Origin of the sequence: Micromonospora sp. NPDC047557, from assembly GCF_043205095.1 — a bacterium.
Classification (GTDB): domain Bacteria; phylum Actinomycetota; class Actinomycetes; order Mycobacteriales; family Micromonosporaceae; genus Micromonospora.
Map to the genome: position 1 here is coordinate 1 of NZ_JBIDDK010000007.1, position 55,550 is coordinate 55,550.

The 55,550-nt window shown below is 73.2% G+C and carries 52 protein-coding genes, 2 pseudogenes and 1 riboswitch (1 of these 55 running past the window's edge); of the genes and pseudogenes, 33 read left to right on the top strand and 21 right to left on the bottom strand.

Annotated features, from left to right (window positions below; all coding sequences use genetic code 11):
* Positions 1-240: 240 nt before the first annotated feature.
* Both ACGGAQ_RS17905 and ACGGAQ_RS17910 read left to right on the top strand, forming a co-directional pair.
* Positions 241-1,014 carry an enoyl-CoA hydratase/isomerase family protein gene (locus tag ACGGAQ_RS17905; RefSeq protein ID WP_393050439.1) on the top strand — a complete coding sequence of 258 codons (774 nt, stop codon included), beginning with the start codon at positions 241-243 and terminating at the stop codon, positions 1,012-1,014.
* A gap of 118 nt (positions 1,015-1,132) precedes the next feature.
* Positions 1,133-2,734 (top strand): protein kinase, encoded by a 1,602-nt coding sequence (locus tag ACGGAQ_RS17910; RefSeq protein ID WP_393050441.1) that lies wholly within the window; start codon positions 1,133-1,135, stop codon positions 2,732-2,734.
* Positions 2,735-2,801: 67 nt separating this feature from the next.
* Here the strand turns inward: ACGGAQ_RS17910 and ACGGAQ_RS17915 are convergent, their stop codons facing one another.
* The 4 genes from ACGGAQ_RS17915 to ACGGAQ_RS17930 all read right to left on the bottom strand — a co-directional run bounded on the left by ACGGAQ_RS17915 (position 2,802) and on the right by ACGGAQ_RS17930 (position 6,833).
* Positions 2,802-3,245 carry an HNH endonuclease gene (locus tag ACGGAQ_RS17915; protein WP_363939356.1) on the bottom strand — a complete coding sequence of 148 codons (444 nt, stop codon included), beginning with the start codon at positions 3,243-3,245 and terminating at the stop codon, positions 2,802-2,804.
* Between the two features lie 215 nt (positions 3,246-3,460).
* Entirely contained in the window at positions 3,461-4,699 is a 1,239-nt protein-coding gene (locus tag ACGGAQ_RS17920) for a hypothetical protein (RefSeq protein ID WP_393050443.1), read from the bottom strand.
* A gap of 66 nt (positions 4,700-4,765) precedes the next feature.
* On the bottom strand, positions 4,766-6,319 hold the full coding sequence (locus ACGGAQ_RS17925) for an FAD-dependent oxidoreductase (protein WP_393050446.1): 1,554 nt from the start codon (positions 6,317-6,319) through the stop codon (positions 4,766-4,768).
* A gap of 25 nt (positions 6,320-6,344) precedes the next feature.
* Positions 6,345-6,833, bottom strand: a complete 489-nt coding sequence (locus ACGGAQ_RS17930) for an MSMEG_6728 family protein (RefSeq protein ID WP_393050448.1) — start codon at positions 6,831-6,833, stop codon at positions 6,345-6,347.
* Between the two features lie 95 nt (positions 6,834-6,928).
* Between ACGGAQ_RS17930 and ACGGAQ_RS17935 the strand changes: the two genes are divergently transcribed.
* The 4 genes from ACGGAQ_RS17935 to ACGGAQ_RS17950 all read left to right on the top strand — a co-directional run bounded on the left by ACGGAQ_RS17935 (position 6,929) and on the right by ACGGAQ_RS17950 (position 13,731).
* Complete coding sequence (locus ACGGAQ_RS17935) at positions 6,929-8,983, top strand: NAD-binding protein (RefSeq protein WP_393050451.1); 2,055 nt, start codon at positions 6,929-6,931, stop codon at positions 8,981-8,983.
* Between the two features lie 81 nt (positions 8,984-9,064).
* Positions 9,065-11,929 carry a BTAD domain-containing putative transcriptional regulator gene (locus ACGGAQ_RS17940; protein WP_393050454.1) on the top strand — a complete coding sequence of 955 codons (2,865 nt, stop codon included), beginning with the start codon at positions 9,065-9,067 and terminating at the stop codon, positions 11,927-11,929.
* A gap of 30 nt (positions 11,930-11,959) precedes the next feature.
* On the top strand, positions 11,960-12,949 hold the full coding sequence (locus ACGGAQ_RS17945; RefSeq protein ID WP_393050457.1) for an ATP-binding cassette domain-containing protein: 990 nt from the start codon (positions 11,960-11,962) through the stop codon (positions 12,947-12,949).
* Complete coding sequence (locus ACGGAQ_RS17950; RefSeq protein WP_393050460.1) at positions 12,946-13,731, top strand: ABC transporter permease; 786 nt, start codon at positions 12,946-12,948, stop codon at positions 13,729-13,731. Before ACGGAQ_RS17945 ends, ACGGAQ_RS17950 begins: the two co-directional genes overlap by 4 nt.
* Positions 13,732-13,758: 27 nt before the next feature.
* On the opposite strand, the gene ACGGAQ_RS17955 is transcribed toward ACGGAQ_RS17950, so the two are convergent.
* Together ACGGAQ_RS17955 and ACGGAQ_RS17960 are read right to left on the bottom strand one after the other, a co-directional pair.
* Positions 13,759-14,997, bottom strand: coding sequence for an APC family permease (locus tag ACGGAQ_RS17955; RefSeq protein ID WP_393050462.1), 1,239 nt, complete (start codon positions 14,995-14,997; stop codon positions 13,759-13,761).
* A gap of 9 nt (positions 14,998-15,006) precedes the next feature.
* Entirely contained in the window at positions 15,007-15,753 is a 747-nt protein-coding gene (locus ACGGAQ_RS17960) for a phosphatase PAP2 family protein (RefSeq protein WP_393050465.1), read from the bottom strand.
* 90 nt (positions 15,754-15,843) lie between these two features.
* Here ACGGAQ_RS17960 and ACGGAQ_RS17965 point away from each other — a divergent pair, with 90 nt between their 5' ends.
* Positions 15,844-17,067: a DUF4032 domain-containing protein gene (locus tag ACGGAQ_RS17965; RefSeq protein ID WP_393050468.1), complete on the top strand. Its 1,224-nt coding sequence runs from the start codon at positions 15,844-15,846 to the stop codon at positions 17,065-17,067.
* A gap of 399 nt (positions 17,068-17,466) precedes the next feature.
* Here ACGGAQ_RS17965 and nagA read toward each other — a convergent pair whose 3' ends face one another.
* Genes nagA through ACGGAQ_RS17980 form a run of 3 tightly spaced genes read right to left on the bottom strand, consistent with a single transcriptional unit; the run spans position 17,467 to position 20,512 of the window.
* The gene (gene nagA / locus ACGGAQ_RS17970) at positions 17,467-18,576 is read right to left on the bottom strand and encodes an N-acetylglucosamine-6-phosphate deacetylase (RefSeq protein ID WP_393050471.1); all 1,110 of its coding nucleotides are present in this window, start codon (positions 18,574-18,576) and stop codon (positions 17,467-17,469) included.
* Positions 18,573-19,586, bottom strand: coding sequence for an ROK family protein (locus ACGGAQ_RS17975; protein WP_393050474.1), 1,014 nt, complete (start codon positions 19,584-19,586; stop codon positions 18,573-18,575). The genes nagA and ACGGAQ_RS17975 overlap by 4 nt, the downstream gene beginning before the upstream one ends.
* Positions 19,583-20,512 (bottom strand): sugar isomerase, encoded by a 930-nt coding sequence (locus ACGGAQ_RS17980; protein WP_355135685.1) that lies wholly within the window; start codon positions 20,510-20,512, stop codon positions 19,583-19,585. Before ACGGAQ_RS17980 ends, ACGGAQ_RS17975 begins: the two co-directional genes overlap by 4 nt.
* Before the next feature lie 202 nt (positions 20,513-20,714).
* Between ACGGAQ_RS17980 and ACGGAQ_RS17985 the strand changes: the two genes are divergently transcribed.
* The 4 genes from ACGGAQ_RS17985 to ACGGAQ_RS18000 all read left to right on the top strand — a co-directional run bounded on the left by ACGGAQ_RS17985 (position 20,715) and on the right by ACGGAQ_RS18000 (position 24,185).
* Positions 20,715-21,500: a DeoR/GlpR family DNA-binding transcription regulator gene (locus ACGGAQ_RS17985; RefSeq protein WP_007465896.1), complete on the top strand. Its 786-nt coding sequence runs from the start codon at positions 20,715-20,717 to the stop codon at positions 21,498-21,500.
* 120 nt (positions 21,501-21,620) lie between these two features.
* Positions 21,621-22,631, top strand: coding sequence for an ATP-binding cassette domain-containing protein (locus ACGGAQ_RS17990; RefSeq protein ID WP_393050478.1), 1,011 nt, complete (start codon positions 21,621-21,623; stop codon positions 22,629-22,631).
* A complete protein-coding gene (locus ACGGAQ_RS17995) occupies positions 22,628-23,644 on the top strand; it encodes an ABC transporter permease subunit (protein ID WP_393050481.1) in 1,017 nt (338 codons plus the stop codon). Before ACGGAQ_RS17990 ends, ACGGAQ_RS17995 begins: the two co-directional genes overlap by 4 nt.
* 118 nt (positions 23,645-23,762) lie before the next feature.
* Complete coding sequence (locus tag ACGGAQ_RS18000) at positions 23,763-24,185, top strand: DUF3263 domain-containing protein (RefSeq protein WP_393050484.1); 423 nt, start codon at positions 23,763-23,765, stop codon at positions 24,183-24,185.
* 11 nt (positions 24,186-24,196) lie between these two features.
* Here ACGGAQ_RS18000 and ACGGAQ_RS18005 read toward each other — a convergent pair whose 3' ends face one another.
* Positions 24,197-24,412, bottom strand: coding sequence for a hypothetical protein (locus ACGGAQ_RS18005; protein WP_234583345.1), 216 nt, complete (start codon positions 24,410-24,412; stop codon positions 24,197-24,199).
* 241 nt (positions 24,413-24,653) lie between these two features.
* On the opposite strand from ACGGAQ_RS18005, the gene ACGGAQ_RS18010 reads away from it, so the two are divergent.
* The 12 genes and pseudogenes from ACGGAQ_RS18010 to ACGGAQ_RS18065 all read left to right on the top strand — a co-directional run bounded on the left by ACGGAQ_RS18010 (position 24,654) and on the right by ACGGAQ_RS18065 (position 31,572).
* On the top strand, positions 24,654-25,490 hold the full coding sequence (locus tag ACGGAQ_RS18010; protein ID WP_393050487.1) for a hypothetical protein: 837 nt from the start codon (positions 24,654-24,656) through the stop codon (positions 25,488-25,490).
* A gap of 126 nt (positions 25,491-25,616) precedes the next feature.
* Positions 25,617-26,126, top strand: a complete 510-nt coding sequence (locus ACGGAQ_RS18015; protein WP_393050491.1) for a GNAT family N-acetyltransferase — start codon at positions 25,617-25,619, stop codon at positions 26,124-26,126.
* A gap of 278 nt (positions 26,127-26,404) precedes the next feature.
* Complete coding sequence (locus ACGGAQ_RS18020) at positions 26,405-26,863, top strand: hypothetical protein (protein ID WP_393050494.1); 459 nt, start codon at positions 26,405-26,407, stop codon at positions 26,861-26,863.
* 2 nt (positions 26,864-26,865) lie between these two features.
* Positions 26,866-28,083 carry an SRPBCC family protein gene (locus ACGGAQ_RS18025; RefSeq protein ID WP_393050497.1) on the top strand — a complete coding sequence of 406 codons (1,218 nt, stop codon included), beginning with the start codon at positions 26,866-26,868 and terminating at the stop codon, positions 28,081-28,083.
* Positions 28,080-28,298: pseudogene (gvpJ, locus tag ACGGAQ_RS18030) on the top strand (gas vesicle protein GvpJ); the annotation flags it as partial. The gene ACGGAQ_RS18025 and the pseudogene gvpJ (ACGGAQ_RS18030), both read left to right, overlap by 4 nt.
* 148 nt (positions 28,299-28,446) lie before the next feature.
* Positions 28,447-29,202 (top strand): GvpL/GvpF family gas vesicle protein, encoded by a 756-nt coding sequence (locus ACGGAQ_RS18035; RefSeq protein ID WP_393050500.1) that lies wholly within the window; start codon positions 28,447-28,449, stop codon positions 29,200-29,202.
* Between the two features lie 2 nt (positions 29,203-29,204).
* Positions 29,205-29,534, top strand: a complete 330-nt coding sequence (locus ACGGAQ_RS18040; protein WP_393050502.1) for a gas vesicle protein GvpG — start codon at positions 29,205-29,207, stop codon at positions 29,532-29,534.
* Positions 29,503-29,817 carry a gas vesicle protein gene (locus tag ACGGAQ_RS18045; RefSeq protein WP_393050505.1) on the top strand — a complete coding sequence of 105 codons (315 nt, stop codon included), beginning with the start codon at positions 29,503-29,505 and terminating at the stop codon, positions 29,815-29,817. The genes ACGGAQ_RS18040 and ACGGAQ_RS18045 overlap by 32 nt, the downstream gene beginning before the upstream one ends.
* Positions 29,818-29,863: 46 nt before the next feature.
* Positions 29,864-30,019, top strand: a pseudogene (gvpJ, locus tag ACGGAQ_RS18050) (gas vesicle protein GvpJ); the annotation flags it as partial.
* Between the two features lie 166 nt (positions 30,020-30,185).
* Complete coding sequence (locus ACGGAQ_RS18055) at positions 30,186-31,013, top strand: GvpL/GvpF family gas vesicle protein (RefSeq protein ID WP_393050507.1); 828 nt, start codon at positions 30,186-30,188, stop codon at positions 31,011-31,013.
* Positions 31,010-31,222 carry a gas vesicle protein gene (locus ACGGAQ_RS18060; protein ID WP_393050510.1) on the top strand — a complete coding sequence of 71 codons (213 nt, stop codon included), beginning with the start codon at positions 31,010-31,012 and terminating at the stop codon, positions 31,220-31,222. The genes ACGGAQ_RS18055 and ACGGAQ_RS18060 overlap by 4 nt, the downstream gene beginning before the upstream one ends.
* The gene (locus tag ACGGAQ_RS18065) at positions 31,219-31,572 is read left to right on the top strand and encodes a gas vesicle protein K (RefSeq protein ID WP_358152583.1); all 354 of its coding nucleotides are present in this window, start codon (positions 31,219-31,221) and stop codon (positions 31,570-31,572) included. Before ACGGAQ_RS18060 ends, ACGGAQ_RS18065 begins: the two co-directional genes overlap by 4 nt.
* A gap of 52 nt (positions 31,573-31,624) precedes the next feature.
* On the opposite strand, the gene ACGGAQ_RS18070 is transcribed toward ACGGAQ_RS18065, so the two are convergent.
* The 8 genes from ACGGAQ_RS18070 to ACGGAQ_RS18105 all read right to left on the bottom strand — a co-directional run bounded on the left by ACGGAQ_RS18070 (position 31,625) and on the right by ACGGAQ_RS18105 (position 40,937).
* Positions 31,625-32,557 carry a superoxide dismutase gene (locus tag ACGGAQ_RS18070; RefSeq protein ID WP_393050513.1) on the bottom strand — a complete coding sequence of 311 codons (933 nt, stop codon included), beginning with the start codon at positions 32,555-32,557 and terminating at the stop codon, positions 31,625-31,627.
* 93 nt (positions 32,558-32,650) lie between these two features.
* The gene (locus ACGGAQ_RS18075) at positions 32,651-34,852 is read right to left on the bottom strand and encodes an AAA family ATPase (protein WP_393050516.1); all 2,202 of its coding nucleotides are present in this window, start codon (positions 34,850-34,852) and stop codon (positions 32,651-32,653) included.
* Between the two features lie 36 nt (positions 34,853-34,888).
* Entirely contained in the window at positions 34,889-35,410 is a 522-nt protein-coding gene (locus ACGGAQ_RS18080; protein WP_393050518.1) for a hypothetical protein, read from the bottom strand.
* Positions 35,411-35,447: 37 nt separating this feature from the next.
* Positions 35,448-36,200 carry an ATP/GTP-binding protein gene (locus tag ACGGAQ_RS18085; protein WP_393050521.1) on the bottom strand — a complete coding sequence of 251 codons (753 nt, stop codon included), beginning with the start codon at positions 36,198-36,200 and terminating at the stop codon, positions 35,448-35,450.
* Complete coding sequence (locus ACGGAQ_RS18090) at positions 36,178-36,657, bottom strand: DUF742 domain-containing protein (RefSeq protein WP_393050523.1); 480 nt, start codon at positions 36,655-36,657, stop codon at positions 36,178-36,180. Before ACGGAQ_RS18090 ends, ACGGAQ_RS18085 begins: the two co-directional genes overlap by 23 nt.
* Positions 36,654-37,130, bottom strand: a complete 477-nt coding sequence (locus ACGGAQ_RS18095; protein ID WP_007465863.1) for a roadblock/LC7 domain-containing protein — start codon at positions 37,128-37,130, stop codon at positions 36,654-36,656. Before ACGGAQ_RS18095 ends, ACGGAQ_RS18090 begins: the two co-directional genes overlap by 4 nt.
* Positions 37,127-39,766, bottom strand: coding sequence for a nitrate- and nitrite sensing domain-containing protein (locus tag ACGGAQ_RS18100; protein ID WP_393050525.1), 2,640 nt, complete (start codon positions 39,764-39,766; stop codon positions 37,127-37,129). Before ACGGAQ_RS18100 ends, ACGGAQ_RS18095 begins: the two co-directional genes overlap by 4 nt.
* Complete coding sequence (locus ACGGAQ_RS18105; protein WP_393050527.1) at positions 39,753-40,937, bottom strand: hypothetical protein; 1,185 nt, start codon at positions 40,935-40,937, stop codon at positions 39,753-39,755. The genes ACGGAQ_RS18100 and ACGGAQ_RS18105 overlap by 14 nt, the downstream gene beginning before the upstream one ends.
* A 373-nt stretch (positions 40,938-41,310) precedes the next feature.
* Here ACGGAQ_RS18105 and ACGGAQ_RS18110 point away from each other — a divergent pair, with 373 nt between their 5' ends.
* Positions 41,311-44,175, top strand: coding sequence for an alpha/beta fold hydrolase (locus tag ACGGAQ_RS18110; protein ID WP_393050529.1), 2,865 nt, complete (start codon positions 41,311-41,313; stop codon positions 44,173-44,175).
* The gene (locus ACGGAQ_RS18115; protein WP_393050532.1) at positions 44,175-45,071 is read left to right on the top strand and encodes an ABC transporter permease; all 897 of its coding nucleotides are present in this window, start codon (positions 44,175-44,177) and stop codon (positions 45,069-45,071) included. Before ACGGAQ_RS18110 ends, ACGGAQ_RS18115 begins: the two co-directional genes overlap by 1 nt.
* Here ACGGAQ_RS18115 and ACGGAQ_RS18120 read toward each other — a convergent pair.
* A complete protein-coding gene (locus tag ACGGAQ_RS18120) occupies positions 45,061-45,663 on the bottom strand; it encodes a DUF4232 domain-containing protein (protein ID WP_393050535.1) in 603 nt (200 codons plus the stop codon). The two genes, ACGGAQ_RS18115 and ACGGAQ_RS18120, sit on opposite strands and share 11 nt — an antisense overlap.
* Before the next feature lie 458 nt (positions 45,664-46,121).
* Here ACGGAQ_RS18120 and ACGGAQ_RS18125 point away from each other — a divergent pair, with 458 nt between their 5' ends.
* Complete coding sequence (locus ACGGAQ_RS18125) at positions 46,122-46,571, top strand: DoxX family protein (RefSeq protein WP_393050538.1); 450 nt, start codon at positions 46,122-46,124, stop codon at positions 46,569-46,571.
* 55 nt (positions 46,572-46,626) lie between these two features.
* On the opposite strand, the gene ACGGAQ_RS18130 is transcribed toward ACGGAQ_RS18125, so the two are convergent.
* Complete coding sequence (locus ACGGAQ_RS18130; RefSeq protein WP_393050541.1) at positions 46,627-46,932, bottom strand: ArsR/SmtB family transcription factor; 306 nt, start codon at positions 46,930-46,932, stop codon at positions 46,627-46,629.
* A 90-nt stretch (positions 46,933-47,022) separates the two neighbouring features.
* Here ACGGAQ_RS18130 and ACGGAQ_RS18135 point away from each other — a divergent pair, with 90 nt between their 5' ends.
* The 4 genes from ACGGAQ_RS18135 (at position 47,023) to paaN (ending at position 52,493) form a co-directional block, all read left to right on the top strand.
* On the top strand, positions 47,023-47,991 hold the full coding sequence (locus ACGGAQ_RS18135) for a DMT family transporter (protein ID WP_393050543.1): 969 nt from the start codon (positions 47,023-47,025) through the stop codon (positions 47,989-47,991).
* Positions 47,992-48,058: 67 nt separating this feature from the next.
* A riboswitch (SAM riboswitch) is annotated at positions 48,059-48,194 on the top strand.
* 10 nt (positions 48,195-48,204) lie between these two features.
* Complete coding sequence (thrC, locus tag ACGGAQ_RS18140; protein WP_355064433.1) at positions 48,205-49,491, top strand: threonine synthase; 1,287 nt, start codon at positions 48,205-48,207, stop codon at positions 49,489-49,491.
* Between the two features lie 257 nt (positions 49,492-49,748).
* A complete protein-coding gene (locus ACGGAQ_RS18145) occupies positions 49,749-50,768 on the top strand; it encodes a GNAT family N-acetyltransferase (protein WP_393050546.1) in 1,020 nt (339 codons plus the stop codon).
* A 51-nt stretch (positions 50,769-50,819) separates the two neighbouring features.
* Entirely contained in the window at positions 50,820-52,493 is a 1,674-nt protein-coding gene (gene paaN, locus ACGGAQ_RS18150) for a phenylacetic acid degradation protein PaaN (RefSeq protein ID WP_393050549.1), read from the top strand.
* 172 nt (positions 52,494-52,665) lie between these two features.
* Here the strand turns inward: paaN and ACGGAQ_RS18155 are convergent, their stop codons facing one another.
* Positions 52,666-53,196: a GNAT family N-acetyltransferase gene (locus ACGGAQ_RS18155; protein WP_393050552.1), complete on the bottom strand. Its 531-nt coding sequence runs from the start codon at positions 53,194-53,196 to the stop codon at positions 52,666-52,668.
* 315 nt (positions 53,197-53,511) lie between these two features.
* Between ACGGAQ_RS18155 and ACGGAQ_RS18160 the strand changes: the two genes are divergently transcribed.
* From ACGGAQ_RS18160 to groL, 3 genes are all read left to right on the top strand, one after another.
* Positions 53,512-53,715: a cold-shock protein gene (locus ACGGAQ_RS18160; RefSeq protein ID WP_088950422.1), complete on the top strand. Its 204-nt coding sequence runs from the start codon at positions 53,512-53,514 to the stop codon at positions 53,713-53,715.
* Positions 53,716-54,019: 304 nt separating this feature from the next.
* Positions 54,020-55,138: a hypothetical protein gene (locus ACGGAQ_RS18165; protein WP_393050556.1), complete on the top strand. Its 1,119-nt coding sequence runs from the start codon at positions 54,020-54,022 to the stop codon at positions 55,136-55,138.
* A 272-nt stretch (positions 55,139-55,410) separates the two neighbouring features.
* On the top strand, positions 55,411-55,550 hold the start of the coding sequence (gene groL, locus ACGGAQ_RS18170; protein WP_393050559.1) for a chaperonin GroEL. The gene runs 1,483 nt beyond the window's last position; 140 of the gene's 1,623 nt are visible here — the first part of the coding sequence; it begins with the start codon at positions 55,411-55,413; its stop codon lies off the right edge, out of view.

Consider the following 55,550-nt stretch of genomic DNA (forward strand, 5'->3'; position numbering starts at 1 on the left):
CCGGGGGCGGCCGCTGTTCGCAGTCCGCCTCGTCCGGGTCCCCCGCCGGCCCCCCCCCCCGGCCGCCGGCCCCCGCCCCCCCCCCCCCCCCCCCCCCCCCCCCCCGCCCCCCCCGCCGCCCCCCCCCCCCCCCCCCCCCCCCCCCCCCGCCGCGGCCCCCCCCGGGTCTGGCAATCTTGGACAGTTACCGTCAGCTCCTGACGGAAACTGTCCAAGATTCGCTTCAGCGTGGGATTCGGGGTGAACGTGTCGGACGCGGAACTGACAGTCGCGGTGACCGGGCCGGTGGCGACCGTGGTGATCCACAACCCGGCCCGCCGCAACGCGATGACGGCTGCCATGTGGCGGCAACTCCCCGAGCTGCTCGACCGGCTGGAGCCCGACCCCGACGTACGGGCCCTGGTGCTCACCGGCGCGGGCGACGCCTTCTGCGCCGGCGCCGACCTCGGCGACCTGGCCGAGCTGCTGGACGCCGGCGACACCAGCATCGCGGTGGCCGCCGAGGAGCGGCTGGCCGGCTTCGCCAAGCCGACGATCGCGGCGATCCGGGGTGCCTGCGTCGGCGGAGGCGCGCAGCTCGCGGTCGCCTGCGACCTGCGGATCGCCTCGGATGACGCCCGCTTCGGCGTACCCCCGGCGCGGCTCGGGCTGGTCTACCCGGCGCCGACGACGCGGCGGCTGGCCCGGTTGGTCGGCCCGTCGGCGGCGAAGCACCTGCTGTTCACCGCCGAGCTGATCGACGCCGACCGCGCCCTGCGGATCGGCCTCGTCGACGAGGTGCTGCCGGGCGACCAGCTCGCCGCACGGGTGGACGACCTCACCGCCACGATCGCCCAGCGGTCGCCGCTGAGCGTCGCCGCCGCCAAGGAGATCGTCGACGACCGGGCCGGACCGGCGCGGATCGCCTGGTGGCACCGGAAGGTCGCGGACAGCGGCGAGGCTCGGGAGGGCGTGGCGGCCATGGCGGAGCGCCGGGCACCCCGCTTCGCCTGGCGAGCGCCGACCGACGGCTGAGGAGGTCCTGCGCACCGACCCGGACTGACCGGACAGTAACCGCCACCGCGGTTCCATGCATTGCAAAACCTCGATCCCGGGTGGTGCCGGGTCCGGGTCGTACGGCAGGCTGTCCGTCGTGCAGCGTGATCAGTTGCTTGCGGGCCGCTACCGGCTCCTGGAGCGTCTCGGCAGCGGCGGCATGTCGGCGGTGTACCGGGCGTACGACGAGGTGCTCGAACGGGACGTGGCGGTAAAGGTGCTCGTCGCCTCGGACCCCAACGCTCGGCAGCGGATCCGGGCCGAGGCCAAGGCGGCGGCCCGGTTGTCGCACCCGCACGTCACAAACGTCTACGACTTCGGCGAATCGCCTCTCGACGGTGTCCAGGTGCCGTTCGTGGTGCTGGAACTGCTCAACGGCGACACTCTCGAACGACGGCTGGCCGTCGGGCCGCTGCCACCCCGCGCCGCGCTGCGGGTCTGCGCCGAGGTGGCCTCGGCCATCGCGGCGGCGCACGCCCAGGGCCTGGTGCACCGGGACGTGAAGCCGGGCAACGTGATGCTCACCCCGACCGGCGCGAAGGTGCTCGACTTCGGTATCGCGGCGGCGGCCGGCGACTCCGAGATCGACTTCGACGGCCGGCTGCTCGGCACGCCCGCATACCTCGCCCCGGAGCGACTGGCGGCCGGCGAGGTCCTGCCGGCCTCCGACGTGTACGCGCTCGGCCTGCTCCTGCACCGGACGCTCACCGGTCGGCTGCCGTGGGCCGCCGAGACGCAGACCGGGATGCTCCGCGCCCACGTGCACGTCGAACCGGACCCGCTACCCGAGATCGCCCGGGTGCCCGCGGAGGTCCACCGGCTCTACCACTGGTGTCTGGCCCGCGACCCCGACGACCGGCCCCCGGCGACCGAGGTGGCTCGCATCCTGCTCACGGTCGTCTCCGGGCTGGCCGATGGAACCGCCGCTACCGGGTCGACCGCCGCCGACAGGGCTGTCGCCGCCGGCACGCCCGCTGCCCGCCCGGCCAGGGCTGGTGCGGCCGGGGCAATTCAGGCCGCGGGTGAGGCTGCGGAGGGTGCGGACGCGGAGGTGGGGGGCGACGCGTCGGCCCGGGCGACCGACGGCCCGGACGGGGCTGCTTCCGGCACGCCGCGGCGACGGTCCTGGCGTCGGCAGCGGGTGGCGCTGGCGGTCGGCGGCGCGGTGGTCGCGGCGGTTGCGGTGGCCGGGTCGCTGGGCGACTACAGCACGCGGCGGCACGACGGGACCACCCCGGGGACCGGCGTCGGGACTGGTCACACCACATCGGTGGGGTTGCCGCAGGACGTCGCGCAGCCGGAACCGTCCACTGTGCGCCCACCCGTCGACCCGTCGGCCCGTGGCACATCGGCCGCTTCCCGGACCGGCCCTCCACCCGACCCGGGCACGACCGCGGCCCCGCCCTCCACCGTGCCGACGGGCGCTCCGACGGGCGTGCCGACGGGGGCGCCCACGCCCACCAACTCCCCGGAGGTCACGGTGCGCGCCCAAGGCGGGACGGTCGTCGTGCGCTGCGTCGGGGGATCGGCCGAACTGCTCACGGTGACGCCCGCGTCGGGCTTTCGGGCGGCGCCCTACGACCCCGGCCCGGCGAAGCAGGTCCAGGTCGAGCTGACCTCGGCTGAGCACAGCAGCGAGATCCGTGCGCACTGCGCGAGCGGCCGCCCGAAGCCGAAGGTCAAGGAACGCGGCCTCTGACCGGGGCCGGCGGGTGCCGCGCCGGGGCGTACCCCGACGCGGCCCCCCGTTCCCGCCGGCCGGTCGGTCACCGCCCGGCCAGCGACGCCCAGCCCGGGTTCACCGGCTCCCGGCGCAGCGGCATGCCCGCCTCCGCCGGGGTGCGGTCGCCCTTGCGCTGGTTGCAGCCGTAGCAGGCGGCGGTGGTGTTTCGCCAGGTGTTCCGGCCGCCCCGCGAGCGCGGCAGGATGTGGTCGATGGTCGATGCCGCCCCACCGCAGTACGCGCAGCAGTGCTCGTCGCGGCGCAGCACCCCGGCCCGGGACCAGGCCGGCCCGGAGCTGAACCGCCACCGGGTGACCACGTAGCGGACCAGCCGCACCACCCGGGGCAGCGGGAAGACGCCGATCACCTGGTCCGGCTCGGCCTCATGGATCTCGGCAACCCGACGGCAGAGCATCCGGACGGCGTGCTGAACGGTGACCCGGTGCAACGGGCCGAGGTCGGCGTTGATGACGAGGACGGCGTCCACCGGGACTCCTTTCCAGCAGGTGACGGACAGCGAAGAGCCGCCCGGTCCGGCGTTCGGACGGGGCGGCTCGGCGCGTACGGGTACGCGTCAGTCGGGCCGGCCCGCCCGGGGGCGTTCCGCTCGCCAACCGTCGCCGGGCAGCGTCGACGACGGCACGGTGGTGACGTGCGACATCGTCATGATCGGCTCCCGCGGCGGTGGTTGACCTTGCGCGATCACGGTAGGTCGGCACGGGAGAGTGGGGCAACGTATTTCGATGGGCTGCCCGGCTCCGTGGGACGACCCTGACGCCGGGTCCGGGGAGCGCGCCGGGTCGGGGGAGCGACCCCCGCTGCGCGACGGGCGTTGGCCAGTGGCCGGTCCAACCGCAGGGCCATCCGTGCGGTGAGTTCGCTGTCCAGCAGCGGCCGGTTGACCTCGCCCGCGACAGCCAGCGCGGGGCCGGAGACGGAACGCCAGATGGCGGCCAGCCCGGCGCCCAGACCGAGCAGGGCGACGGTGGCCCGCGTGGTCGGTGAACCGGCCGCGGCGGCGGCGCTCACCCCGACCACCGCGAAGAGCACCACCAGCAGAGGCACCAGCACCGGCCAGAAGATGCCCCGGGCGGCCTGGGCCACCAGCCGTCGGTCCCGGATGATCAGGTTCCGGGCGACCACCGCGTAGTCCTCCTCGTCGAGCAGGTCGCGCGGATGCAGGCCGCCGGTGAGCACGCCGCGCCACAGGTCACCCTGGTTGCGCAGTTCGCGGCTCAGCTCGGCCGGCTCGGGTTCGGCCGGATCGCCCCGGCCGGCCCGTTCCACCGCGACCGCCCAGGCGGCCAGCGAGCGGCGTACCACCGCGGCCGAGTACGGCGGCAGCACGCTGGCCAGCTCGTCCAGCCACCGGCTGAGCTGGATCTGCCGGCCGTCGAAGCGCCGCAGCAGTTGGGCGGCGTCGCCGGGCCGGACCGTGTCGGCCAGGGACCGGCCCAGCCGGTAGGCGAGCCCGACCCGGAGGTTCGTGGCCATCGCCCAGCGCAGCACGTCCACGTTGAGGTCGTCGAGGGCGAGCAGCAGCGGTTCGGTGTCGGCGGTATCAGGCTCTTCCAGGTCGGGCAACCGGTCCAGGTCGGGCAGCCGGGTCCGGGCGGCGGACGTGTCCGGTAGCGGCCCGGTGTGCCGGGTGAGCGCCGAGATCTGAGCCAGCGCGACGTCCACGCCGTCGAGGTACATCCGCATCCGGCGCGGGAGCGACATCTCGGTCAGGTTGGAGAGCTTGGCAGGTGGGTGGGCCGGGACGGTCGGACCGGGTTCGGCGTGCTGCCCGTGGTGGTACGCGTCCGCCATCCACCAGCCCAGCCGCAGCGCGGTGACGACGCAGGCGCGCTCGTCGCGCAGCAGCGGGTACGCGTCGTCCCGGCCGGTCTCCTCGGTCAGCGGAACGCTCTGGGCACCGACGCGGTGCAGTGGTGACATCGCCGCTGCCCTCCCGCCCGGCCGATCGACAGATGATCATTCGAGCGTACGGCAGCGTACCGTCGCTTATGTTGCTTTTTGTCGCTTTGGGGTGGCCCGCCCGGCCAGCAGGCCCCGCGGCCGGATCGAGCGCACCGGCTCGGCCGCGGCGCCCTCCGCGCGCAGGATGTGGTTCGCCGCGATGATCCCGGTGGCCGCGGAGCGTTCCATCAGGGCGCTCGGGAAGTCCGTGGCGATCCCGTCGCCGGCCAGGTAGACGCCCGGCGCCTCGGTGCGCACCCCCGGACGCCAGGCGTGGCTGCCCGGCGTGAACGCCGGCGCCTCCGCCTCCACCCGGGCGCGCAGCTCCCGGACCCGCAGGTCAGCCGCCTCCGGCCAGAGCGCCACCAGCTCGCGGCGCATCCGCTCGGCCAACTCCTCGGCCGGCACATCGGGCTCACAGGCGTACGCGTGCAGCTCGACGACCGAACCGCCGGTCTGCCGTGCCCAGCGGCGCGACTCGTTCTCCAGCCGGTGGTAGAGCGTCACCGAGTCCAGTGTGGGCTGCCGCGACACCCCGCTGAACACGGCCCGGTCGGCCGCCACGTCCCCGTCGCACCAGTACCGCGCCACCGCGTACGGCGGGCCGGGCGTGCCGAAGCGGGGCATCCGCGCTGCCAGCTCCGGTGCCCGCCCGACCAGGTCGGGGGAGGCCGCCACCAGCGTGGCCAGGGCCGGCGGATCCACCGCGAGCACCACATGGGCCGCCGGGTGGCTGCCGCCGTCGGTGGTCGTCACCCGCCAACCCTCGCCGTCGCGGTGCACCCCCGTGGCGCCGGACGCGGTGAGCACCCGACCGCCGTGCTTCTCCACGTGCCTCGTCAGCGGCTGCCAGATCGCCGTCGCATAGTCCTCGTCGGGGCAGTCGAAGGCCAGCCCCTCCGGATTGCCGAGCAGATAGAAGTGGAACTGGGCGACCATCTCGGCCGCCGACATCTCCGCCTCGTGGTTGAAGAACGAGTGCGAGAAGACCTCGAACAGCATCGCCCGCGCCCGGTCCGGCAGTCGCAGCGAGGCCAGCAGCTCGTCGGCGGTGGTGTCGTCCAACTCGGCGTAGGTGCGGACCGGGTCGTAGGTGAGCAGCGGCAACGCCGCGTCCCGGTCCATCGAGCGCAGGTCGGCGAGGCGCAGGCTGGGACTGCGCAGCAGCAGCGCCAGGAGGTTCGCCGGCGGCGCGGGTGGCAGCCTGCCGAACTCCTCGGTCGGCCACTGCGCGCTGAGGATCGGGTAGCCGGGAATGGGCTTGAGGAAGCCCAGGTCACTGTCGATCCGGCGGAGGATGGAACGCCAGTTGTAGTACTGCCGGAAGAACGCGTGGAAGCCGTGCTCGTTCTGCTGGCTGCCGTCGGCGAGCGCCTCCGGCCAGGCGCCCAGTCGACCGCCGAGCGTGGGTGCCGCCTCCAGCACCGTGACCGTCACACCCCGTTCGGCCAGCACCACCGCCGCCGACATGCCGGCGATGCCGCCACCCACCACCAGCGCCGTGGTCGGTCGAGGCACGCGGTCGGCGCCACCGCCGCCCGGGTCCACCTGGTGCTGCCGTACGCCGATCAGCCGACCTACCACTTGCGACAGCGCCATGCGGCCAGTCTGCCCCACCTCTGGCTCAAGGGCCTGGTAAGCAGCGGTGCGGGCGGTCGGAGGCGGGCCAGACGTACTCCAGATCCTCCGGCACGTCGTCACCGAACAGGGGGCGGTAGTGCGCCGGGTCCTTGCGCAGCAGCGACGAGCGGTGGCTCAGGTGCAGGTCGTCGCGGCCCAGCCAGGGCGGCAGCTCACCGGCCTCGGCCAGCTCGTCCTGGGTGCGTACGACGCCGGCCCCGCAGGCGGCGGCGAGGTCGACGGTCATCGTGGTGGCGCAGGTGTCGGCCCGCCCCGGCTCGGTCCAGACCGCGCACATGTCCAACCCGTAGCGGACGAGCGCCTCCTCGTACCCGGCCCACATCTTCACCGCCGGATGGTTGCGCCACCCGTACCCGGGTCGGGTCAGGCCGCGGAGCACCTGGATGGCCTCCACCCGTTGCTTGCCCAGCCGCTTCTGGTCCAGCGTGCGGGCGCTGGCCAGAAAGCCCGGGTACGGGAGGAACGTCTGCATCTCGCTGCTCTACCCGTCGCCGGGGCGGGCATGCCTGGTGCTGGGATGATCCGGACGGGGTCGCCCACCGTGGCCGTGCTGATTACGATCCGGGCATGGCGGAGCCGTGGCGGGACCGGGCGCGACGGGCGGTCGAATGGAACTGGCGGCTGCGGTCCGCCGGTGATCCACGTCCGCACTACGTGATCTGCGGAAAGGACGCGCTCGCCTACTACGTGGCGCGGGCGATGCTCGAATCCGAGCTGCCGGCCGGTGGTGCCCGGGTGACAGTGGTGGTGCCGGAGCGCTACCGCAGCAACGGCCCGGACGTGGCCGGGCTGCGTGGGCTCCGGGTGGTCCGCTCGGACCGGCTGGACGTGGCCACCTTCGCGGCCGCCGGCCTGGCCGGGGCGACCGGGCTGGCCCTGCTGCACCAGGACGACGTGGGCAACCTGCACGCCGCGCTCTGCGCCCAGGCCGTCGACCAGCGGGTCCGTCAGGTGCTGCGGATGTTCAACGGCACCCTCGCCGACGGCGTCCGCAAGCTGCTCAAGGCACCGGTCGAGGTGCTCTCCGACGCCGAGATGGCCGCGCCGGCCTTCGTGGCCGCGGCACTCAACGAGGTCGACCCCAGCTCGTTCCAACATCGGGACAAGACGCTGCGGGTGGCCCGGCGGGCCGACGTCCGAACGCAGGACGTGGTGTGCGCGTTGGCGCACTTCACCGAGGCGCAGGGGGTGGAGCTGCTGCCGGCCGAGCAGGCCGGCGCCGACCTGGTGCTCGCCGAGGCGACCGGTCAGCCACCGGGCACCGAGGTCGCCGCCCGTCGGCTGGTCCGGGCCCGTCGGCGGCGTCGCCCGGTCGCCGTGGTGATGGGCGCGGTACGCGGCTTCGCCACCCGCAAGATCGGCATCGCGGTGATGCTGGTGCTTGCACTGATCGCGGTGCTGGGGGCGCTGATCTCCCGCGCCGAGGACGTCTCCCCGTTGGAGGCGCTGTACCTGACGCTTGTCACCACGCTCAGCGGTGCCGACCCGGACACCACCAAGGCGGCGGACGCGCAGATCATGCAGGTGGTGCTCAACCTGGCCGGGTTGGCGCTGATCCCGCTGATCACCGCCGTCGTGGTGGACGGCATCGTCAACGCCCGGCTGGCCCTGCACACCGGCCGGTTGCAACCCGCCCGGGCCGGGCACGTGGTGGTGATCGGCCTGGGCAACGTGGGCACCCGGGTGATGGCGCAGTTGCGCGAGTACGACGTCGAGGTGGTGGCGATCGACAAGGATCCCGAGCCACGTGGCGCGACCCTGGCCCGCCAGTTGGAGGTGCCGCTGGTCGTCGGCGACGCCGCTCTGCCGGAGACCCTGGCCGCCGCGTCGGTGGCCGACTGCCAGGCGCTGGTGGTGGCGTCCACCGACGACGTGGCCAACCTGGAGGCGGCGCTCGCCGCCCGCGATCTGCGTAACGACCTGCGGGTGGTGCTCCGGCTCTTCGACGGTGACTTCGCCGAGCGGGTGGAGGAGACCTTCGCGCTCGGGGTGTCCCGGTCGGTCTCCTACCTGGCCGCCCCGGCCTTCATCGGGGCGCTGACCGAGCGAGCGGTGATCAGCACCATTCCGGTCGACCGGCACGCGCTGCCGGTCGCCGAGGTGCCGGTCGCCGCCGGCTCCGAGTTGGACGGCCGCCCGCTGGACATGGTCAACCGGGACGGGCAGGTAAGGCTGATCGCCCGCACCCCGGCGGGCGGTGCCAAGACGATCTGGTGGAAGGACCTCGACCCCCGGCAGGTGATCTTCGCGGGTGACCGGCTGACCGTGGTCGCCCGGCGGCGCGGGCTGGACTGGCTGACGCGGCAGTGCGCCCCGCCCGCCCCGGGGAAGGTGGCCATGCCGCACGGCCACCCCGGCGCGGTGCCCCGACCCGTGCCGGCCGCACCCGGCGCCGTCCGGTCCGCCGGCCCGCCGTCCGTCCCCGGCGAGCAGGTCCCGCCGACCGATCAGGGGTCCACTCCGTCGGCCTCCGACGCGGCTCACCCGGTCTCGCCTCCCCGGCCGCCCGCCGTCACCGTCGTGCCGTCGCCGCAGGGCGCCGGCCTCGGGCAGCGGCCGGCGGAGCCGAACGACGACGGCGTGCGGGACGAGCCGGACGCGAGCGCGGCACGCTCCGGCTGACCCTCCGACGACGTGGTCCGCAACCCTCGACCGGTCGGATCGGTGAGCAGGAACCGGCCCGCACTGAGCGACAATCCAGCCATGCGTTTCCGCATCCTGGGGCCGACCCAGGTGGTGCTGGCCGACGGGCGAGAGGTCCCCGTGGGCGGTCCGCGGCTGCGCGTGCTGCTGGCGCTCCTGCTGCTCGACGCGGGCCGGGTGGTCTCCGCCGAGCGGTTGATCGACGGCCTGTACGGCGAGCACCCGCCCCGGGGTGCGGCCAACGCGCTCCAGTCCCAGGTGTCGCGGCTGCGTCAGGCCCTGCCCGCCGAGCACGACCCGGTCGAGTTCCACCAGGCCGGTTACCGCCTCGCCGTAAATCCCGACGACGTCGACGCGTACCGGTTCGAACGGCTCGCCGAGGCGGGGCGGCGCGCGCTCGCCGACGGCGACTCGCCCCGCGCGGCGACTGTGTTGCGCGAGGCGCTGGAGCTGTGGCGTGGCCCGGCCCTGGTCGACGTGGTCGGCGCAGCCGGCGCGTCCGCCCAGGCGGCCCGGCTGGACGAACTGCGGCTGACCGCCATCGAGGATCGGGTCGAGGCGGACCTGGCGTTGGGCGGGCACGCCGCGCTGGTCGCGGAGCTACGGGCACTGGTCGTCGCGCACCCGTTGCGGGAGCGGTCGCGCGGCCAGCTGATGCGTGCCCTGGCCGCCTCGGGTCGGCCGGCGGAGGCGTTGGCCGAGTTCGAGGACGCCCGGCACACGCTGGCCGAGCAGCTCGGCGTCGACCCGTCGGCGGAGCTGGCCGCCGTTCACCTGGCGGTGCTGCGCGGCGACGAACACCCGGCCGGGCGGGGGCCGGCCGAGCCGGCGCTGCCGAGCCAGCTCACCACGTTCGTGGGGCGACAGGAGGAGCTGAAACGCGTCGGTGAGTTGCTGGGCGAGCGCCGGCTGGTCACCGTCACCGGCCCTGGGGGCGCGGGCAAGACCCGCCTGGCGATCGAGGCCGCGGGCCGGCTGGACGGGGAGGTCCGTTTCGTCGAGCTGGCCGGGTTGGCCGACGGTTCGGACGTACCGCAGGCGGTGCTGAGCGCGCTGGGTCTGCGCGACGCGGGCCTGCGCGCCACGGCCGAGCCGAACCGGCAGACCACCGATCGACTGGTCGAGGCGCTCGCCGAGCGGCGACTGTTGCTCGTGCTCGACAACTGCGAGCACGTCATCGCCGACGCGGCCCGGCTGGCCGCCCGGCTGCTCAGCGCGTGCCCGGCGTTGCGCGTCCTGGCCACGAGTCGCGAGCCGCTCGGGTTGCCCGGTGAGGCGCTGTGCCCGCTGACCGGGCTCACCCTGCCGCCACTCGGCGTGTCGGCGATGGACGCCGACGACTACGCGGCGGTCCGCCTCTTCGCCCAGCGGGCCGCCGACGTCGCGCCCGACTTCACCGTCACGCCGGCCAACGTCGAGACGGTGCTGCGGATCTGCCGTGGCCTCGACGGCCTGCCGTTGGCGATCGAGTTGGCCGCCGCGCGGCTGCGGGCGCTGTCCGTCGCCGAGGTGGCCGCCCGTCTCGACGATCGGTTCCGGTTGTTGTCCACCGGTAGCCGGGCCACGTCGCCGCGACACCGCACGCTGCGAGCCGTGGTCGAGTGGAGCTGGGATCTGCTCGACGACGCCGAACGGCGACTGGCTCGACGGCTGACCGTCTTCGCCGGTGGCGCCACGCTGGAGGCGGCCGGCCGGGTCTCCGGCTTGTCCAGCGCCGAATTCGTCGACGCGCTCACCGGCCTGGTCGACAAGTCCTTCGTGGAGATGGCCGGTGACCGATACCGGATGCTCGAGACGGTCCGGGTGTTCTGCGCCGAACGCCTCGCCGAGGCCGGCGAGGCCGACCGGCTGCGTCGCGCGCACACCGCGTACTTCCTGGAGTTCGCCTGGACCGCCAGCGACCACCTCCGGCGTGCGGAACAGCTGCACTGGCTGCGACGGCTCGACGCGGAGCGGGACAACCTGCACGCGGCGCTGCGCCGGGCCACCGCGGCCGGTGACGCGTCCGACGCGGCCGGGCTGGTCGCGGCCCTGTCGTTCTACTGGTGGCTGCGCGGCATGCGCGGGGAAGGGGCGCGGCTGGCCGCCGAGGTCCTCGACCTGCTCGGCACCGAAGCGCCGCCGGGGCTGCGCGAGGAGTTCGCCCTCTGCGTCTACAACGCTTCGCTCGCTGGCTCCGGCCACCTGCCGTCCGTCGGGACGCAGTGGTCCGTGATCCGCAGCCTCGACCGGCCGCCCCGACAGCCGTTCCTGCTGTATCTGTCGGGGATCTCGACCGGACCGCCGGCGGGCGGCGCCGAGCATGTCGACGAGCTGATGGCGGAGCTGCGACTGCTGGTCGGCGCGGACGTCTGGATCAACGCGCTCGGCGCGATGGGCAGCGGCTCAGCGCTGATGTGGAGTGGCCAGTGGGACCGGGCGCGGGCCGCGCTGACCACCGGGCTCGACGGCTTCCGGAGCACCGGGGACCGGTGGGGCACCATGATCACTCACGGCGCGCTCGGTGAGCTCGCCGCCTGGCAGGGCGATCCGGAGACGGCGGGTGCCCACATGGATCAGGCCATGGACCTGGTCGCGGCGCTCGGATCGGCAGTCGACCAGGCCGACATGCTGCGTACCCGGGGCGAGATCAGGCTGCGCGTCGGTAACCTCGCAGCGGCGTACGACGACTTCGCTGGCGCGCTGCTCCTCGCGCAACGCAGCGGCGCGCCCGAGTTCGTGGCCAGCGCCCGCCTCGGCCTCGCCCAGGTGGCCCGACTGCGCGGTGACCTGGCCGAGGCGCGGCGACTCTGCGAGGAGGCGTTGGCCGGCGGGCTCACCGGCTGGTACGTCGGCGAGACCGCCCGTGCGGAGATCATCCTTGCCCTCGAGGAGATCACCGAGGCGGAGAAGGCCGGTGCCCGGCCGTCAGCGGACGGTGCGTGATCTGTCAGCGGCCGACCGCACCGTGGGGGCATGACGACATTCGAAGTGGTCGCCGAGGGTCTGGGCAAGCGGTACGGCCCGACCCGCGCGCTCGACACGTTCGACCTGACCGTGCCGAGCGGCACGGTCCACGGACTGCTGGGGCCGAACGGCGCGGGCAAGACGACTGCCGTACGGATCCTCACCACGCTGCTGCGCTTCGACACGGGACGAGCCACCGTGGCCGGGTACGACGTGCGGCGTCAGCCGGAGGAGGTGCGGGCCCGGATCGGGCTGACCGGGCAGTACGCCGCGGTCGACGAGATCCTCAGCGGCCGGCAGAACCTGGAGTTGTTCGGCCGGCTGTTCCGGCTCGGTCGACGGGAGGCCCGTCGACGCGCCGACGAGCTGCTGGAGCGGTTCGGGCTCGACGAGGCGGCGAACCGGTCCGCCGGTGAGTATTCGGGCGGGATGCGCCGCCGGCTGGACCTCGCCGCCAGCCTGATCCGTACGCCACGGGTGCTCTTCCTCGACGAGCCGACGACCGGGCTGGACCCGCGCAGTCGCAACCAGGTGTGGGACCTCGTCCGTGGTCTCGTCGCGGACGGAACCACGGTGCTGCTCACCACGCAGTACCTGGAGGAGGCCGATCAGCTCGCCAACCGGATCTCGGTGATCGACGCCGGCCGGGTGGTGGCCGAGGGCTCACCGGACGAGCTGAAGTCGATGACCGGTGGTGACCGGATCGAGGTGGTGCTGCGCGACGCCGCCGAGGTGACCCGAGCCGCCCGCATCGTCGCGCCGATCTGCGGCGCGGAGCCGGAACTCGACCCGGAGGTGCGGCGACTCAGCGTCCCGGTGGTCGACCGCGTGTCGGCACTGGTCGACGTGGTGCGTGCCCTGAAAGACGCCGGGATCGCGGTCGAGGACGTCGGCCTGCGGCGCGCGACGTTGGACGAGGCGTTCCTGCACCTGACCGGGCACCGGCCGGACGAGACCCGCGAGCCCGTCGGGGCCGGACGAAAGGCGGACGTGGCATGACGGCGACGGTGGCCGACAGCTGGACGATGACCAGGCGGAACATGCTCCACGTGGTCCGCGCGCCGGAAGAGTTGATCCTCTACTTCTCGCTGCCCATCATGTTCGTGCTGGTCTTCGGGTACGTGTTCGGCAGTGGCATGCAGGTGGCCGGCGGCGGCAACTACCGCGAGTTCCTGCTGCCCGGTGTCTTCGTGATGACGATGCTGTACGGGCTGGGGGCCACCGCGACCGGCGTGGCGCTGGACCTCAGTCGGGGCGTGGTCGACCGGTTCCGGTCGATGCCGATGGCACGGTCCGCCCTGATGACCGGTCGCAGCGCCGCCGACCTGCTGCGGGCCCTGCTGGAGATGTCCACCCTGTTGGTCTGTGGCCTGCTCGTCGGGTGGCAGTGGCGACAGGGTGTCGGCAAGGCGCTGCTCGCCGTCGGGCTCCTGCTGCTGCTGCGAATCGCCATCACCTGGGTCGGGATCTACCTGGCGCTGCTGGTCCGCAACCCGGAAACGGTCGGTGTGATCGTCTTTCCGGCGGCGTTCCCGTTCACCGCGATCTCCAACGTCTTCGTGTCGCCCGAGCTGATGCCGTCGTTCATCGGGACGATCTCGGAGTGGAACCCGCTGTCGGCCACCGTCGCGGCGATCCGCGAACTGTTCGGCAACCCGGGCCTGGGTAGCGACTCCTGGCCGGCGGAGCACGCGATGCTGTTGGCGGTGCTGTGGCCGGTGCTGCTGATCGCGACGTTCGCCCCGCTGGCCGTGCGCCGCTACCAGCGGCTCAGCCGCTGAAACCCACGCGCCGGTGGCCTCTCCGGGTCACCGGCGCGCGAGGCGGAACGCGTACCCGACGACGCCCGCGGCGAGCACGCCGAACCCGGTGAGGACGCTGCTGAGCGGCAGGTTGACCGCGAGCAGCAGGCAACCGACCAACCCCAGGCCGGCGAGCACCTGCACCGGTAGCGTCCGCTCCCGATCCCGGCCCAGCGTGAGCGCCGCCGCGTTGGTGATCGCGTAATAGACGAGCACCGTGCAGCTGGAGAAGCCGATCGCGCCCCGGACGTCACCGAGCAGCACCACCACGATCACCACGGCGGCGACGGCCAGCTCGGCGCGGTGCGGCACCTGGTGCACCGGGTGCACGGCGGCAAGCGCGCCGGGAAGGTCGCGGCGGCGGGCCATCGCGAGGGTGGTCCGACCGACTCCGGCGACGAGGGAAAGCAGCACCCCGACGACGGCGATGGTGGCCCCGGCGCGGACCGCCCAGGCCAGGCCGGGCAGTCCGGCGGCAGTCACCACGTCGACCAGGGGCGCTGCCGAATCGGCCAGCCGGTCGGCGCCGAGCACGCCGAGCGTGACCACGGCCAGCACCAGGTAGATCGCGAGCACCGCGCCGAGTGCCAGCGGCACCGCGCGGGGGATGGTCCGCTGCGGGTCGCGGACCTCCTCGCCGAGCGTGGCGATCCGCGCGTAGCCGGCGAAGGCGAAGAACAGCAGCCCGGCGGCGGTGAGCACACCCCGGGCGGAGCCACCGGGGTCGCCGAGCCGATCCAGGTGCACCGGCCCGCCCGCCACGCCGACGACCGCGACCAGGGTCAGCACCACGAGCACCAGCCCGACGAGGGCCTTCGTGGCGGTGGCCGTCTTGCCGATGCCGCGCAGGTTCACCCCCGTCACCGCGAGCACCGCGAGCACCGCGACCAGCCGCGCCTGCCCCGGCCACAGGTACGCCCCGATGGTCAACGCCATCGCCGCGCAGCTCGCCGTCTTGCCGACCACGAAACCCCAGCCGGCCACGAAGCCGGCCAGCGGGCCGAGGCGTTCCCGGCCGTAGACGTAGGTGCCGCCGGATTCCGGGTAGCGGGCCGCCAGCCGCGCTGAGCTGGTCGCGTTGCAGAAGGCGATGAAGCCGGCGAGCACCAGCGCGGGCAGCAGGCCGGCGCCGCCGGCCGCCGCCGCAGCCGGGCCGAAGACCACGAAGACGCCCGCGCCGAGCATCGAGCCCAACCCGATGACCACCGCATCGGGTACGCCGAGCCGCCGCGCCAGTTGATCCACGAGCCGACCCTAGGGGTACGAGGTGAACTGTCGATCCCAGCCGCGTAACCGGCCGGGGAGTGGGATGTCGTCCCAAGGCACCCGGTGCAGCAGCCGGTCCAGGAAGAGCCCGACCAGCAACGCCGCCACGCCGTCGGTGAGCCAGTGGAAGTTCAGGTATGTCGTGGTGACCAGGAGGATCGCCGGCGGGGCGAATCGGATCAGCCGGTGGACGGTCGGGTGCAGGCGCCCGGCCGTCAATGCGGTCAGTAGCACGGCGATCACCCCGTACCAGACGATCGCGTTGGCGACGTGTCCGGACGGATAGGAGAGGTCGTACTCGGCGGGCGGTAGGTCGTTGAAGATCCGGACCGACTCGGTCGGCGGCAGTTTCGAGCTGGGCGCGGCCCGGTCGGTGAGGACCTTGAGCGGCCCGACCGTCAGGTACAGCAGCACGAATGCCCCCGCCAGCAGCAGCAACGGCCGGACCGTGCGGGACCGCCACGCGACCGCCAGGCCGAGCGCCCCAGCGATCGGCATCAGCAGCCAGCCGCCCTGCCCGAGAAAGTTGAACGCCCGCGCGGTCCAGTAGATCGGCGCCGGGTGATGGGCGTAGGCCCATTCCCGGACGGCGAGGTCCAGACCGAGGAACGCGCCGTTGGCGAGAGCCAGGGTCAACGCGCCGAATCCGATCAGCAGGAGGGCGTCGAACCACCAACCGGCCGGGCGGACGGGCCGTAGCCGCAGGTCACGTCGTACCGCCGTGGGTTTGAGCACGCGACCACGCTACCGGGCCGATGCGAGCCCGGGATGTTTGGCGCTGTGGGCCCAGCCACGATGTGAGGCGGATGCGGGGGGCGACCCGTCATGCTTGTGCCCGTGCGGATCACGTCTGCCCTCGTGGACCCAGCGCTGCTCGACCTGCCCTGGTCGATACCGCTGGAAGAGTGGCCTGCCCAGCACCTGGTGGCCCTGCCCCAGGGCATCTCCCGACACATCGTCCGCTTTGTCCGCCTAGGCGACTACGTCTACGCGTTCAAGGAGACCCGCGAGCGGATCGCCGAGCGGGAGTACGACCTGCTCCGGGCCCTGGAGCGCATCGACTTCCCGTCAGTCGAGGCGGTGGCGGTGGTCGCCGACCGGCAGACCGAGGACGGCGAGCCCCTCGAAGCGGTGCTGATCACCCGGCACCTGCAGTTCTCGCTGCCGTACCGGGCGCTCTTCTCGCACACCCTGCGCCCGGAGACGATGAGCCGGCTGCTCGACGCGCTCGCCGCCCTGATCGTGCGGATGCACCTGACCGGCTTCTTCTGGGGCGACTGCTCGCTGTCCAACACGCTGTTCCGTCGCGACGCGGGCGCCTTCGCCGCCTACCTGGTCGACGCCGAGACGGGCGCCCTGCACACCTCGCTCTCCAACGGGCAGCGCGGCGAGGACCTGGAGATTGCCCGGGTGAACATCTTCGGTGAGGCGCTGGACCTGCAGGCCGCCGGCCTGCTGCACGAGTCCATCGACCCGGAGGTGGTCTGCGAGGAGGTCGTGCAGCGCTACGAGCGGCTCTGGCACGAGATCACCTACGAGCAGGCGGTCGAGCGGGAGGCCCGGCACGACATCGAGGGCCGCATCCGCCGGCTCAACGAGCTGGGCTTCGACGTGGCGGAGGTCGCCATGTCGACAATCGACGACGGGCGCTACCTGGTGCGGCCGAAGGTGGTCGACGCCGGCTACCACACCCGGCGGCTGCTGCGGCTGACCGGTCTCGACGCCGAGGAGAACCAGGCCCGCAAGCTGCTCAACGACCTGGACGCGTACCGGGCGGAGAGCGACCTGACCGACGAGCAGCAGGCGGCGCACCGCTGGCTCACCGAGGTCTTCGAGCCGGTGGTCCGGGCCGTGCCCGCGAACCTGCGCCGCAAGCTGGAGCCGCAGGAGCTGTTCGCCCAGATCATCGAGCACAAGTGGCTGCTCTCCGAGCAGGCCGGCCGGGACGTCGGGATGGCACCCGCCGTGCAGTCGTACCTGGCCGACGTACTGGTGCACCGCCCCGACGAGCAGGCCGTGCTCGGCGTCGACGTCCCCGCCCTGGGCTGACCCGGCCTCCGATTGGCGGCGACCGCCGTGCTTGCCGCCGCCCGCCGCCCGCCGCCCGCCGCCCGTCGTCGCCGCCCGTCGTCGCCGCCCGTCGCCCCCTGGTGCTGTTGCTGTCGTCGCGACCGGAGCCTCGAGTCCGGCACGTCCCGGACGGCCAGCCTTCCGACGGGGATGGAGACGCGTCCTGTCGAGCTGCCCCAGACATGGGGCAGTTACCACCCGAGGTCCTAGCCCCACCTATGGGGCAGCTCGACAGGGTGCGCGGTAGCAAGGGGCGGTGCCGTCCAGGAGCACACAGCAGTGCAGGGTGCGTTGCCCTTTAGGAGCGCGCGGCAGTGCGAGCGGCCCTGCCGTTCAGGAGCGCGCAGCGAGTGCGACGGGAGCGCCAGCCTGGGCGCTTCACTCCACCCAGGAGCCGCCGCGCAGCACCCGCACCACGTTGAGGTCGTCGTCGAGCACGACGAGGTCGGCGCGGAGGCCGACCTGGAGGGCGCCGACCCGGTCGCCCAGGCCGATGGCGCGGGCGGGGGTGGTGGCCACCATCCGGGCGGCGTCGGCCATCGGGATTCCGGCGTGCACCGCGTGCCGCAGCGCCGCGTCCATGGTCAGCGTGCTGCCGGCGATCGCGCCGTCGCGGGCGAGCCGGGCCACCCCGTCGGTCACCGTGACGGCCTGACCGCCCAACTCGTACTCACCGTCGGCCATCCCGGCGGCGGCCATGGCGTCGGTGATCAGCGCGGCGCGGTCCGGGCCGGCGGTTGCGGTGGTGAAGGTCAGTATGCCGTCGTGCAGGTGCACCCCGTCGGCGACCAGTTCGCAGATCACGGTCGGCGCGTCGAGCAGGGCCACCACCGGGCCGGGCTCGCGATGGTGCACGGGCCGCATGCCGTTGAACAGGTGCGTACCCACGCTCGCGCCGGCCGCGATGGCGGCGCGGGTCTGCTCGTAGGTGGCGTCGGTGTGGCCCACGGCCGCCACCACGCGGTGGGTGTTGAGCAGCTTGATCGCCTCCAGCGCGCCGTCGCGTTCCGGGGCGAGGGTGACCATGCGGATCGCGCCGCGACCCAGCTCGATCAGCTCGGTCAGCTCGTCCGTGGACGGGTCGCGCAGATACTCCGGGTTCTGCGCGCCGCACCGGGCTGCGGAGAGGTAGGGGCCCTCGAAGTGGACGCCCGCCAGTACGCCCTCGTCGACCAGCGGCGCGAACGCCTCGGTGGCCGAGCGCATCACCGGAAAGGGCGCGCTGACCAGGCTGGCCAGCAGCGTGGTGGTGCCGTGCGCCAGGTGGAAGCCGGCCGCCGCGCGCGCCTGGTCGGCGTCCCCGGTGGTGAAGGTGTGCCCGCCGCCGCCGTGGGTGTGCATGTCGACGAAGCCCGGCAGGATCCAGTGCCCGTCGCGGACCGACGGATACTCGGCCACGGCTGTGATCCGGTCGCCGTCCCACTCGACGCAGCCCTGCCGGATGACACCGGTCGGGGTCACCACTCGGCCGTTCACCCGTACGGTCATCGCTCCTCCTGATGGTCGAGGACGCGGGCGGCGTCCGTGTCCCGGACGCCCGCGGCGTCCAGCGCGAGCAGGGCGGCGCCGAGGCAGCCCGCCTCGTCGCCGAGGGCCGCCGCAACCAGCCGCGGCTCCCGGTGGAAGGTCATCCGCTCGTGCAGCGCCGCCCGCAGCGGGCCGAGCAGCCCGTCACCCGCCTGGGCCAGGCCACCGCCGAGCACGATCGTCGACACGTCGAACAGCGCCTGGCCGGTGGCGAGGCCGTCGGCGAGGGCCTCGACCGCCTCCTGCCAGACCCGGGCGGCGAGGGGTTCACCGGCGGCCGCCCGCTCGGCCACCATGGCGGCCGTCACGGCGGCACCGGGTGTCTGCTCCGCGCCGTCGCCGGCCAGCTCCGTATAGCGGCGACCGATCGCGGCCGCCGAGGCGATCGCCTCGAGGCAACCGGGTCGCCCGCAGCCGCAGCGCGGGCCGTCGGGACGGACCATGATGTGGCCGATCTCGCCGGCGGCGCCGTGCGCGCCGACGGCGGCCACGCCGTCGACGACGTGCGCGGCGGCGATGCCGGTGCCGATCGCCACGAAGAGCACGTGATCGGCGCCGCGTCCGGCGCCGAGTCGGGCCTCGGCGAGACCACCGACGCGCACGTCGTGGCCGAGCGCGGTCGGCAGCCCGAGCCGCGTCACCGCCAGGTCCCGCAGCGGTACGTCCCGGAAGCCCACGTTCGCCGACCAGACCGCGACCCCGCGTGCCTCGTCCACCACTCCGGGGACGGCGATGCCGATCGCGACCGGGGTGAGGCCGTCGGCTCGGGCCTTGCCGATCAGCCCGTCGGCCACGTCGAGAATGGTGTCGATCACGGCGGCCGGGCCGCGCGCGGCGTCGGTGGGGTGCCGCTCGGTGCGTACGGCGACGCCGTCCGGCCGGACCAGGGCGCACTTCATGCCGGTGCCGCCGACGTCCAGCGCCACGACCACCCGGTCGCCACTTACGGCACCGTTCACGGCACCGCTCACGCCAGCACCACGGACCGGCTGAGGTGTCGGGGCGCGTCCGGGTCGAGACCCCGGCTGGTCGCCAGCGCGACCGCGAAGCGCTGGGCCAGGATCAGGTCGGCCATCGGGTCCACCGGGGTGCGACCGGCAGACCAACTGCCGAGCACCGTGCGCCAGCCGTGCGTACGACTGTGCACGAAGGCCGCGCCGGTGGCGGCCACGTCCTCGGGCAGCCCGTCGGGCAGCTCGCCGAACGCCCAGACGAGCCGGCCGGGTGCGGCGATCGAGATGGGGCCGTGTCGGTAGTCCATCGCCGGGTACGCCTCGGCCCAGAAGGTGGCCGCCTCGCGGCACTTCAGCGCGGCCTCCTGGGCGAGGCCGACCGTCCAGCCCCGACCGAGGAAGGTGGCCTGCCCGATGGTGGCCGGGTCGATCGGCAGCGGGGAGCGCACCGCCACCTCGGCGTCGGCGGCGAGCGCGGTCACCGGGTCGCCGAGGTGCGCCCGGAGCAGGGCCAGCGCGGTCGTCGCGAAACGGGTCTGCACCACCGACCGCTCGTCGGCGAACGGCATGGTCACCGCGGCGGTGGCCAGGTCGACCGCCGGCGCGGCCGGGTCGCCGACGATGACGGTGGTGGGCGTACGCCCACGCAGCGCGGCGAGTAGATCCAGCACTTCGGTGGTGGTGCCGGAGCGGGTGATCGCGATCAGCCGGTCGTAGTGGCGGCCGGCGGGAAACTCGGACGCCTGGAACGCGTCGGTCTCGCCCTGGCCGGCCTGCTCGCGGCGGGCGGCGTACGCCATCGCCATGAACCACGACGTGCCGCAACCGACGACGGCGACCCGCTCGCCGGGGCGGGGGAGGTCGCCGCGCACGACGCGGGACAGCTCGGCGGCCTCCCGCCAGCAGTCGGGCTGGCTCGCGATCTCCGCGTCCACGTACGCCATGGGAAACTCCTCGCCGGGCCGACCTGTCTGCGCAATACGGCTCGTTACACCCGTATTTCGCGCGTTATTCTGCGCGAAGCGGGGTGGCCGTGGCAACCGACCGGCCGATCGCGCAGAACAGCCTTTTGCGCCAGGCTAGTTTCGCGCACTAGTGTGCACGCAATCAATCACCGATCGTGCAGTCACTGGGAGGGCCCCCGAGGTGGACCGGTACGCCAGATGGAACGCCCTGCTGGAGATGCTGACCGACAACGGTCGGGTCAGCGTCGAGGCGGCCGCCGAGCGGCTGGACGTCTCCCAGGCCACCATCCGGCGCGACTTCGACCAGCTCGCCCAGCAGCAGATGATCACCAGGACCCGGGGCGGCGCGGTCGCCAACGGCGTCTCGTACGACCTGCCGCTGCGCTACAAGACGGCCAAGCACTCGGCCGAGAAGCAACGGATCGGCGCCGCCGCCGCGGCGCTCGTCACGCCCGGCACCGTGGTCGGCCTGAACGGTGGCACCACCAGCACGGAGGTGGCCCGGGCCCTCGCCGTGCGGCCGGACCTGAACACCAGCGCCGAGGGTGCCCAGCTCACCGTGGTGACCAACGCGCTGAACATCGCCAACGAGCTGCTCGTGCGGTCGCGGATGAAGGTCGTGGTGGCCGGCGGGGTGGTGCGCCCGAAGTCGTTCGAGCTGGTCGGCCCGCTGGGCGGTGCGCTGCTGCGTGAGGTCACCCTGGATGTCGCGTTGCTCGGCGTGGACGCCATCGACCCGCAGCTCGGCGCCGCCGCCCACCACGAGGGTGAGGCGGCCATGAACAACCTGATGGTGGCCCGCGCCAAGCGGGTCGTGATAATCGCTGACTCGTCCAAGTTGGGCGGTCACGCCTTCGCCCGGATCTGCCCGGTCGAGCGGGTCGAGACGCTGGTGACCGACTCCGGCGCGGACCCGGAGGTGGTGGACGCCTTCCGGGCGGCCGGCGTGCAGGTCGTCTGCGCCTGAGCGGTAACTCTCCGTCAATAAAACGCATCGATCGGCGTGTCGATGCATACCGGGTATTGCGCGGCGCTGCATACCGCGTATGGTGTCGGCTGTCATGCCCACCATCGGGGGAGGTGCAGCTTGCCAGCTGTCCTGGAGATCGACGGTCTACGTAAGACGTACAAGAGTCGTCGACGCGGCACCCGCAACGCGCTCGACGGCTTCGACATGCGGGTCGACGCGGGGCAGGTGCATGGCTTCCTGGGCCCCAACGGGTCCGGCAAGACCACCACGCTGCGTACGCTGCTCGGCCTCATCCGGCCCGACGGCGGCCGGATGACGCTGCTCGGGCACGAGGTTCCCGCCGCGCTGCCCACCGTCGCCGGCCACGTCGGCGCCATCGTGGAGAGCCCGCAGTTCTTCCCGCACTTCTCGGCACGGGACACGCTGTCCCTGCTGGCCGGGGCCGGCGAGGTGCCCGCCACGCGCGTCGACGAGGTGCTGGAGCTGGTCGGGCTGCGCGACCGCGCGGGCGAGCGCGTCAAGACGTACTCGCTGGGCATGAAGCAGCGGCTCGCCGTCGCGTCCGCCCTGCTGAAGAACCCGACGCTGCTCATCCTCGACGAGCCGGCCAACGGCCTCGACCCGGGCGGCATCCGGGAGATGCGCACGCTGATGCGGACACTCGCCGAATCCGGGATGACAGTGCTGCTGTCCAGCCACATCCTCGGCGAGATCCAGCTGATCTGCGACTCGGTCACCATCATCTCGCTCGGCCGCCGGGTCGCCTTCGGCCCGGTCAACGAGGTGCTCTCCCAGCACTCGTCCGGCGCGGTCCGGGTCCGCCTGGAGGCGGTCAGCGACCTGCCGACGGCCACCGAGGCCCTCACCCGGGCCGGGGTGAAGGTCGCCGGGCACCCGGACCACCTGATGCTGACCGGCGTCGACAAGCCGGCCACGGTGACCCGGCTGCTCGCCGAGCACAACCTGTACGTCAGTGAGCTGGCCCCGATCGCGGTCGACCTGGAGAGCGTCTTCCTCGAACTGACCGCGACCGCGCCGGTCCCCGGCCAGAACCGCCAGGTCGACGAGTCCACGAAGGTTGGTGGGACGGGTCAGCCCGGCGCCACCGCGGGAGGGTGGGGCGCGTGAGCCTCTTTCGGACGGAGCTGCGCCGGCTGACCAAGCGGCGCTTCACCCGCTACATGACGCTGCTCGGCCTGCTGGTGCTGGCCGCGGTGGTGGTCGGTGTCTTCTTCACCAACCAGAAGATCGATGCCGGTCAGCTCGCCAAGGCCGAGCGTCAGGCCGACCAGCAGTACCAGGAGCAGATCCGCTGGAGCGAGCAGGAGCGGGCCAACTGCGAGCAGGCCAAGACGGCCGGCACGCCGAACGACGGCCGCTACCCCGACGACTGCTCGGTGATCACGGCCCCGTCGCGGGACCAGATCGAGGCCGAGTGGTTCCTGCCCTCGACGTTCAACTTCCGCGAGACGTTCGACGAGACACTGGTCCCGTTCGCGGCGATCCTCGCCCTGGTCGGGTTCGTCGTCGGCGCGTCCTTCGTCGGCGCCGAGTGGAGCACCGGCGGCATGATGAACCTGCTGCTCTGGCGGCCGAAGCGGCTCACCGTGCTGCTCACCAAGCTGGCCGCGCTGCTCACCGGCATCCTGGCGGTGACGCTGCCCGCCGCAGTGCTGTGGTTCGCCGGCTTCTGGGCGGTGGCCAGCTTCCGGGGCAGCACCGAGAAGATGACCTCGGGCACCTGGCAGTCGTTCGCCCTGACCGGGCTGCGCGGCGTGGCGCTGGTGCTGGTGCTCACCACGATCGGCTTCGCGCTGGCCTCGCTGGGCCGGCACACCGCGATGGCGCTCGGTGGTGTCGTGGCGCTGATGGTGGTCGGCCAGTTCGGCCTGGGCATCCTCCTGTCGATGGCGGGCGTGAAGTTCGCCGAGGCGTGGCTGCTGCCCACGTACGCGCTGGCCTGGATGACCAAGAAGGTGACACTGCAGGACTGGAACGCCTGCAACGCCACCTACTCCGGGGAGTGCAAGCCGGCCACCATGGACATCACCTGGCAGCAGTCCTCCGTACTGTTCTTGATCGGGGTCGTGGTGATCCTCGGAGCGGCGCTCTGGACGATGCGTCGACGCGACATCTCCTGATCGACGCCAGGGAGTCAACGGCGCGGCGCGGCCGGCCCCACCGTCGGGTGTTTCCGACGTGCGGAGCCGGCCGTGCCGGCTGCTGCGACCTTGGTCGGCCCTGGCTAGGCTGAACGTCATGCCCGCCGACGCCGCCCCGACCGCTCCCGAGCCGTCCACCGACGCTCGTCCGGGCGCGACGGCCGGCGGTGTCGCGCCGAGCGTCCCGACCCCCCGGCCGGCGCCGCCCGTCGAGAGCACCGACGACGCCGGGCCGGCCGACAACGACGCGCCGGACGACGAGACGGCCGCCGCACCGGCCGCGCCCCCGGCTGGCCTGACCACGCGGGAGCGGGCCATCCTCGCCTTCGAGCAGCAGTGGTGGCGGCACGCCGGCGCCAAGGAGCAGGCCGTCCGGGACACCTTCGGCGTCTCCTCGACCCGGTACTACCAACTGCTCAACGGGTTGCTGGACAATCCGGCGGCGCTCGCCGCCGACCCCGTGCTGATCGGCCGGCTCCGCCGGCTGCGCTCGTCGCGCGCCCGCAACCGCCGTCGCTGACCCCGCCGGCCCTACTTCTTCTCGTACCCCTGCAGGCCGTTGCCGATAGCGAAGAACGTCGGCGCCCACTCGCCGATGAAGATGCCCCACCGGTCCGCGCGTGCCACACCCGCCCGCTCCAGGTGCCTGGAGAGGAACCAGCTGGTGAACGACAGGCCGATGCTGGCGAAGCCGGCCATGTACATGTGTTCCGCCTTGAGCCCCGATTCGTGCAACCGCTTCAACATGCGATCCCCCTGTCGCGACGGACGACCCCGATTCGCGTTCCCACCTGCGGAAGCGCAACTCGAAGGCCAGACGTTGTCACGCTACCGCCGGGCCGTCGCCGGCGAACCGGGTTGCCGCGATACCGGATACGGCAGGAATGTAGCCGGGACGAAAGGGGTAGGCGGTCGTCGTCACGCGGGCCACGGGCCGATGGAGGGAGCAGGCTATGAGGGGTGCCATGCCGAGGCGGCCGCGCCGGTGATGCGGGTACGCTCCGCGTCCGCGCCGGCCCCGGGCCGGTCGGTCAACGAGGATCTGGTCTTCCAGTTCGGCCCGCTGGTCGGTGTCCTGGACGGCGCGACAGTGCCGGACGGCTTCGACACCGGCTGCGTCCACGGGCCCGAGTGGTACGTCCGACACCTGGCCGCCCGGCTCGGTGTGGCCGAGGCGGCCCGCCCGGCCGCCCGCCTGACGAGCAACCTGGCCGCGGCCATCCTCGCCGTGCGCGCCGATCACGGTGGGCAGTGCGACCTCGATCATCCGGGCACCCCGTCCAGCACCGTCTGCCTGCTGCGCGACTGCGGCGACCAGGTGGACTACCTGGTCCTCTGCGACAGCCCGTTGGTGCTGGATGTCGGCGGGCAGGTAAGCGTGGTGACCGACGACCGGCTGGACGCGGCGATGGCCGACCTGCGACAGACGGTCGCGACAGTGCCGGCCGGCGCGGCGGACCCGGTCACGCGGTTCCGGCACGCGGTGAGCGTCCAACGGGAGCGGATGAACCGCACCCACGGCTACTGGGTCGCTGCCGCCGACCCGGACGCGGCCTTCCATGCGGTGACCGGGACAGCGCCGCAGCGAGGTCCGGCGCCCCTGCGCCGGGCCGCGCTGCTCAGCGACGGCGCGTCCAGCGCGGTCGAGCAGTTCGGGCTGACCGACTGGACGGGGCTGCTGGACCTGCTCAGCGGTGAGGGGCCGGCCGCGCTGCTAGGTCGGGTCCGGGACGCCGAGCGCGATCACCCCGACCGGCTGCGTCGGCACAAGCCCACCGACGACGCCTCGGTGGTGTTCTGCGAGTTCGGATCGGTTGGGCCATAGGCCAGATGACGACGGAGCGTGAGGAGAAACACCCGAACCGCCCGACCGGCCGGTACCGGTAGCCGGACCGCCAGTGGATGTCCAATGGGGTGGACTTCGGCCGATGAGGCCGGCAGACTGCGGCACGTGGCGGGTGCGGTCCGGCTGGAGCCGGTGGACGAGCGGAATCTGGAGCCATTGCTCTCCGTAGCGGCTGCCGAGGCCGAGCCGGGCGAGGTGATGCCTCCGGTCGAGGCTCCCGCTGGCTGGTCGCTCGCCCGCCGGGAGGCGTTCCGTGAGTTCCACCGGGCGAGCTTCGCCGGCCTGGACGGCCCGACCGGCTCACAGATGTACGCGATCCTCGTCGGCGGCGAGGTGGTGGGCATGATCCGGATGACGCGCTGTGACGAGCCGGGCACGGTGGAGGCCGGCATGTGGCTCGGCCTCTCGGCGCGCGGGCAGGGAGTCGGCGCGGCCGCCCTGCGGGAGTTGCTCAACCTCGCCGCCCGTGCCGGTATGCGAGCCGTGGTCGCCGACACGACGTCGGACAATGTCGGCGCGGTCGCCGTTCTCGAAAAATGTGGTGCGAAACTGCGCGAGGACGGCGGAAAGGTGCACGCCGAAATCTGCCTCGATTCGACGCCTCCCGCTCTCTGAATCGGCTCCACCCCTTTGGTCTTTGTTGACATCCTCCCTGCCCAGGACCGGGTGAACGTCCTGTCTGTGTCGTTGGGAGCCGTTCTGCCGAATGTCTCTGCTCCCCGTTGACGGAAATTGTCGCAACGGTTTCGCGGCAATTCCCCCGGGTACTGCCGGCCGGGTCCGCAGATACGGGACGTCTGATCGAGGGCGTGGCGCGCGCTATTCCCCGGTAGCCCTTCTCCGGCCCCTGCGCGGCAGACGTCCCAGACCCACCGGGGAGCGAGGGAGACCTGATGAAGACCGGAACACGAATCGGGCTGGCGGTGGGCTTCGGCTACCTGCTGGGCCGTCGCCGCAAACTGCGTACCGCGCTGACTCTCGCCGCGGCGGTGGCCGCCGGCCGGGCGAGCCGCGACCCGGGCGGTCTGCTGAAACGGGGTGGTGACCTCCTGCACTCCTCCCCGCAGCTGAGCAACCTGAGCCGGCTCGGCGGGCCGCTGGTCAACGCCGGTCGATCCGCCGCGACCGCCGCGGCCGGCAGCGGCGTCGACGCGCTCACCGGCCGGCTGCGCGGCTCCGCCGACGCGCTGCGCCGCCGCTCCGGCAACCAGAGCGGCAACGGCAGCGGCGACGGCAACCAGAGCGGCAGCAGCAGCGGCGACGGCGACCGGAGCGGCAACGGCGACCAGAACGGCGATCGCGGCGCGACGAGCGACCGGAACGACGCGGCCGGGCAGCGACGGGGGCGGTGACCATGGCGGGAGACACCAATCCGGGCGGCCTCGGCGACAAGCTCCGCGGCCAGTTGGCCGACGAGGTGCGCAACCTGGCCGGGGCCATCGGCGAGCGGGCGGTGAGCGTGGTGACGGAGCGGATCACCGGCGCGACCGGCCGCCTGAGCGAGTACGCGCGCCAGGGCGGAGGGCCGGGCCTGATCGCCGCCGCCACCGGAGCGCAGAAGCTGGCCGAGGGCGGCTCACCGATGAAGGCGATGGTGCATGCCGGGGTGGCCGGCGGTAAGGAGAAGGTGATGTCGGCTCTCGGCCGCGTGGGCGGCAAGGGCGGTAAGGGCGGCAAGAAGCAGAAGGTCACCAACATCGTCGAGACGATCGAGGTCGGTGTCCCGGTGCGGGCCGCGTACAACCAGTGGACGCAGTTCGGCGACTTCCCGAGCTTCATGAAGAAGGTCGAGCAGGCGGAGAACGACTCGCCCGAGAAGATGACCTGGAAGGCGCAGGTCTTCTGGTCGCACCGGACGTGGGAGTCGACGATCATCCGCCAGGTGCCGGACCGGCTCATCCACTGGCGGTCGAAGGGCGAGAAGGGCTCGGTCGACGGCACCGTCAGCTTCCACGAGATCACCCCCGACCTGACCCGCATCCTGGTGGTGCTGGAGTACCACCCGCAGGGCCTCTTCGAGCACACCGGCAACCTGTGGCGGGCCCAGGGCCGGCGGGTACGGCTGGAGTTGAAGCACTTCGTCCGGCACGTCATGACCGAGGTGGCACTCGACCCGGATCAGGTCGAGGGCTGGCGCGGCGAGATCCGCGACTCCCAGGTGGTCAAGGACCACGAAACCGGTCTGCGCGAGGAGCGGGAGCGGCGGGAGCGCGGCGGGGAACGGGGCGGCGAGGCCCCGAGCGAGCCCGAGGACGAGGAGTACGCCGAGGAGGAGCCGCCCGAGGAGGAGCCGCGCCGTCGGCCCGGCGGGCGACTGCGTCAGCGGCCACCCCGGCGGCCGGCCGAGCCGGAGTACGACGAGGAGTACGAGGCGTACGAGGACGGCTACGACGAGGGGTACGCGGACGAGCCCGATGAGGAGCCGCCGCCACCACCCCGTCGTCGTGCCCCGGAGCGGGCTCGCCGACCTCAGCCACGCGAGGAGCCGCAGCGGCCCCGGCCGCCGGTCCGCCGGGGAGCGGAGCCGCCGCGCCGACCCGTGGTGCGCCGCCGTCGGGAGGAGGGGGAGTGACGCTCGCCTCCGGCGGTGACACCGTCGGCGGTGCCCTCGAACGCGTGCAGGGTGCCGCCGGCGGCCTCGCCGACGTCGTGGAGACGGTGCTCGACAAGGGCATCGTGATCGACGCGCAGGTGACGGTCGGGGTCATCGGGATCCCCCTTGTGGAGATCAATGCCCGGGTGACGGTGGCGAGCATCGAGACGTACCTGCGGTTCGCCGAGGCGGTCGACCGGCTCGACCTCGCCCTGGATGAGGGCGAAGGGCTGGCCGGCCTCGTCGGTGGTGTCACCGGCGCGGTCCGGGACGTCACCGGCTCGGTGCGAGGGCTCACCGACGACGCCACCGGCACCGTGCGGGACCTCGGGAGGAGCTGACATGGCGGACGAGACGGGACTGTTCATCTACGGGCTGGTGCCGGCGGACGTGGAAGCGACGCCGGACGCGGCCGGGGTCGGCGACCCACCCGGCGAGGTGACCGTCATCCGGCACGGTGACCTCGCGGCCCTGGTCAGCGAGGTGCCGCTGGACGCGCCGCTGGGCCGGGCGGCGGACCTGCGGGCGTACCAGGAGCTGCTGGACGGGACGGCGGTCGTGGCGCCGGTGCTGCCGGTGCGGTTCGGCACCGTCGTCACCGGGCCGGACGCGGTGCTCGACCTGATCCGGCCGCACCACGACCGGTTCGCCGCGGCGCTCGCCGAGTTCGAGGGCCGGGTGCAGTACGTGGTGCAGGGCCGCTTCGAGGAGCGGGCGTTGCTGCGCGCCATTCTCGACGAGAACCCGACCGCCGCCGGGCTCGCCGACCAGGTGCGGGGGCGTGCCGAGGCGGCCAGCCGGGAGCCCCGCATCCGGCTGGGGGAGCTGATCAGCCAGGCCGTCGAATTGCGCCGCGAGGCGGAGAACCGGCGGCTGCTCGACGTCACGGCCGAGTACGTGGTCTCCACGCAACTGCGCCCGCCCACCCACGAGATGGACGCGGCCCACGCGGCCCTGCTGGTGGACACCGACCGGGAGGACGCCCTGCTCGACGTGCTGGAGCAGTACGCGCAGGACCGTCGGGGCCTGCTGCGGCTGCGGCTGCTCGGGCCGCTCGCCCCGTACGACTTCGTCGACGCCCACCAGTTGGCGGGCTGACGGTGGACCTGCTCTGGGCGCTGCTGACCCTGCCGTACGCCCCGGTTCGCGGGTTGACCGCCGTGGTCAAGGTGGTGGCCCGGGAGGCCGAGTCGCGTCAACGGAACCCGGTCAACGTCCGGCGCGAGCTGGAGGAGTTGGACGCCGCTGTGGCGGCCGGCGAACTCAGCGCCGAGGAACGCGACCGGGCCGAACAGCGGGTGCTGGACCGGCTGACCGGGGGCGCGGGCCGGCGTTCCGAGGGCTCGGCGCCCGCCGACAGACGATCTCGTGGCCCGGTCCGGGAGAGGGGAGTGCGCCATGACCGACGACGCGAGGGCCCACGAGCGTGAGCTGGCCGACGAGGAGTACCTGCAACCCGTGTCGGCGGCCGAGGCGGCTCGGGCGGGCCTACGGCAGCTCGTCGAGTTGACCGGCCGCGAGCCCGCCGTGACCACGTCGCTGGAGCCCATCGAGGACGGCTGGCTGGTCGGGGTGGAGGTGGTGGAGGCGCGCCGGATCCCCAACTCGACCGACCTGCTCGGGCTGTACGAGGTGGAGTTGGACATCGAGGGGAACCTGCTCAGCTATCGGCGGGTGCGCCGCTACCAGCGCGGAAAGGGTGAGGTGGGCTGAGATGACCGTTGGGCAGCCGCCCTCGGTGGTGCAGAACTCGGGCCAGGTGCTGCCCGCCGGCCACGAGCCGGCCAACCTGGGCGACATCCTGGAGCGGGTGCTCGACCGGGGCATCGTCATCGCCGGGGACATCCGGGTCAGCCTGCTCGACATCGAGCTGCTGACGTTGAAGCTGCGGCTGGTCATCGCATCGGTGGACACGGCACGCCAGATCGGCATCGACTGGTGGGAGCACGACCCGTGGCTCAGCTCCCGTGCCCGCCCTCCGGTGGAGCCGGGACCGCGCGATCCGGAGCAGGTCGAGGCGGAGCGGCGACCCCGGGTGGCGGCCCGGGCGCGGCGTCGCGACGCCGAGGTGGAGGAGTGGGATGAGTTCGACGGCTGAGGTGGCTTCCGATCGGCGTGTCGCGGTGGCCGGGGTCTGGCTGCACGGTGTGGTGCGGGACGTCGATCGGGCGGTGCTGGCGACGGTCACCGGGATGGGTGGTGTTCCGGTCCGCGCGGTGTCCGCCGCCGGGCTGGTCGCGGTCGTCAGCACCGCGCCGCTCGACGAGTACGGCGAGGAGCCGCTGCGCCGCAACCTGGAGGACCTCGCCTGGTTGGAGCGGGCCGCGCGGGCGCACCATGCCGTGGTCGAGGCCCTCGCCCGACAGGGTCCGGTGGTACCGGCCCGACTCGCCACCGTGCACACGGACGACGGCCGGGTCGCCGCATCGCTCGCGGCCCGGCGCGCCGAGCTGTCCGCCACCCTGGCCCGGTTGACCGGGCGCGGCGAGTGGGGCGTCAAGGGCTACCTGGTGCCGGGGGCGTCCGTGCCGAGCGTCGCCGAAGCGGGCGGCGGCGGGGTGGGGACGGCGTACCTGCGCCGCAGGCGTGCCCAGCTGACCGCCCGCGAGGAACACCAGCAGGTGGCGAGTGCCGCCGCGGATGCCGTGCACGTCGCCCTGTGCGAGGTGGCCGTGGCCGGCCGTCGGCACGCCCCACAGGACCGGCGGCTCTCCGGCGTGTCCACACCGATGGCGCTCAACGGTGCGTACCTCGTCGACACCGCGGCGCTGCCCCGCTTCACCGAGCTGGTCGGTTCGTTGGGTTCCCGTCATCCGGGCCTCCGGCTGGAGTTGACCGGGCCGTGGCCGGCGTACTCCTTCGTGGCGGAACGGCCGGAGCCTGCCGGCGCCGGTCGGGGGTCGCGATGACCACCGCCCTCGCGCCGAGCAGCGCGGACGATCCGCTGGCCTACCGGCCGGTCGCCCTGGTCGACCTCCTCGACCGGCTGCTCGCCACCGGCGTGGTGATCAGCGGCGACATCACGTTGTCCATCGCCGACGTCGACCTGGTCCGGATCTCGTTGCGGGCGCTTGTCGCGTCGGTCGGCGCGCTGGCCCCACCGGAGGACGCCGGATGACCGGCCGGGACGACGCGGGCGAGTTGGTCGCCGCGCTCGACGCGCAGTCGTGGCAGCCACCCCGGGTCACGCCGCTGGACCGCCGGATCGCGGTGGACCGCGACTCGGTCGAGCGGGGACTGGCCAGCCTGGTGCTCACCGTCGTCGAGCTGCTGCGCCAGCTCATGGAGCGGCAGGCGCTGCGCCGGGTCGACCTCGGTGACCTCACCGAGGAGCAGGTCGAGCGCATCGGAGTCACCCTGATGGCGCTGGAGGAGCAGATGGCGGGGCTGCGTGAGCACTTCGGTCTGGCCCCGGAGGACCTGAACCTGGACCTCGGCCCGCTCGGCCCGCTCCTTCCCACGGACTGACCGTGCCGGACGGTCGGTGGTGACCCGGCAGGGGCCACCACCGACCGCTCGATCAGGCCGGGAGCCGCACGACGTCGTAGTCGACGTCCGGGCCGGGTTCGACGTCGAACCTGCCGTTCACCACGTACAGCGCCGAGCCGAGCAGGTCGCCCGTGGCCGGCGACCGCAGGTCCGGGCTGGTGATCTCCCGTCGCACCACCCCGGCGGTGTAGCCGGCGTTCAGCCCGACGACCGCGATGACGTTGGTCAGGTTGCGGATCACGTAGAGGGTGTGACCGCGCAGCACCAGCCCGTCGGCCCGGTCCACCGAGTAGCCGCCGAGGTCGAAGACACGGCTCGTTCCGGTGCGCGGGTCGACGCGTACCAGCCGACCGGTCAGCATCTGCGCGACCAGCAGGTCACCGTCGGGCAGCGCCACGATCCCGTTGTTGAACGCGTCGGGCGTCGCGGCCGGGCCACTGAGCGGCAGGACCCGCGCGGCGTCGGCGGCGGGCAGCCGACCACCCGGGAGCAGCGGTACGACGTACAGCACCGGCCGGGCCGAGTCGGTGAAGTAGACGGCGCGTCTGGTGACCACGAGGTCGTTGACGATGCTGCCCGGCTCGTCGGTGAACTGGTAGTGGGCCAGTTGGGCACCGGTTGCGCCGTCGTAGACGCTGGCTCCACCGGCGGAGAAGTCGGCGGTCCACAGCCGCCCCTGCGGGTCGAGCTTGAGACCGGCCTTCTCCCGGCCCGGCGCACCCGGGATGAGCACCGAGCCACGTCCGGTACGGACATCGCCGCGCCAGACCGCGCCGTTTCCGACGGAACCCACGTAGACGGTGGTGCCCCGGCCGATCGTCAGACCCTCCGGGCTGAACCCGTCCGGCAGAGCGATCCGGGACGGGAACGACGCCCTCGGGTGCGCGGTCGCCGCCGAGCCGACCGTGGTCAGAGTGGCCGCGGCCACCAGGGGGACGACGAGAAGAGAGAGCAACCTGCGCAAGAGGAACACCGCCTGTCGTCGAGTGGATCTCTCCACTGAGGAACATGCCGCTCTGGTAACGCGCCGGGTACGACAAAAGGTTGGGCGCGGCGCTCAGTCCCGGCCGGCGGTGTACGCCGCGAGCCAGGCGACCTGGGCCGGGTCGAGCGACGGCCGGACCCGTTCCCGGGCGACCGCCACGTGCGCGGCGGTGACCGTGGCGGCGGCCAGGGATTCCCGCATCGCCGCGAGCGCGGCCTCCCGGACCACCGCCGCGCAGTCCGCCGCCGAGAAGCCGGACAGCTCCGCGCCGAGGGCGGCCAGGTCGACGTCCGGCGCCAGCGGCACGTGCCGGGACGCGGCCCGCAGGATCTCGGCGCGGGCCGGCCCGTCCGGCGGCGGCACGTAGACCAGTCGCCCCAACCGGCCGGGTCGCAGCAGCGCCGGGTCGACCAGGTCCGGCCGGTTCGTGGCGCCGACCACCACCACGTTGCGCAGCGTCTCCACCCCGTCCAGCTCGGTGAGCAGCGCGGCGACCACCCGATCCGTGGTGCCCCCGTCGGTGGCCTGCCCGCGTACCGGCGCCAACGCGTCCACCTCGTCCAGGAAGATCAGCGTCGGGGCGGCCTCGCGGGCGCGGCGGAACAGCTCGCGTACCGCGCGTTCGCTCTCGCCCACCCACTTGGAGAGCAGCTCCGCGCCCTTGACCGAGAGCACGTTCGCCCGCCCCGACCCGGCGAGTGCGGTGACCAGGTACGTCTTGCCGCAGCCGGGTGGGCCGTAGAGCAGCACGCCACGCGGCGGCTGCACGCCGAGGCGGGCGAACGTGTCCGGATAGGTCAGCGGCCACAGCACCGACTCGGTAAGCGTCTGCTTGACCTCGTCCAGGCCGCCGACGTCGTCCAGGGTCACCGACGCCAGCTCCAGGGTGGACGCGGCCATCGTCGTAGGCCGGACCACCTCCAGGGCGGCGGTGAAGTCGGCCATCGCCACAGTGGGCGTCCGCGCGGTCTTCTGCCGCAACGCGGCGCGTACCCCGGCCTCCCGGACCAGCGCGGCCAGGTCCGCCGCGACGAATCCGGGGGTACGCCCGGCCACCTCGTCCAGCCGGACGTCGTCGGCGAGCGGCACCTGCCGGGTCAGCACGGTGAGCTGCTCACGGCGCAGGGCCGGGTCGGGCAGCGGAACGCTGATCCGCAGCGACAACAGGTCCGGTGCGCGCAGCGCCGGGTCGACCGCTTCGGGCCGACCGGTGGTGCAGACCACGGCGACACCCGCCCGGACGGTCTCCGCGAGCACCTGCCGGAACACCGTGGCCAGCGGGCCGGGCTCCTCCGCCGGGGCCAACGCCTCCACATCGGTGACCAGCAGCACCGCCGGTCCGCCGGTACGAACCGCCGTCGCCGCGGCGCGCAGCCGGTCGGCAGCCGCCTGGTTGGTCAGCGCGGCCACCTCGGGCGCCCACAGCGGGTGGACACGGGCACCCACCCGGGCCGCGACGGCCCGCACCAGCGCCGACTTCCCGGAGCCGGCCGGCCCGGAGAGCAGCACACCCAGCGAGATGGTGGTGCCCAGCCGGCCCAGCACCTCCCGATGGTGGAAGCCGAGATCGAACAGCTCGGTCAGCTCCTCGGCCTGGCCCCGCAGCCCGGGCAGCTCGTCCACGTCCGGCGCGTCGCCGGTCGCGTCCGCTGTCGGGGCCGCGCCGAACGCAGCCGCCCCAACGGGTTCACCGTGGGTGGCCGGCCCGTGCTCCCAGGCGACCACCGTGTCCATGGTGACCAACGACCCGGCGGACTCCTCGACGGCGACCACGCTGAGCAGGGTGCTGGTCCAGGCGAAGCCGACGGTGGTGGCGAGGCTGCGCCGGGCCGCCTCAACGAGGCTGCGCGTCGAGGCGTCCGGCAGCACGTCCTGCGGCAGCAGCGACACGTCGTCGCCCGCCGTGACCACCTTGCCGAGCAGGGCGAGCCGGAGCATCTCCGGGCTGACCGCCGCCACCACCTGCACCGGCCCGGTCAGCGTGACCCGGCCCGCCGGGGTCAGCGGCAGCGGCGACACCCGCACCGAAGCGCCGTCCCGCAGGCCCAGGTTGCCCAGCGTGAGGTCGTCGGCGTACAGCAGGGCACTGCTCGCGCCCGCCCCGGCCGCCGCGACGATCCCGGCGGTCTCCCGGCGGCCCGTCAGTCGCACCGGGTCGCCGGGGCGCAGCCCCAGCGCGGTCAGCGCCTCCGGGTGCAGCCGCACGATGCCCCGTCGGGCGTCCAGCGCCGCGGGCCGCAGGCTCGCCGTCAGGGTCAGGTCGGGTTGGGCCATCGCCCGACCGTAGCCGCCGTCAGCTCGTCGGGGCAGTCAGCGCCGCGGATCCAACTCATCCAGCAGCGACGGATCCCGCCGGATCAGCTCTGCCAGACGGGCCGCCGGGTCCGGGGTCAACCCGTCCGGGCCGGGTGCCCACGCCGGCACCGTCCGACCGGACAGCGGCCAGGACGGCGGGGGCTGCACCGGCGCCGCCGGTGGCTCCGGGCCGACCGTGACGTCCGGGCCGTCCCACGAGACCCGCAGCGGGTACGTCCGACCGTCGTGCTCGACGCGGACGGTCACCGCCAGGCCCGGGTGTGCGCCGACGACCTGGCGGACCGCCTCGGCCACCTCCTCGACCGGGCCCCACCCGACGACGTCGCCGGGGCTCTCCCGTTCCGCGTGCCGACCATCGTGCCGGGCGGGCCCGGCGTTGCGCCCACCCGTGGCGGCGCCCTGCCCAGCGGTGGGGCCCGGCGGTGGTGCGGTGTCGTCCCGATCGGTGACCCGCCGGCGCAGCGCCTCCTCGCGCCGGGCCAACCGGGCCAGCGTCTCGTCCAGGTCGCCCCTCACAGATCACCCCTTCCCACCACGGCCGGAGCCGGTCGACTCAGGCCTTCCTGTCCCGGGTGGCCCGGTCCAACGCCCGGTCCAGGACGACCAGCAGGGCGTCCCGCACTGAGAGCCGGTCCCGGGCGTCGAACTGCACCAGGGGAACATGATCGCCGATGGCGAGCGCCCACCGGATCTCGCCGAGCTCCAGGGCCAGTCGCCCGTCGAACGCGTTCACCCCGACCACGAACGGCAACCCGGCCCGCTCGAAGAAGTCGATCGCCGGGAAACAGTCGTCCAGCCGTGAGCTGTCGACCACCACCAGCGCGCCGAGAGCACCCCGGGCCAGGTCGTCCCACATGAAACCGAACCGTGCCTGCCCGGGAGTGCCGAACAGGTAGAGCTTCAGACTGCGGTCGATTGTCACGCAACCAAAATCCATCGCCACCGTCGTGGTGGTCTTGCTCGACCGTACGCCCGGGTCGTCCACGCCGATCCCGGCGCTTGTCATCTCGGCCTCGGTGGTCAGCGGCGCGATCTCGGAGATCGCCCCGACCGTGGTGGTCTTGCCCACGCCGAACCCGCCGGCGACGAGAATCTTGACCGGCACGGGTGGCGCCGCAGGTGGCCGGTTGGTCGGCCCGGCGTCGGCCGGTGGCCGGTACGGCGGTGGCGGCCCCGTCGGCGGCGGCGCGGCCCGCCCGAGCGCCGAGGGAGTCCCCGGGGCCGTGCTGTAGCGGGCGGTGGCGCTGTTGCCGGCGAGCCCTCCGAGCGGGACGCCCGGCCATTCAGGAGATCGCACGAAGTCCATCAATCACTCGCAGGATGAGGTCGGGGTCGAAGGCGTCGTTGGCGTCGGTGACGTGCACGTCCAGGTGCCCGGCGGCCCGCAGGTCGCCGACCAGGACCCGGGTCACGCCGAACTGCAGCCGGGCCCGGGCGGAGAGTTCGGCCACCGAGATCGGCTCGGCGCAGAGCGCGATGATCGCCTGGAGTTCCGGCGCCAGCAGGCCGACCGGTGGGTCGGTCCACCGGCCGCCGTCCGGGCGCAGGGTCACCTGCGTCTCCAGCCCGATCGCCGGATCCGCGCCAGCCACCCGCCCGGAGGTGAGCACGAACGGCCGCGGCCCTGTCGGGCCGCCACCGCCCCGCTGCGGCTCTGGCGCCGCCGGAGCGCCGCCCCCACCCGGGTGCGGCGTGCGCAGGTAGGGGCGGATCCGGGTCCCGGGCTCCGGGTCCGGGTCCTCGCCGGCGACGTCGGGGGTCACTGCTGGACGGCGTTCTTCAGCTCGACGATCAGTCGCGGGGTCAGCGCACCACCGGCCCGACCGGCAAAGAGCGTCATCTCGTACGCGACGGTGCCCAGGTTCGCCGACCGGTCGGCGACGACGCCGAGCACGGAGCCACTGCTGATCGCGCTGATCAGCAGGTAGCCGTCGGCCATGTCGACGATCACCCGGTTCAGGCCGCCGAGCGCGTACCAGCTGGCCGCGCCGCCGGCGAGGCTGGTCATGCCGGAGACCACGGCGGCCAGCCGCTCCGCGTTGGAGCGGTCCTTGATCGCCGACATGGCCATCAGCAGCCCGTCCGAGGAGACCGCGATCGCCTCCAGCACCCCGGCCGTGCTGGAGGTGAAGGAGTCCAACAGCCAGTTGAACGTGCGCGCCTCGGGACTGAGATCCCCGACGGCGCCGGGCTGGCTCTGGTGGTCGACGTTGTCGTGCAGGAAGGGGCTGGTCACCGTGATGATCCTTCTTCGTTCCGACGGTCTGGGCTGACTTCGCGGAGAGCACGGGCGACGCCCGCCTCGAACTCGGTGATGAGGTCGCGTACCTCGGCCGGATCCCCGGGGTGCGGGCTGAACGGCTGGCAGGGTGGGGAGACCGTGAGGTTGGCGCCGGGCACCCGGCGGCTCAGTCGGGGACGGCCCCGGGTGAGGCCGGCGGTGTCCGCCACCGTGGGGCCGAGGCCGCCGGGGGTGGCGGGCAGGTCGACGGTATCGCCCGGATCCGCCGGCGTGGGGCCGGCGCTGGTGGCCGGCCCGGTGGCCGCGCGCATCGACCACTGCCCGACCGGGCGCCCGGCGGCCGGCGGGACGCTCAGCTCGGCCCGGCGTACGCCGGACTCGAACGCCTCGACCAGCGCGCGAGCGGCGTCCGGGTCGGCGCCGGTGGCGTCGACCGGCCGGGTCGGCGCGGCGGTGGCGGGAAGGCTGGCCCCGGGCACCCGCTGCCGGACCCGGGGGCCGGTCGCACCTGCCGTCGCCGGGCTTTCCGCGGTGGCGGCCGGACCCTCTGCCCTAGCGGCGGAAACGCCGGAGTCGACCGATTCCCGAGCGCCGAACGCGTCCCAGGACTGGCCCGACTCCAGGCTGCGGGTGGCCCGGCTGAGAAGGTCCGTGTCGAATCCGGCCGGTGCCGCGACGGCGGCGCGGGAGCGGGCTTCGCGGGCGGAGTCGAGAGCCGGCCGTCGGCCCCGGTCCGGTACGGCCGCCCGGGCGACAGTCGCCCCGGCCCGGTCGGCGCGGCGCAGCACCAGCGACGTCTGCGGGATCTCCACCTGCGCGGTCACCCCGCCGCCCGCGGTGGCGGCGAGGCTCACCTCCCAGCCGTGGCGGCGGGCCAGCCGGCCCACCACGAAGAGGCCGAGCACCTCGGTCGGCGCCAGGTCGAGACGTTCGCGCCGGGTGAGCCGCGCGTTCTCCTCGGCCAGTCGCTGCTCGCTCATGCCGATGCCGTTGTCCACCACAGTGATCCGGGCGCCCCGCCCGGACGTCTCGCCGGCCACCAGCACCCGGGTGTGCGGCGGGGAGAAGACTGTCGCGTTCTCCATCAGCTCGGCCAGCGCCAGGACGAGGTCGCCGACGACCGCCGGAGCGGCGGCGATGCCCGCCGGCACCTGCACCTCGACGCGGGTGTAGTCCTCGATCTCGCCGAGCGCCAGCCGGACCACGTCGGCCAGCGGCACCGGCGCGGTGTGCGCGTCGGCGCCGGCCGAGCCGGAGAGCACCACCAGGCTGCCGGCGTTGCGCCGCAGCCGGCTGGAGATGTGGTCGAGTCGGTACAGGTGCTCCAGGCGGCCCGCGTCGGCCTCCTGCTGCTCCAGCCGGTCGATCAGCGCGAGCTGGCGGCTCACCAGATTCTGCGTACGCCGCCCGACGTGGCCGAACATCTGCGCCACGTTGCGCCGGCCGGCGACCTGCCGCTCGACCAGTTGGGCCGCGGTGTTCTGCACCCGGTCGAAGGCCCGGGCCAGCTCACCGATCTCGTCGTTGGAGCGGACGACCACCGGCTCCAACCGGACCGACTGGACCTGCTCCGTCTCGTCGTCGGTGACCCGGACCAGCTCCGCCTCGGCGACCCGGGCGACCCGGTCGGCGGAGCGGGTGAGCTGGCTCAGCGGTCGGGCCACTGTCCGCGCGACCGCCGCGCTGAGCAGCACCACCAGCGCCAGGATCAGCGCCGCCGCGGCACCCACCAGGTACGCGGCGGTCAGCGCCCGCCGCTGCTCGGCCTTCACCTCGGCGAGAACGTCGGCGACGATCTTCTTCTCGACGAACTGGCCGAGCCGGATCATCGTGCGGACGGCCGGGAAGAGCGCCTCCAGCGGCACGTCGCGGACCGCGCCGGCCGGGTCCCGGGCGCTGGTGATCAGGAAGTCGGGGCTGGTACGCGCGGCCACCGCGGCGTCGTTGAGCTGGGCCACCTTGAGCTGCTCCGGAGTGATCAGGCTGCGGAAGCGCGCGTTGTCGACCTGGAGTGCGGCAATGCACGCCACGTATCCGGCGGTGGTGTCCGCAGTGCCGATCGCCTTGACCAGGATGCTCAGGGTGGCGCAGGTGCCGAGGCCCTCGTCGGCACGGAGCAGCCCGTCCAGGGCGAGCACCTGGCGGCCGGGCAACGTCTCGGTGTCCACGTTGAAGACCAGCCGTAGGGACCCGATCAACTCTCTGTTCACGGGGCCGAACGCGTCCATGACCTGGCCGGGGTTCGCGGATCGAGCCAGCACCCCTCTGCGTAGGTCGACGAGCCGGGACACCCCGTTGAGCGCGTGGTCGACCTGCTCGGTCAGCGCGTCGCCGCCGTCGGCCCGCAGGTCGGCCACCCGGTCGTCCACGTCGGCGGCCGTGCGGATCACCTCGGAGCGGTCGACCCGGCGCAGGAGGTAGCCGACCGACAGGATGCGTTCCTGTTGCAGGTCCTGGACGAGGCTGCCGACCCGGCTGGCGAGGCGCACCTGTTCGGTGATGTCGGCGGCGCGTTGCGCGGCGGCCACCCGGTCCAGCACCACGGGCACCGCGAGGCCGACCATGCTGAGCAGGGGGATCACCACGAGCAACGCGAGCTTTCCGCGGATCCGGAGCCTACCGAGAAGCATCGAACGGCCCCCACTGCGCGAGGATCGGCTCGGGAGCCGCGCCGACCGGTTGCAGCGGTCGAAGCTCGGCCGGTTGGCCGGTCGGGGCTGGCGGCTGCCATGGGTCGCCGGGCGGCGGGGCGGCGGGGCTACCGGCTTCCGGCGTGGCGGCCCGCCGACGTGCGCGTCGACCGGCGGCGATCAGCATTCCGGCGAGCCAGACCAGCAGGAGGGCGGCTGCAACGCCCGCCCCGACGGCCACCCAGCGGTCCCGGCCCAGCCCGTCGGCCCGCTCGGTGAGCAGGGCGTCCAGTTCGCCGAGGATGACCGGCTGGAGCTGCCGTGCGGCGTTACGCGAGTTGAGTGCGGCGGCGGTCAGTTGGCCCTGGTCGACGGTGCCGGCGGCGCTCGGGGTCGAGTACAGGGCCAGCGCCTCCACCGACCGCTGGTAGGCGTCCAGCGGGGTGAGCACGTTGGCGCCCAGGTCGGTGCTCTCCGAGTTGTCGACGGCGGAGCGCAGGTTGTCGACCACGCTGTTCGCGGGCGACAGGGCGGACACCCGCAGGCCGGTCAGCTCCATCAGGCTGCGGGGCCGTTCGGCGGCCGGCCGTCGGGTGGCGAGCGCGCCCAGGTCGGCGAGCCGGCCGGCGGCCACCACCGCCTCGGGCAGCTCCTGGCCGGCGCTGTCCTGCAGGAAGAAGGAGTCGACGCCCGGGTCACGGCCCAGCCCCGAGCTCTCCCGGACCTTGCGGTGCAGGGCGAGCAGCAGGTCGGTGACCTCGCCGTACGCGGTATAGGCGGCCTCCGGGTCGGCGGGGCTGCGGTCGCGCAGCGCCTCCACCTTGGCCCGTAGCCCGGCCCACCGTTCCTGACTGCGCAGTTGTCCGCCGATGCGGGCGTCCACAGTGGCAGCCTGCTCGACCGCGCGGCTCAACGGCTCGCCGGGCACGGGGCGTCCGGCCACGGCCGCGGACTGGGCTTCCACAAGCGCCTCGGTGACCGGGGCCAGGGCGCGCAGGTACTGCACGCCGAGTCGTTCGGAGTCGGCCAGGCTCCGGTCGTCGCTGGTCTGCCGCCAGGTGGAGGCGAAGAGCAGCCCCACCGGCGCCAGCAGCGCGACGATGAGCAGCAGCGGCAACGACCGGCCCAGCACGGACGTCCGTCGACGGGCCCGCGGGGCGGGGACTGTCATGTGTGTCTCCTCCGGCGTCGGGCGGGGGAACGGCGCGGCGTCGGGCTCGCCGACCAGTCCCGCCCACCGGACCGGAAAACTAACCGAACCCTGCGGGGGCCGCTCGGTTGCCGGTGAGTCAGGTTTGCGTCAGTTCGAGCGATGTCACCGTTCGTCAGGGTTCCGAGCACGCTGCGTTCCGTCGATGCGTGTGACATGAAGGGATCGAGGGGGATATCCGCGGAAGATCGGAATTCACGGGATCCGAACTCAACTCACCCGGCCGCGCCGCAGGATGCGCGGTCGCACCGGAAAGATCACCGATCGGAGCAACCGGACGGACGTACGGCGGATCTCAGCCAACGCTCAGCCTGCGGCCCGTACCGTGTGCCGCATGAGATCGCCGTCGCCGGCCGCGTGGTTCCGGCGTGCCCTGCCCACCCGCCGCCGCGCGATCGCCGCGGGGGCGGTCGTCGTGCTGCTCGCGGCCGCCGTCGGTTGGGCGGTGTGGCCGCGGGGATCGGGCGTACGCACCCAGAGCGCGATGCTCACCGTCCGCTCCGGACCGTCCGGGGACCAGCCCGTCGACCTGGATACGACCCTCTACCTCCCGGCCGGGGCGTCGTCCGGTCGGAAGGTCCCCGCTGTCCTGTTGGCGCACGGGTTCGGCGGGACCAAGGAGTCGGTGCGCTCGGACGCGGAGGAGTTCGCCGGGCGCGGCTACGCGGTGCTCACCTGGACCGCGCGGGGCTTCGGCCGCAGCGGCGGCGAGATCCACCTGGACAACCCGGACTACGAGGTGCGCGACGCCCAGCGGCTGCTGGACTGGCTGGCCGCCCGGCCCGAGGTGCGCACCGACGCCCCCGGCGATCCGAAGGTCGGCGTGGTCGGCGGCTCGTACGGCGGCGGGTTGGCGCTGCTGCTGGCCGCCCAGGACCGTCGGGTGGACGCGATCGTCCCCATGATCACCTGGAATGACCTGTCCCGGGCGTTCCTGCCGGAGAGCACCGGTGGGGCGCCGACCGAGGGCGTGTTCAAGAAGGGCTGGGCGGGTCTCTTCTTCGGTGGGGGCGGCAACGTGGGCAGTGGCCCGGCCGGGCTCTCTGGTGCGACCGCAGCCCAGCCTCAGGGGGCGCCGGCATCGGCCGGCCCGCCCAGCCCGGGGCCGGGCCAGGGCCCGGGCACGGCTCCCGGTGGCGCCCCGGCCGGCGCCGCCGACCCGTCCTGCGGACGATTCGCCGCCGACGTGTGCGCCGCGTACCTGCGGATCGCCACCGCCGGCCGCGCCGACCAAGCCGCCGTGGACCTGCTGCGCCGCTCCAGCCCGGCGGGCGTGCTGGACCGGATCAAGGCCCCCACCCTGCTGGTGCAGGGTGAGGCGGACACCCTCTTTCCGCTCGGTGAGGCGGACGCGAACGCGAAGGGCATCGCCGCCGCCGGCACCCCGGTCCGGGTCGCCTGGTTCACCGGCGGGCACGACGGTGGCAGTGGGCCCCGCTCGGACGAGGACCGCGTGAAGTTCCTGACCGTCCAGTGGCTCGACCACTACGTCAAGGGCGAGGGGGACGCGCCCGGCGACGACTTCACCTGGTCGCGGATCGCCGGCTTCGACGCGCTCGACCGGGGCCTGGTCGCCACCGGCTTCCGCCGCGCCGACTATCCGGGCCTCGCCGGCAACGCCCGCCGGGAGGTGCCGGTCGCCGGTCCGGCGCAGCCGATCGCGAACCCGCCGAACGGCAACCCGGCCGCCATCTCCTCGATCCCCTTCGCCGGTGGCCTCACCTCGCTGCTGGACGGGGTGGCCGGCGACGTGCCCGGCCAGCACGCGCGCTTCGAGTCGGCGCCGCTGACCGAGGCGGTGGACGTGGCGGGCGCACCCACCGTCACCGTGCGGGCCGCCTCGCCGACCGGGGAGGCGGTGCTCTTCGTCAAGCTCTACGACGTCGACCCCGACGGCGCGGCCACCCTGCCGAACGGGCTGGTCGCCCCGGTGCGGCTCACCGGCCTGCCGCAGCGGGTGCAGGACGCCCGCCCGGTCACCGTGACGCTGCCCGGGATCGTCCGCCGCGTCGAGGCCGGGCACCGGTTGCGACTGGTGGTGGCCAGCTCCGACCAGGCGTACACCACGCCCGCCGAGCCGACCGTCTACACGGTGGCCGCGGACGGCGCGGTCAGCCTGCCCACGGTCAGCGGTGAGCCGATCCCCACCGCGGCGACGCTCTGGCGCTGGGTGCTCGCCGGCCTGCTCGCCGCCATCGTGATCGGGCTCGTCGTGGTCGTGGCCGTGGTCCGCCGCCGGCACCGCCGCCAGGACCGCTCGGTGCATCCGGAGTACGCGGACACCCCGCTGGCCGTGCGCGCGCTGCGCAAGGAGTACGCGGACGGCTTCGTCGCGGTGTCGAACGTGGACTTCGAGGTGCACCCCGGTCAGGTGGTGGGTCTGCTCGGGCCGAACGGCGCCGGCAAGACCACCACCCTGCGGGTGCTGATGGGGCTGACCCAGCCGACCGATGGAGAGATCTATGTCTTCGGTCGTCGGCTGGTGCCCGGCTCGCCGGTGCTGTCCCGGATCGGCGCGCTGGTGGAGGGGCCCGGTTTCCTGCCGCACCTGTCCGGTCTGGACAACCTGAAGGCGTACTGGAAGGCCACCGGACGGCCGGCCGAGGACGCGCACTTCGACACGGCCCTGGAGATCGCGGGGCTGGGCGACTCGGTGCACCGGAAGATCAAGAATTACAGCCACGGCATGCGTCAGCGACTCGCCATCGCCCAGGCCATGCTCGGCCTCCCCGAGCTGCTGGTGCTGGACGAGCCGACCGACGGGCTCGACCCGCCGCAGATCGCCGAGATGCGCCGGGTCCTGCAGCGGTACGCCACCGACGGCCGTGCGGTGCTGGTCTCCAGCCACCTGCTGGCCGAGGTGGAGCAGACCTGCACGCACGCCGTGGTGGTGAACAAGGGCCGGATCGTGGCGTCCGGGCCGGTGCAGGAGATCGTCGGCGAGTCGCCGAGCGTGCTGTTCGACGTCACCGATCCGGTGGCGGCGCGGGCGGTGCTGGACCGGCTGCACGGCGTACGGGTGCTGCCGGAGAGCGACGGCCAACTGGTGGTCGACACCAACGGCACGGCCCGCAGCGAGGTGGTGGCGGAGCTGGTGCGCGCCGGCATCGGGGTGGACCGGGTGGTGCCCCGGCGACGCCTGGAGGACGCGTTCCTCGCCCTGGTGGGCGAGAACTCTCGGGGAAGCGGTGACCGGTGATGGCTGGATCTTCCGTCGAGGCGCCGGTGGGCGTCACCGACCCGGCCGGCGCGGCCCGGGGCTACCGACCCTCGGCCACGATGCCCTTCGCGGCGGAGTTCCGCCGGCAGGCGTCCCGGCGGCGGACCCAGCTGGCGCTCGGATTCATGGTGCTGCTGCCGCTGATCATCCTGGTCGCCTTCCAGTTCAACTCCGGTGGCGACGACGACAACGGCAACAACGAGTTCGCCAGTCTGGTCGACCTGGCCACGTCCGGCGGGCTCAACTTCACCCTCTTCTCGATCTTCGTGTCGGCGTCGTTCCTGCTGGTCGTGGTCGTCGCGCTGTTCTGCGGCGACACGGTGGCCAGCGAGGCGAGCTGGGGCAGCCTGCGCTACCTGCTCGCCATCCCGGTGCCCCGGGCCCGGCTGCTCACGGTGAAGCTGGTGGTCGCGCTCGCGTACTCGGGGCTGGCCCTGCTGCTGCTGGCCGGCACCGCCCTGATCGCCGGGACCCTGCGCTACGGCTGGTCGCCGCTGCGCAGCACGGTCGCCGCCGAGCTGGAGCCGACCGAGGGGCTGCTCCGGCTGCTGGCCGTGCTCGGCTACCTGGCGGTCGTACTCCTGGTGGTGGCCGGCCTGGCGTTCCTGCTGTCGGTGACGACGGACGCCGCGCTCGGCGCGGTCGGCGGAGCGGTTCTGCTCTGGATCCTGTCCAGCATCCTGGACCAGATCACTGCCCTGGGGGGCCTGCGCGACTTCCTGCCCACCCACTTCAGCACCGCCTGGCTGGGGCTGCTCTCCACGCCGGTGCAGACCGACGACGTGGTACGCGGCTGCATCTCCGCGATCAGCTACGCGACGCTGTTCTGGGGGTTGGCGTTCTGGCGGTTCACCCGCAAGGACATCACGTCGTAGCCTTCCGCCAGGCGCTGACGCCGATCCGGCCCGTGTTGCCCACGTCGATCGGGCCGTCCGGGTCGACCTCCTCGGCCGGCTGACCGGCGGCGGGAGCGACCGTCAGGTACGCCCCGGCGGTGGCCACCACTGTCGAATCGGTGACCAGGTTGCGCCAGAGGACGGTGGCGACGGCCCGCTCGCCCTTGCGCAGCGTGACCGGCTGCGGCGGCTGATCGAAGCCCGAGGTGATCTCCTTCGCCCCGTTCACCACCCGCAGGATGATCGGCTTGCGCTGCTCGTTCAGGACCCACAGCACCGGGTAGCCGTTGAGCCGGTAGGGGCGGTCGCCGCAGTTGACCAGTTCCAGGCCGAGGGCGCGCAGGCCCATCGCCGCGTCCCCACCGGTGGACCGGATCCGAATGCCGGAGGCCGGGCATTCGGCGACCGGATCGGCGCTCGCCGACGGGGTCGTGCCGGGCGTGGCCGGTGGCCTGCCCGTGGGGTCACCGCCCTGGCCCCGATGGTCGCCGGGTGTGCAGGCGGCGAGCAGAAGTGCTGCCGCGACCACCGCGCTGGCCCGTCGCCGTGCTGCCGTGCCGAGGGAGATCATCCGCCGATCCTCGCCCACGCGGGCGCCCCACCGCCGGCCGGCCCCGCAGCTCGCCCGGGCCGGCTCTCGTGTCGACCCGCCGGTCTACCGCTGCACGGCGCACCGGTGATCCACCCCCACTTCGCCGACGTGGCGGTATCCCGCGACGTGGAAAGGCCCATGTCGGCGATACGGAGCGGATCATCGGTCGTGCGTCAGATCACCAGAGCGGCCCGTCGGCATCGCCGGCTCCTGGGGCGGTGGGCTCTACGCCCCACACATGGGGCAGCTCGACAGGCGCTGCGGGCACCCCGACAGGCTGTACGGCCACCTCGGCTGGCGGTACGTTCTGGGCGGGAGCGCTCCCACAAAGGCGATATATTCCGATCAGGGATTTTCCCACCAGCAAGGAATTTATTAACTTCGATACGTTCATGTTCCACCATTGAAGAGATCTGTCCCCTTCGATGGAGGTTTCCATGAACGTCTCTCGGCTCGGCGGGCCGACCCTGTCCCTGTTCCGCATCGTGACCGGCCTGCTGTTCATGCTGCACGGCCTGTCCTCGATCTTCGGGCTGTTCGGCGGCAACCCGATGACCGGCTCGGCGATACCGCTCGGCTCCTGGCCGGGCTGGTGGGCCGCGCTGATCCAACTGATCTGCGGCGCGCTGGTGCTGGCCGGGCTCTTCACCCGGCCCGCCGCGCTGCTCGCCTCCGGCTCGATGGCGTACGCCTATTTCGTGGTCCATCAGCCCGAAGACCTGCTTCCGCTGCGCAACGGCGGTGAGCTGTCGGCGCTCTTCTGCTGGTCGTTCCTGCTGGTCGCGGCACTCGGCTCGGGCCCCTGGGCGCTCGACGCGCTGCTCGCCCGGCGTCGCGTCGACGCTCCACCGGCCTCGGTGACCGACCCCGCGCCGGTCTCCGCCTGACCGCACCCGTACCGCGCGTCGCCGGAGCCTCGACGAGGCGGCTCCGGCGGCGGCGTCAGGCCGGAGGGCGCGGGGTGAGGACCGCGTCCAGGAGCCCCGGGTACCGCTGGTCCAACTCGTCGCGGCGGAGCCGGACCAGTCGGCTGGTGCCGGCGGCCCGGGTGCGGGTCAGGCCCGCCTCGCGCAGCACCTTCAGGTGGTGACTGCGGGTCGCCTTGGAGACGCCGAAGTCGAAGCTGCCGCAGGCGGCCTCGCCGCCCTCGGCGAGCGCCCGCACGATCTGTAGCCGCACGTCGTCGGCGAGTGCGGCCAGCACGGCGGTGACCGGTACGGCGGTCAGGTCGGGTTCGTGCGACTCCATGTGACCAGTGTAACCCTTGTTCGACAATTTTCGAACAACACCCTATGGTCGGTGTCGTTGGTTCGAAGATACTCGAACAAGGAGCTGACGATGCGATCCCGCGCCGCCGCCTATCCGCTGCTCGCCGTGCTCGCCTGGGGTGCGATGTTCCCGATCCTGGCCAGCGCGCTGAGCCGGGTCGATCCGCTCAACCTGACCACCGCCCGCTACCTGCTCGCCGCCGTCATCCTGGTCGCCATCCTTCTGGTCCGCGAGGGGTCCGCCGCGCTGCGCCTCGGCGGTCGGGGAGTCGAGGTGGTGGTGCTCGGTGTCGTCGGCTTCGCCGGCTTCAACCTGCTCACCAACCTGGCGCTCGAACACGCTGCCCCGCAGCAGGTCGCCCTCTTCGTGGCGACCACCCCGATCGTCACCCAACTGGTCCGGTGGGCCCGCGACGGCGTACGGCCGAAGCCGCTCCTGCTGGTCCTCTCGCTGGTGGCGCTCCTCGGAGTCGGCCTGGTGATCACCCGCGGGAGCTTGGCCGGGCTCGGCCAGTTCGGTCTCGGCGGCCTCATGATGATCGGAGCGGTGCTCGGCTGGGGCATCTACACCCACGGCGCCAGCCGGTTCGGCGCCTGGTCGCCGCTGCGCTTCACGACCCTTACCGCGCTCGCCGGCGCGGCCGCCCTGCTGGCCGCGAGCATCGGCGCCGACGCCGTCGGGTGGCAGCACGTGCCGGCCGTCGCCGACCTCGTGGCGATCACCCCACAGTTGGCGTACGCCGTGCTCGTCGCCGCCGTCGTCGCGGTGCTGGCGTGGAACACCGGCGTGCAGCGGCTGGGCGCCGCCAACGCCGCCCTGTTCATGAACCTGGTCCCGGTGACCACCTTCGTCGTGCAGATCGCCCGCGGCTACCGGCCGGAGGCGGTCGAGCTGGTCGGCGCCGCGATCACCATCGCTGCCCTGGTCGCCGCGAACCTCGCCACCAGGGCACGGACCCGGTCGTCGTCCCTGCCGCAACCCACCGCGGTCACCGACCCGGCAGCGGTGGTCGACCCGGTGGCGGTGGCCGCCCGCTGACCCACTGGCTGGGATACCCGGTGGAGGCGACAGGCAACGTTGCCTAGACTCGACGGCACAACTGCATACCTCATCCAGAGGGGCTGAGGGATACGGCCCGACGACGCCCCGGCAACCACCCCGCGCGCTCACCGCTGAGCGACAGGCGGGGCAGGTGCCAATTCCGTCCCCGCCGCACCGTGCGATGCGGGGAAAGATGAGAGGACTCTCGACATGACGTCGACGCTCGCCGCCTCCGGCATCGACACCTCCGCCAGCCCCGCCCGCGCCCTGGTCTGTCGCGCCTGTTCGGCCCGCTACCCGCTCGCCGCCCAGCACGCCTGCTACGAGTGTTTCGGCCCCCTCGAAGTGGACTACGACACCGCTGCCCTGGCCACGGTCACCCGGGAGCAGATCGAGGCAGGCCCGAAGAACATCTGGCGGTACGCCGCGCTGCTGCCCGCCGGCCAGGACCCGGCCACCCGGGTCACCCTCGACCCGGGGCTGACCCCGCTGGTGGCGGCCCCGCACCTCGCCGCCGAGCTGGGCATCACCGCACCGCTGTGGGTCAAGGACGACAGCGCCAACCCGACCCACTCGTTCAAGGACCGGGTCGTCTCGGTGGCGCTGACCGCCGCGAAGGCACTCGGCTTCACCCGGTTCGCCTGCGCGTCGACCGGCAACCTGGCCAACTCGGTGGCCGCGCACGCCGCCCGCGCCGGTGTGCCCTCGGTGGTCTTCATCCCCAGCGACCTGGAGCAGGGCAAGGTCATCACCACCGCCGTGTACGGCGGCGAACTGGTCGCCATCGACGGCTCGTACGACGACGTCAACCGGCTCTGCGGTGAGCTGGTGGAGACCGACGAATTCGAGGACACGGCGTTCGTCAACGTGAACGTCCGGCCGTACTACGCGGAGGGCTCCAAGACCCTCGGCTATGAGGTGGCCGAGCAGCTCGGCTGGCGCATCCCGGCCCAGGTCGTCATCCCGATGGCCAGCGGTGAGCTGCTCACCAAGATTGACAAGGCGTTCTCCGAGCTGGTCGAGATCGGCCTGGTCGAGGCGCCGGCCGGCGGCTGGAAGGTCTTCGGGGCCCAGTCGGCCGGCTGCAACCCGATCGCCGCCGCGCTGCACGCCGACACGGACACGATCACCCCGGTCAAGCCCACCGGCATCGCCAAGTCGCTCAACATCGGCGACCCGGCCGCCGGCCTCTACGCCCTGGAGGCGGTCCGCCGCACCGGCGGTTGGATGGAGTACGCCGACGACGACGAGATCCGCGCCGGCATCCGCCAGCTCGCACGCACCACAGGCGTCTTCGCCGAGACGGCGGGCGGGGTGACCGCGGCGGTGCTGCGCAAGCTGGTCGAGTCCGGGCGGCTCGACCCGACGGCCGAGACGGTCGTGTTCAACACCGGCGAGGGCCTGAAGACCATCGACGCGGTGGCCAGTCAGGTCGGCCCGACGCACCACATCAAGCCCAGCCTCCGCGCGGCCCGCGACGCCGGCCTCCTGGGCTGATCCTGGGGCCGCGCCGGGCTGACCGGTCGGTAACTGGGTTTTCGCTGTGAGTATGGAAAACCCGCCGGTCTGGACTTGACGGCAGGAACCGGACGGCGCAAGATGCTCCGTGCGGGAGGGCATTTCGCCGGAGACTTTTGAAGTTCTTGCGACCCAACGCCGGAGGCGTTGTGCGAGTGTCCCTCCCGACCACGTCCGATGGGGCCAGCGAATAATTCGCTGGCCCCATCGCTTTTCCGGCTGTCAGGCTTCCCGGCATGAGCATCACGATCACGTCGTTCGACGGCACCGACCGGGCCGCCGTCGACGAGGCGTACCGGCTCGGGATGGCGGCCAACGACGTCGACCTTCCGGACTTCCCGCCCTTCTGCCGGCGTCGCTTCGACGCGCTGTTCCACACGCCGGCACCCGGCACCCGATCGCTCTGGGCACTGGCCCGGCTGGACGGTGTGCCGGCCGGCTACCTCCAGCTCGACCTGCCGCAGCTCGACAACACCGACAACGCCACCGCCGAGCTGACGGTGCATCCCGAGCTGCGGCGGCGCGGCGTCGGCCGGGCACTGCACGAGTACGGGGTGCGTCTGCTGCGCCAACACGGCCGCAAGCGGGTGGTCGCGATGACAGTCCGCGCGCTGCCCGGCGGTGCGGCCCGTTCCGGGGCGGGCGACGCGTTCGCCGCCTCGACCGGCGCGCAGTCCGCCCTGGCCGAGGTGCGACGCCGGCTGGAGATCGCCCACATCGACCGGGTCGCCCTGCGGGCGGCGCTCGCCGAGGCCAAGCCGCGGGCCGAGGGCTACCGGTCGGTCTGCTGGCAGGGCACCACGCCGCAGGAGTTCGTGGCGGACATCGCCTACCTGGACAGCCGGCTGTTGATGGACGCGCCGATGGGTGACGTGCAGTGGGAACCGGAGCAGGTGGACGCCGAGCGCATCCGGGGCAACGAGCGCGCGTTGGACGCCCGGGGCCGCCGGCGCTACCACCTCGGGATGCGGCACGAAGCGTCCGGTCGGCTGGTCGCCTGGACCCTGCTCGACGTGGGCGCCTCCGCCGACTGGCACGCCTTCCAGCAGATCACCATCGTCGACCCGGCCCACCGTGGGCACCGCCTGGGCCTGATCGCCAAGGCGGAGAACCTGCACCACCTGCTCACCCACGAACCGGCGGTACGCGTCATCGACACCTGGAACGCGGCCAGCAACAGCTACATGGTGGCGATCAACGAGCAGCTCGGCTTCCGCCCGGTGGACGCCTGGAACAACTGGCAGCTCACCCTCTGACGGGCATCCGCCCCTACTGCTCGCGGACCTGGCTGTTGCATGATGGCGGGCATGACGGAGACCCCGCATCCCCTGTACGACAGGCACGCCGACACCCTCAACCGAGCGCTGACCGCGATCACGGAGCGGGGCTACTGGTCCGCCTATCCCGAGTCCCCCAGCCCCCGCGTGTACGGCGAGACGGCCGCCGCCGACGGCAAGGCTGCCTTCGAGGCGTACCTCGGCGGGGACTTTCCGCTCGACCAGCCGGGCGCCGGCGAGCGGATCGCCACCGAGACGAGCCCGTTCGGCGTCGAGCTGGCGGTGCGGTACCCGCATGCCGGCACCGACGAGCTGATCGCCGCCGCCTCCGCCGCGCTCCCGGCCTGGCGCGACGCCGGCCCGCAGGCCCGCGTGGGCGTCTGCCTGGAGATCCTGGACCGGCTGCACAAGCACATCTTCGAGCTGGCCAACGCGGTGCAGTTCACCAGCGGGCAGGCGTTCGTGATGGCCTTCCAGGCCGGCGGCGCGCACGCGCTGGACCGGGCGCTGGAGGCGCTGGCGTACGCGTACGCCGAGATGACCCGGCACCCCGGCACGGCCGGCTGGGAGAAAGCCGCCGGCAAGGGCGACCCGCTGCGGATGACCAAGACGTTCCACGTGGTGCCGCGTGGGGTGGCGCTGGTGATCGGCTGCAACACCTTCCCGACCTGGAACTCGTACCCTGGGCTGTTCGCCTCGCTGGTCACCGGCAACCCGGTGATCGTGAAGCCGCACCCGCGCGCGGTGCTGCCGCTGGCCGTCACGGTGAAGTACGCCCGGGAGGTGCTCGCCGAGGCCGGCTTCGACCCGAACCTGATCATGCTGGCGGCCGAGGCGCCCGGTGAGAAGCTCGCCAGCGACCTGGCCCTGCACCGGTCCGTCAAGATCGTCGACTTCACCGGCTCCACCGAGTACGGCGACTGGCTGGAGACGCACGCCCGGCAGGCGTCGGTCTACACCGAGAAGGCCGGGCTGAACACGGTTGTCATCGACTCCACCGACGACTTCGCCGGCATGTGCCGCAACCTCGGCTTCACGCTGACCCTCTACAGCGGGCAGATGTGCACCACCTCGCAGAACATCCTCATCCCCGCCGGTGGCATCGAGACCGACCAGGGGCACAAGAGCTTCGACGAGGTGGCCGGCGGGATCGCCGCGGCGGTCGGCAAGCTGACCGCCGACCCGGCCCGGGGCGTCGAGCTGACCGGCGCCATCGTCAACGACGGGGTGCTGGAGCGGCTTGCCGAGGTCACCAAGGTGGGTGAGCCGGTGCTGGAGTCACGGGCCGTGGCCCATCCGGCGTACGCCGACGCGGTGGTGCGTACCCCGACCATCGTGAAGCTGGGCGCGGACGACGCCGAGACGTACGGCCGGGAGTGGTTCGGGCCGATCTCGTTCGCCATCGCCACCGACTCCACGGCGCACAGCCTGGAGCTGCTGCGTCGGACGGTCGGGGAGAAGGGCGCGCTCACGGCGGCGGTCTACTCCACCGACGAGGCCGTGCTGGACGCCACCGAGGCGGTCGCGGTCGAGGTCGGGGTGCACCTGTCCTGCAACCTCACCGGCGGGGTCTTCGTCAACCAGTCGGCGGCGTTCTCCGACTTCCACGGCAGCGGGGCGAACGCGGCGGCCAACTCGGCGCTGACGGACGGGGCGTACGTGGCCAACCGGTTCCGGATCGTGCAGTCGCGGCGTCCGGTCTGATTCTTTGGTTGCGGTTGGGGGTTTCCGGGGCAGCCCGACCCGCTCCGGGCGGTCAGGCTTGATCCCTGCGCGGGTCGGGCTGCCCCGGAAACCCTTCCTCGGCACGGTTGTCGCCTACGCGTCCGGCTTTCAAGACATCTCCGGTGTCTTGCCCTGGGAAGGGTTCTCTTGTTTACGCTTCTCGGCGCATTTGTAGTTCGGTCAGGGCGGGGATCGTGGGGTGGGGGACTCGCACGCCGGTGTCGATGAAGCCCAGCCGCTGGTAGGCCCGGTAGGCGCGGTCGTTGCCGACCACCACCTCCAGCAGCAGCTCCGGTCGGCCGCAGGCCCGCGACCAGGCGGCCACCCCGTCGATCAGCTCGCCGAGCAGCCCGCTGCCCCGCCAGGCCGGCGTGACGTACACGGCGTAGATGACGGTCAGCCCCGGCTCGTTCGGCGCGACGGTGCCGCCGGCGTGCCCGACCAGACGGCCGCCCGGGTCCGCGACGAACTGCGCGTTGTGGGGGCCGGCCGACGTGTACGCCACCCGCGCGGCGAACTCGCGGTGCGGTCGGGCCGCCGCGTCCGCCAGGGTCTCCAGGAAGGCCAACGGCGCGTCGGCGAGCATCTCCAGGCGCAGTGCCCGCATCCGGGCGGCGTCCTCCGGCCGGACCCGGTGGATCTCGGCCTGCCGAACGGCGGCTGAGCCGATATCGGTGGTCATGTCCGCATGCCTACCACAGGGCGGGAGCTGCCTCGGGGCGTGCCCCGCCCCCGCTGCCGGGCCGCCGGGCGGCGAGCCGGTGGGCCCCCGGGACCGGTCGTCCGTGGCCCGTTCCGGTTCGGCTCCCGGACCCGGTCGGGTCGGGTCGGGAATACGCCCGATTTGGGGTCGTGCGCGGCCGTCACTCCTCGTGTAGCGTGCGATTTCGGTCACCTTTCAGCGGCCGTCGTCGATCGCTGAGGCGGTGGTCCGAGGGCGTCGGCCGTGCCGCGCGCCCGGGCAGGCAACGCTGCGCAAGAGTGAGGGAAGTGCACCGTGGCACAGGGTTCCGTGAAGTGGTTCAACGCCGAAAAGGGTTACGGCTTCATCGCCGTCGACGGCGGTCAGGACGTGTTCGTCCACTTCTCCGCGATCGAGATGGACGGCTACAAGGCGCTGGACGACGGCCAGCGGGTGGAGTTCGAGATCGCCCAGGGTCAGAAGGGCCCGCAGGCCGAACACGTACGCGTCATCGCCTGAGCGCATTCCCGACCTTTTCGCTCGCGGATCCCCCCGATCGGCTGGCGGGTCGGGGCTGCGGTGCGGACGCCCACCCGGGAAGATCGTGAGCCGTTCCAGCCGATGCTGAGGAGGGTTCATGACCGACCAGCCGCCCCCACCCACCACGCCCTCCGGGCCGGGTGAGTCGGGCCCGTCCGACCCCACCTCACCCGTCTCCGGCGCGGCCCCGGGCACGCCACCGGCCTCCGGCGCAGACCCCGGGCCGCCACCCGGACACGACCCCGGCCCTGCGATGCCGCCTGGATACGGCCCTGGTCCTGCGATGCCGCCCGGATACGGCCCGATCCCCCAGGGCTGGGGGCAGGCCGGTCCGGCGGGTACGCCGGATCCCACCGCGCAGGGTGGTTGGGGTCCGCCGGCCGGGCCGCCGCCCGGTTGGGATCCCGCGCAGGGCGGCTGGGGTCCGGCCGGTGCGCCTCCGCAGGGCTTTGTCTTTCCGCCCACCGGCGGCTACCCGCCCGGGTCGGGCCCCTACGGCGGGCAGCCGTGGTATCCGGGGGCGCCGGTCGGCTGGTACCCGCCGGGTTACGGGTTCGATCCGAACGACGCCCTGGTCACTCCGCCCGGTGCCGGCATCGGGGCCTGGTTCGAGCGGTGCGGGGGCGCGCTGCGCCGAAGCTGGCGGCAGTTGGTGCCGATCATGCTGCTCACGCAGGTCCTACCGGCCGCGGTGCTCTCGGTCATCTCGCTGGGTGTGGACCCGTCGCCCGGCTGGGAGGCGCAGGCCGAGATGGATCCGGCGGCCGGGCTGCCGGACAACTTCGCCGCCACCCTGGCAACCCTCGTCGCCGTGCTGGTCGGCGGCAGCCTGCTGATCGGTCTGGTGCAGGCGGTGGGGTGGGCCGCCGGCAGTTGGGTGATCACCCAGCAGGCGACCGGCCGGCCCGCCAGCCTGGATGCGGCGCTGCGCTACGGCCTGCGCCGGGCGCTCGGCCTGTGGGGTTGGACGTTGCTGGTCAGCGTGCTCATCGGTGTCGGCTTCTGCTTCTGCGTCCTGCCGGGCATCTATCTGGCGTTCGCGTTGAGCCTGGTCGGCCCGGTCTACCTGTTCGAGCGGCAGAACCCGATCGGCAGGTCGTTCGGGATGTTCCACGCCCGGCTCGGGCTGCTGCTCGGCCGGGTGGCCGTGGTGGGCGGGGCTGTGATCGTCGGCACGCTCGTTCCGGGCTTCCTGGAGTCGGTGGGCACCACGGCGTTGGGCACGGACCCGTTCGCGTCCCCGGGCGCCGCGGTCGGGGTGGTGGCGGTGATCGGTGTCACGGCGGTGCTGGCGCTGCCGGCCCACCTCGTCCAGTTGATCGGTCTGCTGATCACGTACGCCGAGCAACGCGCCCATGAGGCGCCGGTGAACGGGGCCACACTGGCTGCGGAACTCGGCTGAGCGGGTCCATCGTGCTTGCACTCGGCAGGTGAGAGTGCTAAACAAGTCATTGGCACTCGCATACCGTGAGTGCCAATGGTCGGGACGGTGGGGCCAGGTTGCCCAGGCGTGGAGACGCCGGGGCGGCACATGGCCGGTCGTCGCGGGCTATCCGGCCCGGCCGAAGGACGTCGTCGTCGCCAGGTGGCGACGTCCCAAGGTGCGTACACCAGGCGGCCCATCCGGGGCACACATCTCGGGTGGCCCGTGAGTGTCCAGGAGGACAACGCCGTATGGCCAAGATGATCGCTTTCGACGAAGAGGCTCGCCGCGGCCTCGAGCGGGGCATGAACCAGCTCGCCGACGCCGTAAAGGTGACCCTCGGCCCCAAGGGCCGCAACGTCGTGCTCGAGAAGAAGTGGGGTGCCCCCAC

Excerpts from the sequence above, each read along its gene's own strand:
- ACGGAQ_RS17920 (WP_393050443.1), bottom strand. The coding sequence starts at position 4,699 with ATGTCACCACTGCACCGCGTCGGTGCCCAGAGCGTTCCGCTGACCGAG.
- ACGGAQ_RS17925 (WP_393050446.1), bottom strand. The coding sequence starts at position 6,319 with ATGGCGCTGTCGCAAGTGGTAGGTCGGCTGATCGGCGTACGGCAGCAC.
- ACGGAQ_RS17930 (WP_393050448.1), bottom strand. The coding sequence starts at position 6,833 with ATGCAGACGTTCCTCCCGTACCCGGGCTTTCTGGCCAGCGCCCGCACG.
- ACGGAQ_RS17935 (WP_393050451.1), top strand. The coding sequence starts at position 6,929 with ATGGCGGAGCCGTGGCGGGACCGGGCGCGACGGGCGGTCGAATGGAAC.
- ACGGAQ_RS17940 (WP_393050454.1), top strand. The coding sequence starts at position 9,065 with ATGCGTTTCCGCATCCTGGGGCCGACCCAGGTGGTGCTGGCCGACGGG.
- ACGGAQ_RS17945 (WP_393050457.1), top strand. The coding sequence starts at position 11,960 with ATGACGACATTCGAAGTGGTCGCCGAGGGTCTGGGCAAGCGGTACGGC.
- ACGGAQ_RS17950 (WP_393050460.1), top strand. The coding sequence starts at position 12,946 with ATGACGGCGACGGTGGCCGACAGCTGGACGATGACCAGGCGGAACATG.
- ACGGAQ_RS17965 (WP_393050468.1), top strand. The coding sequence starts at position 15,844 with ATGCTTGTGCCCGTGCGGATCACGTCTGCCCTCGTGGACCCAGCGCTG.
- nagA (WP_393050471.1), bottom strand. The coding sequence starts at position 18,576 with ATGACCGTACGGGTGAACGGCCGAGTGGTGACCCCGACCGGTGTCATC.
- ACGGAQ_RS17980 (WP_355135685.1), bottom strand. The coding sequence starts at position 20,512 with ATGGCGTACGTGGACGCGGAGATCGCGAGCCAGCCCGACTGCTGGCGG.
- ACGGAQ_RS18000 (WP_393050484.1), top strand. The coding sequence starts at position 23,763 with ATGCCCGCCGACGCCGCCCCGACCGCTCCCGAGCCGTCCACCGACGCT.
- ACGGAQ_RS18005 (WP_234583345.1), bottom strand. The coding sequence starts at position 24,412 with ATGTTGAAGCGGTTGCACGAATCGGGGCTCAAGGCGGAACACATGTAC.
- ACGGAQ_RS18010 (WP_393050487.1), top strand. The coding sequence starts at position 24,654 with ATGCGGGTACGCTCCGCGTCCGCGCCGGCCCCGGGCCGGTCGGTCAAC.
- ACGGAQ_RS18020 (WP_393050494.1), top strand. The coding sequence starts at position 26,405 with ATGAAGACCGGAACACGAATCGGGCTGGCGGTGGGCTTCGGCTACCTG.
- ACGGAQ_RS18025 (WP_393050497.1), top strand. The coding sequence starts at position 26,866 with ATGGCGGGAGACACCAATCCGGGCGGCCTCGGCGACAAGCTCCGCGGC.
- ACGGAQ_RS18035 (WP_393050500.1), top strand. The coding sequence starts at position 28,447 with ATGGCGGACGAGACGGGACTGTTCATCTACGGGCTGGTGCCGGCGGAC.
- ACGGAQ_RS18045 (WP_393050505.1), top strand. The coding sequence starts at position 29,503 with ATGACCGACGACGCGAGGGCCCACGAGCGTGAGCTGGCCGACGAGGAG.
- ACGGAQ_RS18055 (WP_393050507.1), top strand. The coding sequence starts at position 30,186 with ATGAGTTCGACGGCTGAGGTGGCTTCCGATCGGCGTGTCGCGGTGGCC.
- ACGGAQ_RS18060 (WP_393050510.1), top strand. The coding sequence starts at position 31,010 with ATGACCACCGCCCTCGCGCCGAGCAGCGCGGACGATCCGCTGGCCTAC.
- ACGGAQ_RS18065 (WP_358152583.1), top strand. The coding sequence starts at position 31,219 with ATGACCGGCCGGGACGACGCGGGCGAGTTGGTCGCCGCGCTCGACGCG.
- ACGGAQ_RS18075 (WP_393050516.1), bottom strand. The coding sequence starts at position 34,852 with ATGGCCCAACCCGACCTGACCCTGACGGCGAGCCTGCGGCCCGCGGCG.
- ACGGAQ_RS18085 (WP_393050521.1), bottom strand. The coding sequence starts at position 36,200 with ATGGACTTCGTGCGATCTCCTGAATGGCCGGGCGTCCCGCTCGGAGGG.
- ACGGAQ_RS18100 (WP_393050525.1), bottom strand. The coding sequence starts at position 39,766 with ATGCTTCTCGGTAGGCTCCGGATCCGCGGAAAGCTCGCGTTGCTCGTG.
- ACGGAQ_RS18105 (WP_393050527.1), bottom strand. The coding sequence starts at position 40,937 with ATGACAGTCCCCGCCCCGCGGGCCCGTCGACGGACGTCCGTGCTGGGC.
- ACGGAQ_RS18110 (WP_393050529.1), top strand. The coding sequence starts at position 41,311 with ATGAGATCGCCGTCGCCGGCCGCGTGGTTCCGGCGTGCCCTGCCCACC.
- ACGGAQ_RS18115 (WP_393050532.1), top strand. The coding sequence starts at position 44,175 with ATGGCTGGATCTTCCGTCGAGGCGCCGGTGGGCGTCACCGACCCGGCC.
- ACGGAQ_RS18120 (WP_393050535.1), bottom strand. The coding sequence starts at position 45,663 with ATGATCTCCCTCGGCACGGCAGCACGGCGACGGGCCAGCGCGGTGGTC.
- ACGGAQ_RS18125 (WP_393050538.1), top strand. The coding sequence starts at position 46,122 with ATGAACGTCTCTCGGCTCGGCGGGCCGACCCTGTCCCTGTTCCGCATC.
- ACGGAQ_RS18130 (WP_393050541.1), bottom strand. The coding sequence starts at position 46,932 with ATGGAGTCGCACGAACCCGACCTGACCGCCGTACCGGTCACCGCCGTG.
- ACGGAQ_RS18135 (WP_393050543.1), top strand. The coding sequence starts at position 47,023 with ATGCGATCCCGCGCCGCCGCCTATCCGCTGCTCGCCGTGCTCGCCTGG.
- thrC (WP_355064433.1), top strand. The coding sequence starts at position 48,205 with ATGACGTCGACGCTCGCCGCCTCCGGCATCGACACCTCCGCCAGCCCC.
- ACGGAQ_RS18145 (WP_393050546.1), top strand. The coding sequence starts at position 49,749 with ATGAGCATCACGATCACGTCGTTCGACGGCACCGACCGGGCCGCCGTC.
- paaN (WP_393050549.1), top strand. The coding sequence starts at position 50,820 with ATGACGGAGACCCCGCATCCCCTGTACGACAGGCACGCCGACACCCTC.
- ACGGAQ_RS18155 (WP_393050552.1), bottom strand. The coding sequence starts at position 53,196 with ATGACCACCGATATCGGCTCAGCCGCCGTTCGGCAGGCCGAGATCCAC.
- ACGGAQ_RS18165 (WP_393050556.1), top strand. The coding sequence starts at position 54,020 with ATGCCGCCCGGATACGGCCCGATCCCCCAGGGCTGGGGGCAGGCCGGT.